General features: G+C 54.6%; 58 protein-coding genes. 25 read left to right on the top strand and 33 right to left on the bottom strand.

Features of this window, described 5'->3' with window-relative positions:
- Positions 1-422: 422 nt before the first annotated feature.
- Positions 423-1,745 (bottom strand): hypothetical protein, encoded by a 1,323-nt coding sequence (locus K9N21_09400; protein MCF8144122.1) that lies wholly within the window; start codon positions 1,743-1,745, stop codon positions 423-425.
- A gap of 919 nt (positions 1,746-2,664) precedes the next feature.
- Between K9N21_09400 and K9N21_09395 the strand changes: the two genes are divergently transcribed.
- Positions 2,665-3,846, top strand: a complete 1,182-nt coding sequence (locus K9N21_09395; GenBank protein MCF8144121.1) for a Fic family protein — start codon at positions 2,665-2,667, stop codon at positions 3,844-3,846.
- 23 nt (positions 3,847-3,869) lie between these two features.
- Here the strand turns inward: K9N21_09395 and K9N21_09390 are convergent, their stop codons facing one another.
- Together K9N21_09390 and K9N21_09385 are read right to left on the bottom strand one after the other, a co-directional pair.
- Positions 3,870-4,076 (bottom strand): hypothetical protein, encoded by a 207-nt coding sequence (locus K9N21_09390; GenBank protein MCF8144120.1) that lies wholly within the window; start codon positions 4,074-4,076, stop codon positions 3,870-3,872.
- Positions 4,077-4,085: 9 nt separating this feature from the next.
- Positions 4,086-4,994, bottom strand: a complete 909-nt coding sequence (locus tag K9N21_09385; GenBank protein ID MCF8144119.1) for a zinc ABC transporter substrate-binding protein — start codon at positions 4,992-4,994, stop codon at positions 4,086-4,088.
- A 378-nt stretch (positions 4,995-5,372) separates the two neighbouring features.
- Here K9N21_09385 and K9N21_09380 point away from each other — a divergent pair, with 378 nt between their 5' ends.
- The 10 genes from K9N21_09380 (at position 5,373) to yedF (ending at position 13,342) form a co-directional block, all read left to right on the top strand.
- A complete protein-coding gene (locus K9N21_09380) occupies positions 5,373-6,455 on the top strand; it encodes a YedE-related selenium metabolism membrane protein (GenBank protein MCF8144118.1) in 1,083 nt (360 codons plus the stop codon).
- 15 nt (positions 6,456-6,470) lie between these two features.
- Positions 6,471-6,689, top strand: a complete 219-nt coding sequence (locus tag K9N21_09375) for a sulfurtransferase TusA family protein (protein ID MCF8144117.1) — start codon at positions 6,471-6,473, stop codon at positions 6,687-6,689.
- Positions 6,690-6,697: 8 nt separating this feature from the next.
- Positions 6,698-7,240 carry a DUF3343 domain-containing protein gene (locus K9N21_09370; protein MCF8144116.1) on the top strand — a complete coding sequence of 181 codons (543 nt, stop codon included), beginning with the start codon at positions 6,698-6,700 and terminating at the stop codon, positions 7,238-7,240.
- Positions 7,234-8,127 carry a sugar kinase gene (locus K9N21_09365; GenBank protein MCF8144115.1) on the top strand — a complete coding sequence of 298 codons (894 nt, stop codon included), beginning with the start codon at positions 7,234-7,236 and terminating at the stop codon, positions 8,125-8,127. The genes K9N21_09370 and K9N21_09365 overlap by 7 nt, the downstream gene beginning before the upstream one ends.
- On the top strand, positions 8,120-8,335 hold the full coding sequence (locus K9N21_09360) for a hypothetical protein (protein MCF8144114.1): 216 nt from the start codon (positions 8,120-8,122) through the stop codon (positions 8,333-8,335). Before K9N21_09365 ends, K9N21_09360 begins: the two co-directional genes overlap by 8 nt.
- A 128-nt stretch (positions 8,336-8,463) precedes the next feature.
- Positions 8,464-9,300, top strand: a complete 837-nt coding sequence (locus tag K9N21_09355; protein MCF8144113.1) for a hypothetical protein — start codon at positions 8,464-8,466, stop codon at positions 9,298-9,300.
- A gap of 11 nt (positions 9,301-9,311) precedes the next feature.
- Entirely contained in the window at positions 9,312-10,157 is an 846-nt protein-coding gene (locus K9N21_09350; GenBank protein ID MCF8144112.1) for a sugar phosphate isomerase/epimerase, read from the top strand.
- Positions 10,158-10,167: 10 nt separating this feature from the next.
- Positions 10,168-11,475: a phosphoglycerate mutase gene (locus K9N21_09345; GenBank protein MCF8144111.1), complete on the top strand. Its 1,308-nt coding sequence runs from the start codon at positions 10,168-10,170 to the stop codon at positions 11,473-11,475.
- Positions 11,476-11,526: 51 nt separating this feature from the next.
- Positions 11,527-12,576, top strand: coding sequence for a selenide, water dikinase SelD (gene selD, locus K9N21_09340; protein MCF8144110.1), 1,050 nt, complete (start codon positions 11,527-11,529; stop codon positions 12,574-12,576).
- A 169-nt stretch (positions 12,577-12,745) separates the two neighbouring features.
- Positions 12,746-13,342: a sulfurtransferase-like selenium metabolism protein YedF gene (gene yedF, locus K9N21_09335; GenBank protein MCF8144109.1), complete on the top strand. Its 597-nt coding sequence runs from the start codon at positions 12,746-12,748 to the stop codon at positions 13,340-13,342.
- 96 nt (positions 13,343-13,438) lie between these two features.
- Here yedF and K9N21_09330 read toward each other — a convergent pair whose 3' ends face one another.
- From K9N21_09330 to K9N21_09290, 9 genes are all read right to left on the bottom strand, one after another.
- Positions 13,439-13,675, bottom strand: a complete 237-nt coding sequence (locus K9N21_09330) for a DUF433 domain-containing protein (protein MCF8144108.1) — start codon at positions 13,673-13,675, stop codon at positions 13,439-13,441.
- 213 nt (positions 13,676-13,888) lie between these two features.
- A complete protein-coding gene (gene ybaK / locus K9N21_09325; GenBank protein ID MCF8144107.1) occupies positions 13,889-14,371 on the bottom strand; it encodes a Cys-tRNA(Pro) deacylase in 483 nt (160 codons plus the stop codon).
- Between the two features lie 50 nt (positions 14,372-14,421).
- Complete coding sequence (locus K9N21_09320; protein MCF8144106.1) at positions 14,422-15,030, bottom strand: class I SAM-dependent methyltransferase; 609 nt, start codon at positions 15,028-15,030, stop codon at positions 14,422-14,424.
- A gap of 16 nt (positions 15,031-15,046) precedes the next feature.
- On the bottom strand, positions 15,047-16,141 hold the full coding sequence (locus K9N21_09315) for an iron ABC transporter substrate-binding protein (protein MCF8144105.1): 1,095 nt from the start codon (positions 16,139-16,141) through the stop codon (positions 15,047-15,049).
- Positions 16,142-16,178: 37 nt separating this feature from the next.
- A complete protein-coding gene (tsaA, locus tag K9N21_09310; GenBank protein MCF8144104.1) occupies positions 16,179-16,682 on the bottom strand; it encodes a tRNA (N6-threonylcarbamoyladenosine(37)-N6)-methyltransferase TrmO in 504 nt (167 codons plus the stop codon).
- 105 nt (positions 16,683-16,787) lie between these two features.
- Positions 16,788-17,549, bottom strand: coding sequence for a DUF4198 domain-containing protein (locus K9N21_09305; GenBank protein MCF8144103.1), 762 nt, complete (start codon positions 17,547-17,549; stop codon positions 16,788-16,790).
- Between the two features lie 31 nt (positions 17,550-17,580).
- The gene (locus K9N21_09300; GenBank protein MCF8144102.1) at positions 17,581-18,534 is read right to left on the bottom strand and encodes a tetrapyrrole methylase; all 954 of its coding nucleotides are present in this window, start codon (positions 18,532-18,534) and stop codon (positions 17,581-17,583) included.
- A 27-nt stretch (positions 18,535-18,561) separates the two neighbouring features.
- Positions 18,562-19,161 (bottom strand): TonB-dependent receptor, encoded by a 600-nt coding sequence (locus K9N21_09295; protein MCF8144101.1) that lies wholly within the window; start codon positions 19,159-19,161, stop codon positions 18,562-18,564.
- Positions 19,162-19,206: 45 nt separating this feature from the next.
- Positions 19,207-20,685 (bottom strand): TonB-dependent receptor, encoded by a 1,479-nt coding sequence (locus K9N21_09290; protein ID MCF8144100.1) that lies wholly within the window; start codon positions 20,683-20,685, stop codon positions 19,207-19,209.
- Between the two features lie 953 nt (positions 20,686-21,638).
- Between K9N21_09290 and K9N21_09285 the strand changes: the two genes are divergently transcribed.
- Positions 21,639-22,142 (top strand): DUF4198 domain-containing protein, encoded by a 504-nt coding sequence (locus K9N21_09285; GenBank protein ID MCF8144099.1) that lies wholly within the window; start codon positions 21,639-21,641, stop codon positions 22,140-22,142.
- A gap of 32 nt (positions 22,143-22,174) precedes the next feature.
- Here the strand turns inward: K9N21_09285 and K9N21_09280 are convergent, their stop codons facing one another.
- The 6 genes from K9N21_09280 to K9N21_09255 form a co-directional block, all read right to left on the bottom strand.
- Positions 22,175-24,796: a tetratricopeptide repeat protein gene (locus K9N21_09280; protein MCF8144098.1), complete on the bottom strand. Its 2,622-nt coding sequence runs from the start codon at positions 24,794-24,796 to the stop codon at positions 22,175-22,177.
- Positions 24,789-25,640, bottom strand: coding sequence for an energy transducer TonB (locus K9N21_09275; GenBank protein MCF8144097.1), 852 nt, complete (start codon positions 25,638-25,640; stop codon positions 24,789-24,791). Before K9N21_09275 ends, K9N21_09280 begins: the two co-directional genes overlap by 8 nt.
- On the bottom strand, positions 25,637-26,065 hold the full coding sequence (locus K9N21_09270) for a biopolymer transporter ExbD (protein MCF8144096.1): 429 nt from the start codon (positions 26,063-26,065) through the stop codon (positions 25,637-25,639). The genes K9N21_09275 and K9N21_09270 overlap by 4 nt, the downstream gene beginning before the upstream one ends.
- Positions 26,053-26,688, bottom strand: a complete 636-nt coding sequence (locus K9N21_09265; protein ID MCF8144095.1) for a MotA/TolQ/ExbB proton channel family protein — start codon at positions 26,686-26,688, stop codon at positions 26,053-26,055. Before K9N21_09265 ends, K9N21_09270 begins: the two co-directional genes overlap by 13 nt.
- A 225-nt stretch (positions 26,689-26,913) precedes the next feature.
- Positions 26,914-28,305 (bottom strand): MotA/TolQ/ExbB proton channel family protein, encoded by a 1,392-nt coding sequence (locus K9N21_09260; GenBank protein MCF8144094.1) that lies wholly within the window; start codon positions 28,303-28,305, stop codon positions 26,914-26,916.
- Between the two features lie 16 nt (positions 28,306-28,321).
- Positions 28,322-29,134: a DUF3450 domain-containing protein gene (locus K9N21_09255; GenBank protein MCF8144093.1), complete on the bottom strand. Its 813-nt coding sequence runs from the start codon at positions 29,132-29,134 to the stop codon at positions 28,322-28,324.
- 1,139 nt (positions 29,135-30,273) lie between these two features.
- On the opposite strand from K9N21_09255, the gene K9N21_09250 reads away from it, so the two are divergent.
- On the top strand, positions 30,274-31,191 hold the full coding sequence (locus tag K9N21_09250) for a universal stress protein (GenBank protein ID MCF8144092.1): 918 nt from the start codon (positions 30,274-30,276) through the stop codon (positions 31,189-31,191).
- Positions 31,192-31,305: 114 nt separating this feature from the next.
- Positions 31,306-31,872 (top strand): CBS domain-containing protein, encoded by a 567-nt coding sequence (locus tag K9N21_09245; GenBank protein ID MCF8144091.1) that lies wholly within the window; start codon positions 31,306-31,308, stop codon positions 31,870-31,872.
- A gap of 142 nt (positions 31,873-32,014) precedes the next feature.
- Here the strand turns inward: K9N21_09245 and K9N21_09240 are convergent, their stop codons facing one another.
- From K9N21_09240 to K9N21_09230, 3 genes are read right to left on the bottom strand one after another with little or no spacing between them, the layout of a single operon-like run.
- Entirely contained in the window at positions 32,015-32,839 is an 825-nt protein-coding gene (locus tag K9N21_09240) for an ABC transporter ATP-binding protein (GenBank protein MCF8144090.1), read from the bottom strand.
- Positions 32,836-33,846 (bottom strand): iron ABC transporter permease, encoded by a 1,011-nt coding sequence (locus tag K9N21_09235; GenBank protein ID MCF8144089.1) that lies wholly within the window; start codon positions 33,844-33,846, stop codon positions 32,836-32,838. Before K9N21_09235 ends, K9N21_09240 begins: the two co-directional genes overlap by 4 nt.
- A 38-nt stretch (positions 33,847-33,884) precedes the next feature.
- Entirely contained in the window at positions 33,885-34,787 is a 903-nt protein-coding gene (locus K9N21_09230) for a cobalamin-binding protein (GenBank protein ID MCF8144088.1), read from the bottom strand.
- Between the two features lie 698 nt (positions 34,788-35,485).
- Here K9N21_09230 and thrS point away from each other — a divergent pair.
- From thrS to K9N21_09195, 7 genes are all read left to right on the top strand, one after another.
- Complete coding sequence (thrS, locus tag K9N21_09225; GenBank protein ID MCF8144087.1) at positions 35,486-37,399, top strand: threonine--tRNA ligase; 1,914 nt, start codon at positions 35,486-35,488, stop codon at positions 37,397-37,399.
- On the top strand, positions 37,399-37,923 hold the full coding sequence (gene infC, locus K9N21_09220) for a translation initiation factor IF-3 (GenBank protein ID MCF8144086.1): 525 nt from the start codon (positions 37,399-37,401) through the stop codon (positions 37,921-37,923). Before thrS ends, infC begins: the two co-directional genes overlap by 1 nt.
- A gap of 112 nt (positions 37,924-38,035) precedes the next feature.
- Positions 38,036-38,233, top strand: a complete 198-nt coding sequence (gene rpmI / locus K9N21_09215; GenBank protein MCF8144085.1) for a 50S ribosomal protein L35 — start codon at positions 38,036-38,038, stop codon at positions 38,231-38,233.
- A gap of 328 nt (positions 38,234-38,561) precedes the next feature.
- Positions 38,562-38,906 (top strand): 50S ribosomal protein L20, encoded by a 345-nt coding sequence (gene rplT / locus K9N21_09210; GenBank protein MCF8144084.1) that lies wholly within the window; start codon positions 38,562-38,564, stop codon positions 38,904-38,906.
- A 29-nt stretch (positions 38,907-38,935) separates the two neighbouring features.
- Positions 38,936-39,943: a phenylalanine--tRNA ligase subunit alpha gene (gene pheS, locus K9N21_09205; protein MCF8144083.1), complete on the top strand. Its 1,008-nt coding sequence runs from the start codon at positions 38,936-38,938 to the stop codon at positions 39,941-39,943.
- Between the two features lie 103 nt (positions 39,944-40,046).
- Positions 40,047-42,461, top strand: a complete 2,415-nt coding sequence (gene pheT / locus K9N21_09200; GenBank protein MCF8144082.1) for a phenylalanine--tRNA ligase subunit beta — start codon at positions 40,047-40,049, stop codon at positions 42,459-42,461.
- Positions 42,462-42,464: 3 nt separating this feature from the next.
- On the top strand, positions 42,465-42,791 hold the full coding sequence (locus K9N21_09195; protein MCF8144081.1) for a MerR family transcriptional regulator: 327 nt from the start codon (positions 42,465-42,467) through the stop codon (positions 42,789-42,791).
- A 42-nt stretch (positions 42,792-42,833) separates the two neighbouring features.
- Here K9N21_09195 and K9N21_09190 read toward each other — a convergent pair whose 3' ends face one another.
- The 12 genes from K9N21_09190 to rpsB all read right to left on the bottom strand — a co-directional run bounded on the left by K9N21_09190 (position 42,834) and on the right by rpsB (position 52,887).
- The gene (locus tag K9N21_09190; protein MCF8144080.1) at positions 42,834-43,115 is read right to left on the bottom strand and encodes an integration host factor subunit alpha; all 282 of its coding nucleotides are present in this window, start codon (positions 43,113-43,115) and stop codon (positions 42,834-42,836) included.
- Positions 43,116-43,202: 87 nt separating this feature from the next.
- The gene (gene coaD / locus K9N21_09185; GenBank protein ID MCF8144079.1) at positions 43,203-43,706 is read right to left on the bottom strand and encodes a pantetheine-phosphate adenylyltransferase; all 504 of its coding nucleotides are present in this window, start codon (positions 43,704-43,706) and stop codon (positions 43,203-43,205) included.
- Between the two features lie 77 nt (positions 43,707-43,783).
- On the bottom strand, positions 43,784-44,365 hold the full coding sequence (rsmD, locus tag K9N21_09180) for a 16S rRNA (guanine(966)-N(2))-methyltransferase RsmD (GenBank protein ID MCF8144078.1): 582 nt from the start codon (positions 44,363-44,365) through the stop codon (positions 43,784-43,786).
- Between the two features lie 297 nt (positions 44,366-44,662).
- Positions 44,663-45,325 (bottom strand): phosphatidylserine decarboxylase family protein, encoded by a 663-nt coding sequence (locus tag K9N21_09175; protein MCF8144077.1) that lies wholly within the window; start codon positions 45,323-45,325, stop codon positions 44,663-44,665.
- A 304-nt stretch (positions 45,326-45,629) separates the two neighbouring features.
- Positions 45,630-46,334, bottom strand: coding sequence for a tRNA (adenosine(37)-N6)-threonylcarbamoyltransferase complex dimerization subunit type 1 TsaB (gene tsaB / locus K9N21_09170; protein MCF8144076.1), 705 nt, complete (start codon positions 46,332-46,334; stop codon positions 45,630-45,632).
- Between the two features lie 15 nt (positions 46,335-46,349).
- Positions 46,350-47,450: an RIP metalloprotease RseP gene (gene rseP, locus K9N21_09165; protein MCF8144075.1), complete on the bottom strand. Its 1,101-nt coding sequence runs from the start codon at positions 47,448-47,450 to the stop codon at positions 46,350-46,352.
- A gap of 239 nt (positions 47,451-47,689) precedes the next feature.
- A complete protein-coding gene (locus K9N21_09160) occupies positions 47,690-48,844 on the bottom strand; it encodes a 1-deoxy-D-xylulose-5-phosphate reductoisomerase (protein MCF8144074.1) in 1,155 nt (384 codons plus the stop codon).
- 56 nt (positions 48,845-48,900) lie between these two features.
- Entirely contained in the window at positions 48,901-49,704 is an 804-nt protein-coding gene (locus tag K9N21_09155) for a phosphatidate cytidylyltransferase (protein ID MCF8144073.1), read from the bottom strand.
- A 70-nt stretch (positions 49,705-49,774) separates the two neighbouring features.
- Complete coding sequence (locus tag K9N21_09150; GenBank protein ID MCF8144072.1) at positions 49,775-50,512, bottom strand: isoprenyl transferase; 738 nt, start codon at positions 50,510-50,512, stop codon at positions 49,775-49,777.
- Positions 50,513-50,570: 58 nt separating this feature from the next.
- Entirely contained in the window at positions 50,571-51,128 is a 558-nt protein-coding gene (gene frr / locus K9N21_09145; protein ID MCF8144071.1) for a ribosome recycling factor, read from the bottom strand.
- A 205-nt stretch (positions 51,129-51,333) separates the two neighbouring features.
- Positions 51,334-51,879 carry an elongation factor Ts gene (locus K9N21_09140; GenBank protein ID MCF8144070.1) on the bottom strand — a complete coding sequence of 182 codons (546 nt, stop codon included), beginning with the start codon at positions 51,877-51,879 and terminating at the stop codon, positions 51,334-51,336.
- 129 nt (positions 51,880-52,008) lie between these two features.
- Positions 52,009-52,887, bottom strand: a complete 879-nt coding sequence (gene rpsB, locus K9N21_09135; protein ID MCF8144069.1) for a 30S ribosomal protein S2 — start codon at positions 52,885-52,887, stop codon at positions 52,009-52,011.
- 464 nt (positions 52,888-53,351) lie between these two features.
- Between rpsB and K9N21_09130 the strand changes: the two genes are divergently transcribed.
- From K9N21_09130 to K9N21_09115, 4 genes are all read left to right on the top strand, one after another.
- Complete coding sequence (locus K9N21_09130) at positions 53,352-53,603, top strand: hypothetical protein (protein MCF8144068.1); 252 nt, start codon at positions 53,352-53,354, stop codon at positions 53,601-53,603.
- Positions 53,603-54,772 carry an HD domain-containing protein gene (locus K9N21_09125; GenBank protein ID MCF8144067.1) on the top strand — a complete coding sequence of 390 codons (1,170 nt, stop codon included), beginning with the start codon at positions 53,603-53,605 and terminating at the stop codon, positions 54,770-54,772. The genes K9N21_09130 and K9N21_09125 overlap by 1 nt, the downstream gene beginning before the upstream one ends.
- Positions 54,773-55,425: 653 nt before the next feature.
- A complete protein-coding gene (locus K9N21_09120; protein ID MCF8144066.1) occupies positions 55,426-56,247 on the top strand; it encodes an ABC transporter ATP-binding protein in 822 nt (273 codons plus the stop codon).
- An 8-nt stretch (positions 56,248-56,255) separates the two neighbouring features.
- The coding region (locus K9N21_09115) for an AMP-binding protein (protein MCF8144065.1) at positions 56,256-56,768 on the top strand (513 nt) is incomplete at its 3' end.

Raw genomic sequence — 56,768 nt, 5'->3', positions numbered from 1 at the left:
AAGTCAAACCTTGCCCGGCCTGCCTTTAAGAAGGCGTGGGAGCGGATCAAGGTCGGGGCGGGTAGCAGCTTTGAAGAACTCAGAAGACTTGAACAAAGCGGGTTTGCGGACGATCCACGTAAATGGGTCCCAACAAGAAAGAGACTATGGCACTGCTAAAGCATACAACCAATTATTTGGCCCCATGTGATAAGAATTGCTAGGCCGGTTGTGTGATCTCAAGAATTCGTGGCAGGTGCGGCTTCAGCCGCACAGGGAGCTTCGGCCCTGCGCCTGAAGACGCATCTTCAGGAACGCCTTTCTGCTTGTCCCGATCTGCACACAGCCACCCCCTCATTTAGAGATGGTACTGCCGGTTTGTCGCCTGTTAGTGAGAATGGCCATGGTTTCGCCTTGAGGTATTCTTACTCACGGCGGGTTTATCATGGCTTAATGTTTAAATTTTGCAGCGTTATCGACCCGTTCGGTGCTTTGGGTGTATTGCGTAGGATTGTGGTGCCGATTTGGTTTTTGAACGTTGTATCCCACCCGCCTTCAAGCGTTACTTTTTTGCCCGCTGTATTCACCGTAGGAGTCCCCGAGTGAGTTCCTTCGCTAATCCTTATCGTCCCTGTCTCAAACACCGCATCGATGGCCTCCTGAATTATTGAATAACAGGGTGTTTTCGCTCCACATTGGCCGGAAGGTTCCACATTGAAGACCGTGAATTCGTACGCCCCCATATCTCCGGTGCCGTCACATATCCGGGAATTCCCATCTTTATCTGTAGAGGGCAGCCCAGGGGCATCGTTGTCACCAGTATTGATGCAGGGAGACCCGGAAGACAGGTGGAGATCTCCGTTCGTAGCGTCCACGAACAGGGGGTCCGCTTTGTTCAGGTTGCTCGGGTCAATGGAAAAGGGAATCTTGATGTAAGTCCCTGCCCCACTATGGTCGAAATCGTTGTTCAAGAGTTCTACCGGCGAAGGAAGAAAATCATTATTCCAGTCATTATCGATCCACAGATCCGCCCCATTCGGGGCTATGTTCATCCAGAGGATGTTGTTGTAGATGCGGGCGATGGCGTCGGCGTAATACAAATGGGCTCGGATTGCACCCCCTTCGTTGGCATAAAATGTGTTGTTGGTAAAGGTGACGGACCCGTGTCGAAAGGCATAACTGCATATCCCGCTGCCGTAGGAAGCCGAATTTCCGGCAAAGTTGTTGTCGGTGAGTGTCACCTTGTTGTCGGCATAAGCATACACCCCGCCGCCGTAGAGAGCCGAATTCCCCGTGAATACGCACCCATCGACTTCGAGGTTGTCGCAAGGAGCTTTGAAATAGAGCCCCCCACCGTGATCATTCGACGCCCCACCGTTCTTGAAAGTCAGCCCATCTATTTTGGCAGAGCTAGCTTTGTCGGTGGAGATCTCCAGGACGTTTCCGCTTCCATTGCCGTCCAGGACCGTATTGGCCGGGTCAATAGTGCGGGAGGCGCAGCCCGCTGTGCAGCCCCCTTCAATGGTAATCGTATTGGCGTCATAGGAGGCATAGACGAAATTGCCCACATAGGTCCCTTGCTGGATTTTGATAGTGTCGTCCTCACCATTGCTCGCAGCCTGGGTCAGGGCATCCTGAAGCCTGGTGGCGTCACTGACACAAAAGGTGGCGGCCTGGACTGATGGGATAAATAAGGCCACAAAAATGGTGATCAAGTGGATAGCGACGACGAACAATAACCGGCTTTTTTTCGACATTGATTTCAATTAGATAAATCTCCTTTGCGAGTTACGCCAACTCATTATGGTTTGTCGGAAGAGTGCGTGACGGCTCAACGCTACATCCTATGCCCTCCTGTACGTAGTTGAATTAAGTGTCTTCAAAAGCTCCCCCATCAATCATTTCACAAAGCAACCTACGGGCCGAATATTCTTTACCATCGCGTTGTACAGTGACTTTATCCTTGTGAATAGACATTTTTGAAATCCTAAGTACTGTTGCCCTTCCCTGTGGGTGCATCATTGCCCGGCACGGACCGGGCACACGCAATTAGTAAATCTGGCCTTGTTACCGATCCTAACGTAGCCATCCAAATACTTACTTTCCATGCAAACCCTGAACCTGCCCAAGTAGTACTGGACCAGTAATAGTCAGTCGTATGTTCGACGATCATAAATGGATGTTAAGAAGGGAGTGCTGGATTAATAGGGCTAATGGAAATGATTAACACCTCATTTTCGTGAGGTTTTCCATGTGTGCTGATTTGCCACGCTGGTGGCGTGGCAGGGGAGTTATGGCTAATCCCTGGATGCAGATGGTTCTGCATATGGGGTTAAAGACACTGTGCTCAGGTAGATATCCCCACAGAACTAATATGTCAATAAGAATCGATAAAAATAAATTATATTTAGTTTCAGTATGAATTATATTCATTTTTTAAGGATCAGGATGTAGACGGCTGTAATCTAATTTCGTTTGGGTAAACCCCCGGCTTTGCCGAGCGACTCGTCAGAATTTGGCATTTACATGCCCCTGTGCGGCTGAAGCCACAGGATTGTTTCATGCGGTGAGGGATTTCTTGTTGAATTGAGAGTTTTCATGATGTATCCTGGGATAAAAGCGGACAGTTAAAATGATATTAAGTATACCTTTATCAATGAAAAAAATAAGTTAGGTGGGACATATATGAGGACATATGAGCGGACACACCCTTGGATTCGCTTTGCTCTGGACCTTACCAAACTCGGTCATACGACTTGGATGCACCTCGGAGAGGCTATTTCAAAGGTGGAGCATATCGCAGGTGTTCCGCTTGATCCAGACGCGGCGGAGCGCTTGCACGCCATATATCTGGCCAAGGGCGTTCTGGCAACGACGGCCATTGAGGGAAATACCCTTACTGAGGATGAGGTTCGGGATCACCTCCAGGGGCGTCTAACCCTGCCGCCCTCCAGAGAATATCTCGGCAGAGAGATTGACAATATTGTTAGCGCCTGCAATCTCATCAGCGACGATGTCATTCGAGGCGCTTCAGAGGCTGTCACGCCTGAAGAGATCCGTCACTACAACAGGATTGTGTTGACAGACCTTCCCCTGAATGAGGACGTTGTTCCCGGCGAGCTTCGTGAGCACTCGGTTGTGGTGGGACGATACCGGGCCGCCCCTGCAGAAGACTGCGAGGTCCTCCTGTCAAGGTTTTGTGAATGGTTGAACAGTATGGTTTACCCGGATGGGCTTGAAAGACCGTATTCCATTCTGACCGCCGTAGCGGCCCATCTCTTTTTCGTTTGGATACACCCGTTCGGGGACGGCAATGGCCGCACGGCACGGCTTATCGAATTCCGTTATCTTCTCCACGCGGGCTTCCCTACGCCTGCTGCTCATTTGTTGAGCAATTTCTACAATCTGACCCGAACCGAGTATTACCGTCAACTTGATAAGGCAAGTAGAACCGGCGGTCAGATGTCAGAATTTATCGCGTACGCGGTCCAGGGCCTGGTTGATCAACTCAGGGAACAACTGCATGTGATCCGCGATCTCCAACTGGATGCGACGTGGCGAAATTATGTGTATGAACGATTCGGGAAGGGCTCAGCCGCTCACCTCAGACGACGCAGACTGGTCCTCGCACTATCAAACGTGACGGAGAACGCCGGTTGGGTAAGGATTTCAGACGTTGACACGTTGACTCCGAAACTGGCGCAGGCCTACGTGAACAAGACGACCAAGACACTAAACAGGGACCTGAATGCCATTATGAATATGGGCCTGATCGAGAAGGCCAACCGGTCTGTACGAGCCAACAAGCGGTTGATCCTTGCCTTTTTGCCTGCGAGGGCGACCGCATCCAAACGAGCGGGCGCGTGAGGATTAATATTGCAGGGCAGCCCTCACTTATCCCTGCGGATCGTATAACAATCTAGGAAGACCGTCCCACCCACTTCAAAGGAACTGCCTCCTTTGGGGGCATGATCGTCATCGGAAGGGCCCATGACGCTGGGCTCGTTCCCATAATCCCTGGCCATGTCTCCATGATGGCCCGCTGTCCGGCAGGAGGCCAACGTGAGAAGGAGGACGATGAGCAGTAGGGCTTTCATGGCATACACTTACCTGAGGGCGGCCTTGAACTGCTCAGCCACCCGAAGGAGGTTTGTCTGCCAGTCAAGGGCCAGCGGATCGGCCGCGATGACGCGGCCGTTGATGGCCCGGGCGATGGTCTCCGCGCTCTTGACAGAGAACTGGGGCTGAACAAAAATCGCCCGGATCCCATCATGTTGGGCGTCCGCGATCAATCGCTGAAGGGCCTTAGGGGTCGGGCCTTTTCCTTCGGTTTCGACGGGTATCTGCATCAGACCATAGGCCTTGGCAAAATAGCCCCATGCAGGGTGGTAGACCATAAAGCGGTTGTCCATGCCCCTGTCTGAAAAAAGCCCGGCGATTCGCAGATCCAGCTCCACCAATCCCTCGATAAACTCTTGATAACGGGCCTCATAATCGGCCCTGCCTGGAGGATCGGCCTTGATCAGGGCGCGAAGAATATTGCGGGCCTGAAGCATGACCAGGGGCGGCGAGAGCCAGATATGGGGATCTTTGCCGCCCGAATGGGCCGCAGGACCTCCGGGATGATCCTCACCATCGTGCGTGTGCTTTGGCGCCATGGGGATTTTTTCTATGCCTGCCTGGGTGGGAACGATCTCCATTTTAGGACTGGCGTGAGCAAACTTATCCAGCCAGACCGTCTCAAAGGGGACGCCGATAGCAAAGTATATTCTGGATTCTGTCAAGTCGACCATCTGTCTCGGTTTGGGTTCGTAGGTCGCGGGGTTCGCCCCCGGAAGGACCATGACAGAGACCTCCACCCGATCCCCCCCGATTTTTTCCACAAAATATTTCTGGGGAAGGATGCTGACCGTGACCTTCAGGGGACCCCCGCCCATGGACGGTGACGGGACGGAGATCCCCATCAGTAACGTCAGCATCAAAACCAGTCCGCAAATGCCTAGATTATTCTTCATGCTTTACTATCATGCTCAGGCTGAACTATCTGTTATCTTTTGGAATATTTCGTTATAACTTGTCTGAGCCCGGAAAATGCTTGGGCTTTGCACCAAAAATATCTTACTTGGTCGCGGCTGTCAGGCCGCCTAAAAATAGATGTTATCAGGGGCTCGGTTGTGTGTAAAGCGGATTATTGCTGCTAAAGCCTTGGAAGAACGGAAGAGATCTTCTTATCGAAATTTCCAATAGCCCACATCAAGCTTATCGGAACTTCCAGTTTGACTTAACGTGCCTCTCTCTCTACATTCGGCCCGACAGGGAGATCAACTCCTCATTAAAGGGGAGTTCTCTTTAAATTCCCAGGATAATAAAAAGGAGGTGCGTGAATGGGCCAAATGAAAAACTTCTTTGCGAGCCGGTGGGGGATCATCGGGGTGGGGGCCTTTATCGGAATTTTGGCCCCGCTGCTCCAGAAATGGGGCAACCCGGGCAACATGGGGATCTGCGTGGCCTGTTTTGAGAGGGATATTACGGGCGCGGTCGGGCTTCACCGCGCAGCGGTGGTCCAGTACATGCGGCCGGAGATCATCGGGTTTGTGCTGGGTTCCTTGATCGCGGCCTACCTGTTCAAGGAATTCCGTGCCAGGGCCGGCTCTGCACCGATTGTGCGGTTCATTCTGGGTGCCTTTGCCATGATCGGGGCACTGGTCTTCTTGGGTTGCCCGTGGCGGGCCCTTCTTCGTCTTGCGGGCGGCGACGGTAATGCGATCCTGGGACTGGCCGGTCTGATTGTGGGCATCTGGATCGGGACCCTGTTTCTCAAGAGCGGCTACAACCTGGGCCGTGCCGAAAAGACCCACACATCGGTGGGGTGGTTGATGCCGCTGACCATGATCGGTTTTCTCATCCTCATGCTCATTTTCCCCCAAATCCAGGATCAGCCCCAGAGCGGGGTCTTGTTCTACAGCCTGAAAGGCCCCGGGGCCATGCATGCCCCGCTGCTGATTTCACTCGTGGTGGGCCTGGGCGTGGGATTTGCTGCCCAGCGGAGCCGCTTCTGCACCATGGGCGCCTTCCGCGACCTGATCCTGTTTCGACAGCCCCATCTTTTCTACGGGCTTTTGACCCTTGTGGTGGTGGCATTCATCACCAACCTGATCGTGGGGCAGTTCCATCCCGGGTTTGTCAAGCAGCCGGTGGCCCACACCATGCAACTCTGGAACTTCGGGGGCATGGTCCTGGCCGGACTCGCCTTTGCCCTGGCCGGGGGATGCCCGGGACGCCAGCTCTTCCTGGCAGGGGAGGGGGACGGCGATTCAGCAGTATTTGTCTTCGGCATGATTGTGGGTGCGGGCTTTGCCCATAATTTCGGTCTGGCCAGTTCGCCCAACGGTGTCGGCCCCCACGGGATTGCCGCCACCATCATCGGGCTTCTGGTCTGCCTGTTTATTGGCTTCACCATGAGAAAACGCGCATAATTAAGGAGAGTGGACATGGGTACGATTGTTGATGCACGAGGGCTCAGTTGCCCCCAGCCAGTCCTGATGACCATGGACGAGATCAAGAGGATGTCGAAGGGGGAGATCGAAATACTGGTGGATACGGACACCTCCAAGGAAAATGTGAGCCGGGCCGCTTTAAGCAAGGGGTGGACGGTAAAAGACGTCAAGGAAGAGGGCGAGGGCTATCGGGTCACCATTGTGGGGAGTTGATCGTGTCAATCTTATCCTTTTTCAAAGGAAAGGGATCCAGGGATTCCCATAAGGTGGAGACTCAGGACCGCGGCATACTCGTCTTTGAAAATACCAGCGAGGTGATACGGGCCGAGACCGTCCTCAAGGGAGCGGGATGGAAGATCCGGGTCATGGGCCCGCCGCCGGAAATACGGACCGGGTGCGATCTGGTCATCGAATTCCCCCTCATCGAGGAACTCAACATCCTCAGGACCCTGGAAGCCGCAGGCGCAAAACCGCTTCAGGTGGTTCCGGTCAACAGCCCGCTCCTCCAGCCGGTGGATATCTTTCAGACCAGGGACTATGGCCGATATCTCATGGTCCGTGCCGCGAATATGAAATTGACGGTTGATAAGGAGACCCTCACCGTGGTAAATATTTCCGGAGGGGGGTGCCCGGATGTCCCCTACCTGGCCCGGGAGATGGTGGGCAGGACCCTGGCAGAGGCCCCGGCCCCTGAGGAGATCGGCCATACCCTCTGTGGCTATGCCCTTCAGCTGGCATACGAGGAGATGAGACGGCAATGTTAGCTGTGGTGGGCACTGTCCCTGAACAAGACTTTCCCCTCACCATTGGTAAAGTGGTGCTGGAGGGGGATGTGATTTCCATCGACGGGGTTCGTGCCCCGGTCAACCGGGGGACCCCGGCCCTGCTGGCCGCTGCGATCAAGGCCGGTGAGGTCCTGGGCCAACCGGCCCCGGTGGGATATCTGGTGGGCGACATCGGACTGGGGGACGGGAGCCGGCGTCTCTATGCGCGCCTGAGTCAGGCCTCTGCCGCGATCAACGGCGACATCAGCGCCATTGCCTTTCACTACCTCCAGCCGGATGTGGACTGGCACAACCGGGTCCTGTTTGCCCTTCAGGAGATGCCCCGTCCGCCGGTGCTGATCGCGGATGCCGGTTTTATGTACGCGGCCAAGATGAGCGGTGAGGCCTCAGCCTATGACCTGTTCACCCCGGATGTAGGCGAACTGGCCTTTCTGGCGGACGAAGAGGCGCCCCATCCCTTTTATACGCGAGGGTTTATCCTGCACGAGGAGATGAAGGCGCCCGCCCTGATTGAACGGGCTTACCAGCATGAAAATGCCGCTGCCTGCCTGCTGGTGAAAGGGCAGCCCGATTACGTGGCGAACCGGGAGGGGATCATCGCGACCATCGATATGCCTGTGGAAGAGGCCATGGAGGCGATCGGCGGCACCGGCGACACCGTGACCGGCATTGTCTCGGCCTTGATCGGGGCCGGCATCGAGGTGAAAGAGGCTGCCGGGTTGGCCGCCCGGGTCAACCGGCTGGCAGGCCGTTATGCCAGGCCCACCCCGGCCACACAGGTCATGGATATTGTGGAGCAGATTCCCGCTGCCCTGGCCCGGATCCTGAAAGAATATAACACCCTGTCGGGGCATCATCATGTCTGATGGTAATGGACGGCTTGACCCTGAGATGACGGTCCTGGACGTGGTTTCCCGATGGCGGGAGACCGAGGCGGTTTTCAAGCGATACGACGCCCAGGCCGGTGAGTGCATCTGCTGCCGGTCCCTGTTTGAATCGGTGCAGGATGTTGCGGAAAAATACCATCTGGACCTGGAGAGGCTCTTGGCAGACCTGGAAGCGGCCAGGGATTGAGGAATGAAGGAATTTAGGGATGTGGGATTCAGGGATTGAGGGATTCAGGGATTGAGGGATTAGGGAATTTAGGGATTCAGGAATCGAGGAATTGAGGAATCAAGGCGGCTCAAAGAGGATAGAGGCATATGAAAGGTCCTGATGCGGGACTTTCAGAACACTTTCGTGACAAGGGCGAATGCGTCATTGATATCCCTCCATGGATGTTGTCCCCTGAGCGCGCTGACGCGGGCCGGTCCTTGAACGGGTTGGCCATGGTTGAAATCGCCGGCCGCGACAGTGTGGCCGCTGCAATGAAGGCCGTCGGCGAGGAGGGGTTTACTCAGCTCCTCCCCACCTATGCCTATACCAGCACGGAGCATGGGGCCTGGTCCAGCGTAGAAGATGCGGTGAAGCGACTTGCGGAACGACTCCCCCAAGTCCGGGTTCATCCCCTGCTGGTCATGGGATCTCCCCGCTTCTGGCAGGCCTTGAACGGTCGTTTCATGGGCGCGCTGATCGCCAGATACGGATTCCTGTCGTCCTGCATAGGGTGCCATCTCTATCTCCACAGCGTCCGCATCCCCCTGGCCGTGTCCCTGGGGAAGATCCCCATTATTTCCGGTGAGCGAGAACGCCATAACGGCACGATCAAGATCAATCAGATCAGCGAGGCCCTTGCCCTTTATGAGGCCCTGGCTGGAGAATTTGGAGTGCGGCTGTTGTTTCCCCTTCGGCACATCTCAGACGGAGATCAGATTGGGGAGATTCTGGGATTTGAGTGGCAAGAGGGCAAAGAGCAACTGGGATGCGTCCTATCGGGCAACTATCGCGGTGTGGATGGGAGCGTAACCCTGATAGAGGAGGAGATCGTGCGTTATCTGGAGACGTTCGCCTGTCCTGTGACGCGAGAGATCGTGACCGCATATGTGGGAGGAGAGGTCCCTGATCATGTGAAAATCGCGGCCCGGGTGTTGGGGTCCTGAGGTTATCGTCAATGAAACCCAAGCTGGTCATGTGCAATATCTTTCCCGAGGTCGGGCAGATAAAGCAATTTGCTATCGAAAACGGTTTTAAAGGGATTGACTGGTCCTTTGACCTGGATCGGTTGCCCGAGACCCCTTTGCAGGAATCGCAGTGGGCCAAAGAGCAGGCCATGCTGGCGCCCTTTGAGGTGAGATATCACTGCCCCTTTTACCAGATCGATCTGGGCCATGACGATCCCGCGCTGGCGGCAAAGGCCGATGCTGTTTTTCGCCGCATTATCCGCCTGGTCTCCAAGGTGGGAGGACGCTACCTGTCCATCCACATCGGGTTGGGGCTTGATTCAACCGAACCGCTCTCGTGGAAAACCACCTTGAACAACCTGAGGCGGCTGGTCCAGTTCGGGGCCGGGCACAGGGTAACCCTGTGTCTCGAAAACCTGGCGTGGGGATGGACCAGTAAACCGAATCTCTTTGAAAAATTGATCCGGCTCAGCGGGGCAGGAGTCACCCTGGATATCGGTCATGCCCATGTGTGCGAATCGGTGAGGAGCCAGGAGTACGCCATCGAAGATTTTGTCAGCCCTCACGCGGACAGGGTTTTCAACGCCCATCTCTATCATACGGAGGTCCCCGGCCAGGGGCATATCCCGCCCGATACAGTGGAAGAGATAGCGGGCCGCCTTGCTCTGCTACAGGACATCGGGTGCCCATGGTGGGTGATAGAGATCAAGGAGCCCGTGGGATTGCTGAAGACAAAGGAGATCATCGAGACCTTTTTGACGCCTGGGGATGCGCGCCGTTCAGAGACGGAAATCCCTTTGTCCCCTGCTGCCTCTGTGTCACTGGGAAGGGCATGAGAGATTGGGCATGAAGATGTTGCTCCTCCTCTTAGACGGACTCGGCGACCGATCGTACGGGGCGCTCGGAAATCGCACCCCTTTGCAGGCCGCGCATACGCCCAACCTGGACCGACTGGCCCGGATGGGGAGCAACGGGCTCTTTCATGCCGCATGGGTGGGACAATGCTTTCCCAGCGAGACGGCCCATTACCTCCTCTTTGGTTATGAAATGGAACGGTTCCCAGGCCGCGGCCTCCTTGAGGCGGTGGGGTATGACGTTCCATTTCAAGACGACGAAGTCTTGTCACTGGCCCATCTTTCGGGGATAACCTGGCAAGGGGACCTGCCGATCCTTTTAAAGAGCAGGGCGGACATCAAAGGGGATGATGCGGAAATAGGAGCGCTCTATTCGGCCATTACCCCATATATGTCGGAGGATATCCGATTCAATCTCCACCGGACAGGCCCCAATGACGCCATCCTTGTGATCAACGGATCGGTTTCCCCGCATATTTCTGATTGCGATACCATGATGATCGGGACTCCCCTGGCCGAGGTGGTCCCGATGGCTGGAAATCCCGAACCTCAAAAGGCTGAGCAGACCGCCCGTGCCCTGAACCGGTATCTGGCCCATTGTCATACGATCCTCGCGCGGCATGAGGTAAACCGCGACCGTCTGAAAGAAGGGCTTCCAGCGGCTAATTTCCTGGCCACCCAGCGGGCGGGTCGCCGCATCGTCCAGGAGCCGTTCCATGATAAGTGGTGCCTCAAGGGGATGATGATCGCCTCGGGGTCTATATATCTGGGTCTTGCCCGGGAACTGGGCCTTACCCCCATGAAGGTCGCGGACGGAAAAGACCCTGGTGCAGACCTGAGGGGGCGCATCCGTATGGCCTTGTCAGACACGGCCCACGACTTCATTCACGTTCACACCAAGGCCCCGGACAAGGCGGCCCACACCAAAGATCCGGTTCACAAACGGGATGTCATCGACAGCCTGGACCGTGGACTGGATGAACTGGTAGAGGCCGTGGAACAGCGGGACGACCTCCTGGTGGTGGTCACGTCCGATCACTCGACTCCCAGCTCGTCTTTGCTGATTCACTCAGGTGAGCCTGTGCCGGTATGTTTTGCGGGTCCGAATATTCGGCGGGACGCAGTGACGGCCTTTGATGAAATCAGCGCGGCAGGCGGGTGCCTGGGTCTCCTTCGCGGTGAGGAACTGATGCTCATGATCCTAAACTATTCAAACCGCTCCACTCTGATGGGTCATCGGCTGGGACCTGTTGAGAGAAGATATGTGCCGAAGGGGTACAGGCCGTTTCGAATGAAGTGACCAAAGTGACGAAAAGGACAAAAAGGAAGTATAGGATGAAAGGGAAAAAGAGTGGCTGAGAAGAAGGCGCTACGTCTTACAGAAACGGTCGCCGGGTCCGGGTGAGCCTCGAAATTGCCTCCAGGGGACCTGGATCGGGCCTTGTGCGGGATGACGTTTCCGACGGACGAAAACGTGCTCGTGGGGCTTGAGCGTGCGGACGATGCCGGCGTTTACAAGGTGACGGATGATATCGCCCTGATCCAGACCGTGGATTTTTTTACCCCCATTGTGGATGATCCCTACTGGTTCGGGCAGATCGCCGCGGCCAATGCCTTGAGCGACGTCTATGCCATGGGGGGGGTCCCCAAGACGGCCATGAATCTGGTGGCCTTTCCCCTCAAGGATATGGATATCGCCGTCCTCCGGCAGATCATCCAGGGGGGCCTGGACAAGATGCGCGAGGCCGGGGTGGTGCTGGTGGGGGGGCACAGTATAGAAGACAAAGAACTGAAATACGGGTTGTCCGTAACCGGATTTATTCACCCGGATCGCATCCTCAGAAAAAAGGATCTCAGGGCCGGGGATCGACTTATCCTGACCAAGCCCCTGGGCACCGGGATCGTCAATACGGCCATCAAGGGGGGTATGGCCTCTGATGAGATCATCGAACGGGTGACCCGATTGATGGCGACGCTCAACCGGGATGCGGCAGAGGTCATGAGTCAATATCCGGTCCATGGGTGCACCGATATTACCGGGTTCGGCCTTCTGGGACATATGGCTGAGATGGTTTGCGAAATGCCGTTCGGGATAAGACTCATGAGCCGGGACATTCCGATTCTCCCTGAGGCCATGGAATATGCGGGCATGGGCCTGGTCCCGGCAGGGGCCTACAACAACCGGCAATTCCGCGAATGCATGGTCGATTTTGCCCCTTCTGTGGACCGCCTTATACAGGATATTCTTTTCGATCCCCAGACATCCGGGGGACTCCTGATCGGCGTGGACCCTGACCGGGCCGGCGATCTGGTGGCTGAATTAAAAGACAAAGGGATAGAAGAGGCCGCCGTTATCGGAGGGGTCATCGCCGAACCTAGAGAACGGATTATCGTTGATTAAAAGGAGAGAACCTTTCTTTAACCTTGAAGCATTCGTAAAAGGTGGTCACCCCGTTGAATCCCGCCGCGGGACTGGATTCCGGCTTTCGCCGGAATGACAGGAAATGGTGTTTCGTGACTTTTTACGAGACCGTCAACATTAGGCACTTGAAGCCAAGGATAGAAAAACGATGAAAGAAATCGATTGCCGCGGGCTTGCCTGTCCTGCCCCGGTCTTGCAGACAAAAGAAGCCCTTGAAAGAGACCACCCCCAGGTCATCAAGGTGGTGGTGGATAATGAGGCCTCCAAGCAGAACGTGGCCCGGTTTATGGCAAGCCAGAAGCTGGAGGTTTCCATCCAGGAGGCGGGAAACGAATTTCACATCATCGGCACGGTGGGCGACAGCCCGGCGCCGGAGATGCCCGTGGATGAAAAGAAGGGAGACGCGCATCGCAAGATCATGGTCATGGTGACCAACGACTGCATGGGCCACGGAGACGATGTGCTCGGCCAAAAGCTCATGATCAGCTTTCTCAAGACCCTGAAGGAAATGGGCGAAGATCTATGGAGACTGGTGTTCGTCAATAACGGGGTCAAGATGACCATAAAGGGGTCGGAGGTACTCCCCATTATCCAGGAACACGAGAAGGCTGGGATCTATATCCTGGTCTGCGGCACCTGTCTGACCCATTTCAACCTGCTGGATCAAAAAGAGGTGGGAGAGACCACCAATATGCTCGACATCGTCACGGCCATGCAACTGGCGGATAAGGTCATCACGATTTAGCGCCTTGTCAGTCAGGGACAATAGCCCTCTTCTTTCTATAGATTTTTCCGAAGCCTGACCGCCTGTCTATGGAAATACCATTAATATCGAGAAACCTCATACAGCGACGGCTTCCATCGGATACACGAATTCGTCCGCCAGCCAGGCGACATATTGAAGAGACTGTTGAAGGTCATCTTCCTCCAGATAGGGATAGGCCTGCAGAACTTCAGCAAAGGTGATGCCGTTAGCGATCAGGTTGACGATCAAGGAGACGCTGATGTTCATGTTTCGGATACAAGCACGTCCTCCCATGATATCGGGGTTAAAGGTAATGCGTTCAAATCCCAGCATAAAGAATTCCTCCAAAATGAATGACGCTTCATTATAGCGGGTTTCCTCTTTTTTATCAAATATGATTTGAGCACTGCGTGTAACTATTTGAGGGGGTCCGGGATACTCAACGGATCAAGAGGCAATCGCCGCTGACGGCCGGCCTGGGTCCGGGGGGTGAGAATGCATTTCTGGTGAGTGCTAAGGGGGGTAAGCCAGGGCAGAATCGCGAAATCAGATCGCCACGTCCACCGGTTCGGCTTCTATCAGCTTGATCAGATCGTGCGGAGACAGGCGTGCCAGCAGCCCTTTTCTCCCTGCATTGATAAAGATAAAAGGGAGGTCTGCGATGGATGCCTCGAAATAGATCTTGAGAGGTTTCTTCAGACCCAGGGGCGAGGTCCCGCCCACAAAATAACCGGTATGCCTGTGCGCCACCTCGGGATCGCAGGGCCTGACGGTCTTGGCCTTGAGGGCCCTGGCAAACGCCTTGGTGGAGACCTCCCTGTCGCCGTGCATGAGCACCACCACAGGCTCCTTATATTCATCTTCCATAACGAGCGTCTTAATCACCTGATGCTCATCCACCTTCAGTTCTTGCGCGGCCCTTTTTGTCCCTCCTTTTTCTTCATAATCGTATGGATGAAGGGTGTAGGGGATGCCGCTCTCTTTCAGCACACGGATAGCCTGTGTCACGGGATGCTTGTCCTTTGCCATGGCGCCTCCTCCTTCAAATGGATCAGACCGAATACCTTTGTTCCCTGATTTTATCTCCCTGACCTGTTCTTGAAACTTCTGGCCATGTATTGACCGGGGATGTCCACGATGTCGGGCTGCGAGAGCCCTGCTTGAAGAAAAAGGGCCTTCATCTCAGGGTCGGCCGGCAGCACATCCCGGGCCACGGTGGCGTGCGACCCGTGGTGCGCGGCAAGCTCTTTGCGGCTCATCAGATGGGCAACAAAGAGGACTCCCCCGGTCTTCACCACCCGGCCCATCTCTTGAAGGGCTTGTCCGGGATCATCGAAATGCGGAAACGCCGCAAAGCAGATCACCCGGTCGAACACCCTGTCTGTGAACGGGATGCTGTGGACATCGGCCTGAAAAACCAAATCCTGAGGTGCGTGCGGTTTTCCATGTGCCTGACGGATCATGTCGATGGAGAGGTCAAAGGCGCAGACCTGTCCGGACGGGCCCACCCCTTGCCGCAGATAGGGGAGCAGGACCCCCGGCCCTGTGCCCACGTCAAGGATGCGTTCTCCCGATCCTATTTCAAATTCGCGGATCAGATCGAGAAGGCGTTCGCGCACCGGGGCCGGGTAGCAGGCCTCCTCCCAATTCTCGGCCCTTGTATCGAAAAAATGGGTCTTTGATTTCATCCTCTTCGGTCTTTCATCATCCATTCAAAAACGGGGCCTTGCCGCCGATAGGACCGTAGTCCCTTTTCATCTGCCTGTATACCGGCTTCCCCACCAGAAATGTGTAGATCGCGGCGGCTGTTTTTTCAAGATCCATATCTTCGAAGCGCTCAGGATAGAGGCGCTTTCCAACCGCAAAGCCGTCGGCCAGAACCGTGCCGATGTTGGTGGTATACCAGTTGAAGGGGAGAAGGGTGTAGACCTTTTGGTTGGAGAATGCCTTGAGTGCCTGATAGTAAGACGGGTTCTTATGGTAGTCGGTTGCCACCAGGGTCAGTCCGCCGCCGTCGATGAAGATGATGTCCGGATCTATTTTCAGAAGCATCTCCTTGTCCACAAACACATGGCTGCCGGCACTGGGCTTGAGATGTTCCGCCGCGTTTTGTGCATGGACCCAGTCTACCGGGGCATACTGCTGTTCCGTGCTGCCGATGCCGTGGGCGCCGCGATACCCGATGCCGCCGACATACACGGTCGGTATCCGATCTCGGGAAATATCTGCGGTTCGGCGTCTCAGGTCCTTGCGCTGCGATTCCACGTAGGTGATCACGTCCTCCGCACGTTTTGAGCGATTGAGTATCTTCCCTGCAAGACGGAGGCTGTGGTAGACGGTTTCATCGAAGGTGGCGAAGGCGCCGTAGCTCAAGACGACCACCGGAATGCCCAGGGTCTTTTCCACCTCGTCCGCCAGGGGGGCCTTCATGTAGGTCACAAAGATTACCTGGGGGGCCACAGAGAGGACCGCCTCCAGGTCCGGTTTCTTGTTGATGCTGACAGGGCCGCCCGGCCCGCATTGGGGAAGTTTCCACAGCTCGGGATGGGCCAGCCAGTAGGGTCTACCGCGGGGGTTCATCTTTTCCATCTCCTCCACGCCCACGACCCTGGATTCGGCCTGGAGATAGACGATCAGGCGTAATGTCCCAGGACCGATGCAGATGATCCTTTCCGGATCAAAGGGCACTACCACCTGCCTCCCCGTCATGTCGATCACGCGTATTGTGCCGGCATATCCGGAAAGGGGATTGAGGCCCCACAGAATGATGCATACCACCCATAAGCAAATTTTCTTCATCCATTTCTCCGCTTTACAAGCCGGCGCCCGGCCTCCGCTAACCCTGTTCCATCTCATCCATGAGCTGTTTCATCCAGGCGGACAGCTTCGCATCCGGGACGGAATAGTAGGAAGGCAGATAGGGCTTGATGTCGATAACAGGACTCCCATCAACAGCGTCCAGGCCTTTCACACGCAGGGTGGGGCCATTGCGTTCCAGCAGCCTGACGGCAATGGCCAGAACGGGATTGGGACGCGCCGGGCTGCACGTTGCGAATACGCCGACCAGGGGGAGGTCCTTTCTCCCCATCGGATGGACCTTGGTAAGGCGTCGGCCTTCGGCATCCACCCTGTGGGCCCAGTACAGGACCATGAGGTGTGAAAAATCCTCCACTCCGTGGAGGAGATCTATGTATTCCGGATGGATGACGATTTCCGAGGTCCTGTCATCCGCGTGTGACGCGGGGGGAGCCTCATCCTCCCAGTTCAAATCGCCCGTCCGGGCCACCAGGCTCGGTTCCTTGATAGGGCTGTGAACCACGCCCACAGGTTTGAGCGTCATATCCATTTTTTATCCTTTCCTGATATGTCGATCCGGAACCCCCATCCTTCCTTCAAGGCCAAGGGCATGCATCGGAGCGGTGACAAAGACAATACGTATTCCCCATTATGGCACATCAAAGGTCATGGTGACATTATATTTGTTTGTGTCGCACTCCTTTGTGTCAAGGTAGGGGATTTCGTGGGTCACCGAGACGATCCATTTCCCCTTTTCCTGGAGGTTGATCCGGACAGTGCCGTCCTTATCCGTTTCCACTGCATGGGCGAATGTGTTGGGATTGCCTGAAAACCCGGCATAGGTCGCAGAGACCTTGGCCTTAACGAGGGGTTTACCATTAAATACGATCTTGACCGGTAGCTCTGCGCCCTGTTTCAGCCCGAACAGATCTTTCAGGGGGATGATTTCCAGAGGGTCGCCGGTGGTGTGAACCGGCATATCCCTCCTGTCTCCCACGGAGATGAAGGTCTTGGTGCGGATGTCGTAATGGAAACAGGAGACCGCCTTCTTGAGGCCGGTCTTGGGTCCCATCTGGTAACCTTCGGTGGTTTTGCTGACAAAGCCCGGGTGAACAGACGCCCATATCACATAAACGCCCTCTGCTTGAGGAACAAATTGAAAGGCGGTTTTGGAGAGCTGCTCCAACGGGATCTTTTTCCCGTCCGCATCGATGGCCACCACCTCTTTCAGCATCCCTTCCCTTATCTCTCCATCTCTTGGGAATTTGTGCCCCCATCCGATGTCGATGGTGATTGGTTGTCCTATGCCCTGCCGGTGTCCATCCATATTCAACCACAATGAATGCGCCCCGGCCAGGGAGCCCCAAGAAAGAAATATCATGATCGAACCGATCTGAAGTCCTCTCTTCATCTGTATCTTCTCCTTTTTCTGTCTATCAAAGTTATTCGGAACGCACAGGATGACGGGATGCTTTCAGTTCCTTCAGGCTCTGCTCCATGGCTGCATCGTAGGGCTTTCCATTCAGGAAACGACCGACCAAAACAAGACCCATGAATTTTTCACTCTCTTTCGCCAGCCTTTCCGCCATGTCGGCCACGGTCCCCCGGAGGATACGCTCCCTGTCGGGGTCCCCGGCCCAGAAGACCACGGCGCACGGCATATCCGGGGGCAGATGCGCCTTGAGTTCACAGAACAGGACCTCGGGATTCCATAAGGCCATGTAGAAGATCATGGTGGATGGATATTTGGTCAGATCCTTCAGAACCTGCCGGTCCCTGGCGCCCCATTCCATCATGGAAAAGGGGGATGTCTGGATAATAAATCGGGTGTCGTGGGCCGGGATGGTGCTCTTCCCCAGGGCGGCCATGGCCGCGGCGTCGCACCCCATCCCCGGAATGATGGTCACCTCCTGGGGATCGAACTGCTCTGTGTACCAGTGGCTCGGTCCGTACAGACAGGGATTGCCGTGGTCCATCAGGCCCACATCCTTTCCCTCGGTCAGGAGGCCTTTGATTTTCGCCACCCGCTCTTCGCGGACCTTGAGGCGTTCTTTCTCAAATGCCGCCAATTCCGTCTTGTCCAGATTCCACATGCTCTTCCCCTTGTAGTCCCAGATGTCTGTCCAGGGGTCGAACAGAATCGATTTCCCGGCCACATATTCGGCAAACAGGTTGGCGTGCTTAATGGGGGCCACAATCACGTCCATGCGCTTGAGCGTGTCGAGGGCCTGAAGGGTCGCCATGCGGGGCCCGGCGGGACCGGTCCCGATCACATAGAGTTGCCCCCGGCCTCCCCAGGCGGTAGCTGTCATCGGTGAAACCCATCCGACCGCAGTCAGGATCAGACATGTGAACAAGATCAATATTTTTTTTTGCCAATGGTTCTTATATGTCATGATGTAGTCTCGCTGCCCATCGGGCGGTTAAAATCGGACGCTCATGAGGACCCCGGATACATACTTGGGCATTTTATAGCCAGCCTGTTCCTCGTAGTTGGCGCCCGTAAAGTTGTTGCAGTAGAGTTCGGCCATCCAGTCGAGACCCATCCACTTGAATCCCTGCTGAAATCCGATATCAAAGGTGATGTAGGAGTCCAGGTCTTCGGTCCCCGGCTGCTGTGTCTTGCGCTCGTCCACAAAGATGGAACTGAACTGAACCAGTCCGCCTTCCCAGACCTCGTAGTTGCATAAGAGCTTGACCTTGTTCTGGGGCAGAAGGGCCGGGAGATAATAGGTCCAGTTCTGCTCAAATCCCGCACTCTCCGCGGTGTAGTTCTGGTAGTTATAGGAAACGGTCCCGAGAAACCGGCCCAGCCGAATGCTCGCCTCGATTTCACCCCCGTACAGCTTGAAATGAGGGATATTGTAAAGACAGTCGCTCCCGATTCCTGTTCCGGGTGAGGTAATGCCGTTGTCGTTGATGAAGTCCTGAATGTCGTAGTAGTAGAGTGCTCCCCTCACACTGAAGGGCCCTATATCGTGAATGGCGCCAATTTCATATTCCCATGCCGATTCCGGTTTCAGCGTAGGGTTGTCCGGGGACGCGCACCGCGCCCACCAGTAGTAGTCTCAAGGGCAGGGGAGCCGGTAGGAACGGCTCACCGCGGCGTAAAGAGCGGTTTGGTCCGTGGCCTGGAAATCCACCTTCAGACTGGGATAGAACCCATCGTCCGTCTCCTTATTCCCTGTCACCGGCCATCCCTCGCCGTACTGGGAATAGTAGGTGTTCATGTCCACGTGGTAGTAGCGGACCCCGGGAGTGATGCGCCATTGATCCCCGATACTGATGACATCTTGAAGATAGGCGGAGTTGACCTCGAAGAGGTCGGGCTGGTCATAGGGTGCACCCAAATGCTGATACTCGTATCCCACGGTGACCTTGTTGAAACCGAAGAGCTTGATGTCCCGGTACTCTGCGATCACGCCCTCGGTCCGATCGTCCGCGAACACGTCGGACGCAAACTTGCCTGACTTTTCGTAGAGGCTGGTCCACCGCCTGCCGTTGGTCTGATACCCGTGGATCTTGACGGTGCCTGGTCCCACCGGCATCTTGAAGATCCCGTCCAGATAGGTGGTGTGTTTTTTCCAGTGGGGATCATAGGCCGCATACTGGGGAAAATTGAGATGCCTGAGCTGATCGGCATTGGCGTAAAAGTTGGGGGAGCTGGGATCATAATCGGACCGGGAGGGGTCGTTGACCACCGGGAAGCCGTACTTCACATTCGCATGCTTGATGCCCAGTTCAAGGGTCGCATCCAGGGGAAGATAAAAGCTGAGATGACCATTGAGGGTCAAATTATCCTGGTAGTTGTTCCTCAAATAGCCGTTGGTGTGACCGTTGTTAACGGAAAAGTTGTATCCCACAAAATCCAAGGCACCGCCGTCGATGGAAAGGGACTCTGTGGTGGTGGTGAAGGATCCAACCCCGGCCTTGGCGCTCACCGTGGGCTTGGGATCGGATGTCTTTTTCCCCTTCTTGGTGATGATGTTGATGACGCCGCCGATGGCAAAGGGGTGGAGCACCGAATGGCCGCCCCGGATGATCTCGATGCTTTCGATATCGTCCAGATTCAAAGTGGACCAGTCCACGATGTACCGGCCGTAGTAGCCGCTGTGATTGATCCGTCTCCCGTCGATCTCCACCACCAGCCGGCCTTCGTTCATCCCCCTGATGGAAACCTCGTCGCCCGGGCTTGCCATCATGGGGTTGATTCGCATGACGTCGATGCCGCCCATGGTCTTGAGGACGTCGGTCAGGGTCCGGACGTCCCCCGGCTTCACGAATTCATCCATGCGAACGATGGTCTTTTCCGGGGTGATCTCAACGCCCGGCTGGGTGGCCATGACGGTAATATCTTCCAGTTTAACGGCCTTTTTGGCCTCTTCCTTTTCCTCTTTCTGCTGAACGGCCTCTTGGGAGTCTTCCTTCTTCTCTTCCGCTTCTTCCGCATGGCCGGGCAGGATGAGGAGGCCCTGCATGAGGATCAGTATCCCCCAGCGGGCCAGGATCTTGAACAGTCCGGTGCTCGGTCTGGATTGTGTTTCCATGATTTCTCCCTTGTATGATTGCGAATGGTCAAGGGACGTGTTCGACATGTCCCGATGGTCCCGGGAATCGGTCAATAGAAATTGACGGGAGAAGTGCGCTGTGGTAGGTATATACTGGAGCGCCTCTCTATCCGGGGGGCTTCTACCGGGAAGGCGGCCCTCAATCCTTGGCCGGAGACGGGTTGCCTTCCCACCTTATTTAGTGTCCGTGCATTGCCTGAAGTCCTTCAATCACCGCCTTTCGTGATTTGATCGTCCACAAAAAAAGCCAAGAAGACACCTCCGGAATTCGATCCGGCATTGCCTTCTTGGCTTGCATTTCCTGAACGTTAATTTATGTGAACGGTGAAACCGCTAACGGCCTGCGCAATTTCGTTTTGCGCCTTGAATTAAGGCTGGCGTATAACAAAGCCTGCGTTTCGTGTCAAGGAAAATTGACATTTTTTGAACCGTCACAAGTCTTCGCGTGAGCAATTCTGCTTTTCCTTCCAACTTTGAGCGTTGAACCGGGAACCTGTGAACGGTATGATGGCGGAAAAAACCTTGACTTTTTAGAAAGCCTTCATTAGAAACCACACATCCAAATCGCGGCAGAAGCCGATTGAAACCGGATTTCAGGAGAAAATCCAAGAAAGACACCTTGCCGTCAGGCGGGCGGCGATAAGAATATAACGAATAGGAATCAAGAGGCCACGAAGGTCTATGTCCCTGAAGGGGGATGTGGAGTCGCGGCTTTTTTTTGTTGCACGTGATGGCGAAGATAGAAGACCTGGAGGACGGTATTCATCGTCCAGGGTAAACTCACTGCCCCTCATGGGAACGCCTCCGGTCCGAACAACCGGGTGCAAAAGGGTAATGGGACCCTGGCATGGCAAGGCACACGGTCTCTGTCTGCGACAACCGGATATCAGCGATCATCAATTTATGGCTTTTCATGTATTCAGGGTTCCGTGATGAAACTATGCACGCAGTACTTTTTGTCGGTTTTCATTCTCGGCCTCAGCCTGTTTAGTGGTCCGCCAAATGCCGATGCCCACGGGACGGACTACAGCATCGTTGAAGCGGCCACGTTGATGGCCGTTGCCTTTTATTACTCAGACGGGGAGCCCATGGCCTATGCCCAGGTGCTGGTTTTCAGTCCGAAGGACCCTAAGGTGGAACATCAGAACGGCAGGACCGACCGGCACGGAAAGTTCGCCTTTTGCCCGGACACGCCCGGGACCTGGCGGATCATTGCCAATGACGGCATGGGTCATCTGTGCCAGGCAACGGTGGAGGTAAGTCCCGAGTCATTGGCTGGAAAATCTGATACGCCCCACGGTGAGACAGAAATCGCGCATCCTGTTCAAGGTTCAAAGACTTTGAGGATCATTGCCGGTCTTAGCCTGATACTCAATCTTGCATTTGCAGCCTATTTTTTGCTGCAACGCTCGCATGCCGCCAAAAGGCGATCTTGAGATGGAAGCTGGAGCGAGGTACCGGTTGAGGGTCAGCCGCCTTTTTCATGCGTTGTCATCACTCTTTTGATGAAGGCAAGGTTCCGATGGGCCTCATCACCGGTTCGGCTCCCGTTCCCTGCTCTGCGGATGGCCTCCTTAAACAGGCGGCCTGCCTCGTCCAGTCTGTCCAGCTTCAATGCTGCATATCCGGCTTTGAGACGGATGTCGGCCTCGGGGCTGAATTCGGCGCTGCGACAATAGGCATCGTAGCTCTCCTCGAATCGTCGAAGACGGAAGGCAATGGCGCCCACCATCTCCCAGCGATCGGCCGTGGCCTGGGCCTGGGCCGACGACCTTGCGCATGCCAGGGCCATGTCGTAGCGATGACCGCTCAGGTAGATGCTGGTCAAGCGGTCCCAGTCCTCAGCGGTTGGATCTCCTGTCCAGGTCTTTTGAAGTACGGCCGCCGCCTTCACGGGCACGCCGGCCATATGATAGAGATCCGCCAGTTCCTTCATCTGGCCGGGGTCCGGGGGACCCAGACGGACGGCCACGGCCATGGCGGCCGCGGCCCGTGGATAATCGGATTGCTGAAGGGCCACCCACATCGCCAGCCGCCACGCGGCAAGGCCCTCCGGATAGAGGTCGATGAGGAGTTTTAGCGACATCTCTGCCTCCGGCATCTGATCCAGTTCCACATGGGTCTTGACCAGGGCAGACAACCAGTCGTGGGTCGGGGTCCCGGACGCGCACAGGACCTTAAGCACCGGGAGGGCGTGACCGGGCCTCTGGAGGCGCAGCCAGACAAGGGCCCCCTGGCATCTCACCGCGGCCGGCGCCTTCGGGTCGGTCAGGGTGGTTCGGTTCATGACAACGAGGGCCTCCTTTTCCTGGTCTGCATCGACCAGGGCCTGGGCCAGGGCCACCCGCCATTTCTGTTCCACCGGCGCCTTTGTGACGGAGATCTCCAACAGTGCGATCCCTTTCCGGATATCGCCGGCCTGCTGCCAGAGCATGCCGGCCCGGTAATAGTCTTCTCCTTCCCCGGTGATCTCAGCCCCCGTTTCCATGGCCTGGGCCGCCCGGGGCACGTCTTTCAGGCGAAGCCAGGTCTCGGACAAAAGCGTCAGCCATTTGGCCTCCGGACCGGGCCTCCTGGCCAGGGCCTCCAGGAGGGGGAGGGCCTTTGGAGGCCTCTCGGCCTGGAGCCAGAGCCCCGCGGCCGAATAGAAGTGATCCGGCGCCTGGCTGATGCCCGCGGCCTGCTCCATGGCCTGGGCCGCCTTTTCAAAGTCTTCCTTCATGGCCCAGGCATTGGAAAGGGCCGCCAGCCAGATTGCCTTGGGCGAGGATTCCCGGCCCAAAGGGACCAGGAGACGGATCGCCGGATCGGCCTGTTTGGCCTGAAGCCACATCAGCCCGGCCTGGTAGGCGTGTTCAGGGTTGCGGCTCAGGGCCGCTCCCCGCTCCATGGCGGTCGCCGCCTTCACAAGCTCTTTTTGCCAGAGCCAGGCGTGGGCCAGGGCCACAAACCACTCGGCCTTTGGCGGGGATCGTTTACACAGCACAAGGAGGTGCCCCAGGGCCTTTTGAGGCTGTTCGGCATGGAGCCACAGGACCCCTCCGTTATAAAGATATTCCGGTTTGGGGTCCTTCCGGATAACCCGGTCCATGGTCTCGGCCGCGGATCGGGTCTGATCCAGGATCATGTAGGCGTTGGCAAGGGCGACGAGCCATTCCACCCGGGGGTCTTTCCGTTGCGCCAGCTCTTTTAGGATGACCAGGGCCTTTTTGGGATGGTCCGCATCCAGCCAGAGCCAGGCCGCATGAAACCAGAGATTGGGATCTCTGCCTCGCTCCGCCGCCCGTCCCATGGCCTCGGCCGTCTCTTCCTTCTTTTTGAGGGCCTTGAGCGTATTGGAAAGGGCCACCAGCCAGTGGGACTCGGGCGCGTCACCGTCCGTCAACGCCTTGAGGAGCGGCAAGGCCCTGGCCGGTTTCCCTGCCTCCAGCCAGAAGACAGCGCACTGATACAGGTGTTCGGGGTCCTTTGAAATGGCGTAGGCCGATGCCATGGCCTCCGCCGCCTTGACAGGATCCTTGAGGTCCTGGTGGGCATGGGCCTCGGCCACATACCCGTCGACCTGCCTGGGTCCGGCGCGATGGAGCTTCTTCAGGACGGCCAGTGCCTTTTGGGGAAGTCCGGCGTCCAGCCAGAGGACCGCAGTCTGATGCCACGTTTCAGGGTCCTGGGTGACGGCCGCGGCCTTTTCCAGGGCCCCTGCGGCCTCCGCCATCTCTCCGGCCTCCTGATAGAGGGCGGCCAAAAGCTGCCAGGCCTCATGGAAACAGGGGTTTAGCCTGACGGCCTTTTGGAGACAATCCAGGGCCGCATCCCGTTTCCCGTCCTGGTGAAGAAAATACCCCGCATCATAATAGGGATAGGGATGGGTCTCCCCTGGGTGGGCCTCGATCCAGCCTGTCAAGACCGCGGCCGCACCCGCTGCGTCGCCGTCCCCCGCCCGAATTTCCGCGTGGTCGACCACGTCATGCAGGGCCTCGGACATGGGGGGGATGCCCTTAGGACATGGGCCGGGATCCGCGGCATCGGCCGAATCCCATGGGATTGCCATGCACGCCATGATCAGGAGGAGTAGTCGGAGCTTAGTCATCCTGCCCCAGCTCAAATCGAATGGTCATTTCCACCCAGGTGTCCACCGGCCGGCCGGCCTTCCTGCCGGGTTTAAAGCGCCACCGGGGCACGGTCTTGCGCACGCTCTCGTCAAAAATCCCTTCCGGTTCGGCAGCGACAATCTTGAGATCCTGGGGCCTCCCGTTGCGATCCACCAGGAACTGAACCGTCACATATCCCTCGATGCCCATCCGTTTGGCCTTGTAAGGATAGTTGGGCTTGAGCGCGGCAAGGCTGACCGGCCTCTGATCCACCTCATCCAGGCCGAACCGGGTCCGGGTCCCCGGTCTTTGGGGCGCCGGAACACGGGCCACGGCGCCGGGCGAGGGGGCCTTTTCCACCCTGAGATTCACCTTCAGGTTCATGGGGCTCGACTGGGTCGGGAGGGCACTCAGGGAAAGGGCATGGAGCACAGGCGTCTGGAGCGCGGGCGGCTCGGGCGCAGGGGACGCCAGGGTTGGTGGTCCCAAGGGGGGCATCTCCACGGTCTCGCTGGGCATCTCGGCCCTCGGCTCGGGCGGTTCCAGCTCGGGGGGTTCCATATCGGGGATGTCCGGGGGTTTTGCCTCCATCTCCGGTTCGGGCGGGACCGAGGCCTCGGGCGGGGGCGTCAGGTCTGGTTCGGACGTCATCAGATCCGGGGGGATTTCCGGCCGAATGGGGATCAGAAGGGCGTAGGAAACCTTTGGAAAATTGGGCTGACAGGAGGTCTGGCGCAACAGGAGGGGCACCAGGGCAAAGATCCCCATGCTGATCACCACGGCCCCGGCCAGGAGGAAGGAGAGGCGGAGCGGACTTCCGGCGGTTCGAACGGATTGGGTCACTCCATCCTCCTGGCTGCCACGGCGATGTTCTTTGCACCGGCCAGCCGGCACTGATCCAGGACCGCCACCAGACGGCCGGTGGGGCAGGCCTCATCCGCGTCGAGGATGACGCCGGCCTGAGCGTTTTCAACCAGAAAGATCTCCACCAGCCCGCGAACCCGCCGAAGGTCCACCTGCTCGCCGTCTATAAAGATCTGCCCGCCCTCGGTGATGCCCGCCACCATGCCGGCGGCCTCCTTTTTCTCTGCCGTGGTCGCCTCGGGCCGGTTCACCTCGACACCCGATTCCCGAACAAAACTGGCCGTCACCAGAAAAAAGATGAGGAGGATGAAGATCATGTCGATCAACGGCATCATATTGATTTCCACGTCGCCGGCGTCTTCGTCCTGGATTCTTGCCGCAGCGATACCGCCTAAACGGAGCATTTCCGCGACTCCTTTTCAAGCCATTGGGACACGGCCTGCTGAAATACGAGGACATTCTGATGTATCCTGCGGATCTCCTTTCGCATGGCCTGGCCGGCCAGTACGCCCGGAATGGCCACCAAGAGCCCGGCCTGGGTGGTGATCAGGGCCTCCTTGATGCCCGAGGCCATGGCCTGGGCATTGCCCATGCCGTACATGCCGATCACACGAAAGGTCTCCACCATGCCGTTGACCGTACCGAGCAGCCCTAAGAGCGGGGCCGCGGCCGCAAGGACCATAATGGTCGGGATGTGGCGGTAGAGCCCCTGGACCTGACGTCGAACCGCCACATCGAAGAAGAGCTGATCCGCTTCTCCGCTCAAAAGGGCCTTTCCCCGGAAGTAACGCTCCATAAAAAAACTGAGTGCCTCGGACCTGGGACAGCACGCCTGTTCATTGAGAAGAACCTGTCCCTCCAGACGTTTCAGGGCATCGCTCACCAGAAGGGGCCTACGTCTTACCCGCAGGATCCATTCGGCCTTGAGCACGATCAACGTCCACATCCAGAGGGAGATCGCCCCGATGGGAATCATGATGGGGCCCCCGGTCTCCACCAGGTTCCAAAAACCGCTGAAGATGTCCATAGGGTAGCCGTGCAAAGGGTTAAGGGGTCAAGAGATTAGTGGCTTATTGCCAGATTTTCTGTCTCAAAAAACAAGAAAGTCCTTCATGGCATCGATAGAATCGAAGCTGAAAGCTCAAAGCTCAAAGGTTCATCCAGCCCGCTTTCAGCTTTGAGCTTTTAGCTAAGGGACGAACTTGGGTTGCGGGCACGTCCCGCTTTAGAGGTTCAATGGTTTAGAGGTTTATTAATCTGCCTTCGCTGGCTCAGTGTCGCTGTTGCTCCGCAGCCGGAGGAGTGCCCCCATGAGGGCCAGGCCTTTTTCCTCCATGTCCTGGGACAGGTTCCGGGCCCGCCTTCCCAGAAAGGCCGCGACGATCATCACCGGAATGGCCACGGCCAGTCCCACCTGGGTGGTGACCATGGCCTCGCTGATGCCGCCCGCCATCAACCGGGGATCGCCGGTCCCGTGGGTGGCAATGACCTGAAAGGTGTTGATCATCCCGGTGACTGTCCCGAGAAGGCCCAGAAGCGGCGCCACCGCAGCGCAGACCTTGAGCCCGCCCAGGAAGCGCTCCAGTCGCGGGGTCTCCCTCAGCATGGCCTCGGACATGGCGCTTTCGATGACCTCGCTCGGGTCGCTCCGGTGCTGCAGACCCGCCATCAACACCCGGCCGGTGGGGCGATGTCGATGCGGATTCGTGGCCTTTATGGCGCCCAGAATATCGCCTTCGCCCACCAGTTCCGTGACCCGGGTCATAAGATCGTCCGTATTGTGGCGTACCTTTCCCAGGAAGACGAGCCGCTCGATGGTGAGGATCAGGGCCACCAGCCCCACCAAAAGGATCGGGATCACCAGCGCGCCCCCGCTCCGGAGCTGATCCATCAGGGTGACGCGGTGGGCGAGCTGTTGAATGGCCGACCCCCCCGAGATGTCGGTATACACACTGGCGGTCTTTCCTTCAAAATAGCCGCAGAGATTCCGCCGCACCCGCCAGGACGGGCTCGGACCCATGATGAGACGGCCCGAGGCCGGGCTCAGGCTGAGATACCCGCACTGGTCCTGGGCACAATACATGGCCGGCAGGTGACCCAGCCGAATGATGCTTCCCTCGGTCTCGTTTCCCCTGCGATCCACCATCTTTCCCGTATAAATCATCTTTTCGCGTGACGCGGCCATATCCTCGAAGGCCATGTCGAGGAGGGCCTTGAGGTCGTTCAACCCGAAGAGCCGTCCCGGATCCACAAATTTCCGCAGGGTCTCCAGACGGGCGGGCCGCTCGGCGCTGTAGGGGCTCCTTTCGACCAGGGCCAGGAAATTGCGGGCATGGGTGATGAACAGGATGCCCAGTTCCTTGTTGTCCGCCAGCCTCAGGGAGACCTCCTGGGTGATCTGATCGCGCTCTTGAGTCAATTGGGTGAGTCGCTCTCTGTCTGCTGCAAGGGTCCCGGAGGCGGCTTCGAGACTGGCCTCCAGATCGGCCAATTTCTTCTGAAGGGCCTTGCGACGGGATGTGATTTCCTCAAGCGTCAGCCTTTGTTCCTTGCGCGCGTCCCGATAGTCGGCCTGGATATCCCGGGCGACCTCTTCAAAGGGGCGTTGGGCCCATGCCTCGGCAGAGAGGCCAAGGATAAGCAGCAGTATCCACAACGGCCTATTCATGGCGTCCCTCTTCACCCTTGACCGGGGGGCCGGGACTTCCCATGGGGAGCCGGGTCAGTTCGATGATGCGGATCCGTTCCACTATCTGGACCGCCTCGTCGATCTCCCGGACCCCGTCCTCCACCGGGAGGTATCTGTTCTGGCCGGCATCCCAGATATAGGCCTTTTCATTGTCCATGCTCATGGCATAGAGCCCTACCCGTCCCACCCTCAGGACCTTGACCCGGGTGGATCGTCCCTCGATGTCTATCTCGGTCTCGTCGATGTCCACCGAATAGCCGAAATCCACCTCCCGGGCCACCGCATCGAACAGGGTACGGGTTTTGACCAGGAGGCCGGCATCGTAGTCGTTGAGGATCTGACCTGCATCCGTAATCTGCTGAAGACGTCGGGTCTTGTCAAACGGGAGATCGCTTTCCACCTGTGCAGACAGCTTTTCCAGCCCCTGGTCCAGGATCGGGAGGAGTTCCGCATTGATCCGCTGCATCTCCTCGGCCTTTTCCCTCAGCTGGACCGTCTTGTCTTGCAGGGTTTCAAGATATTCCGCGGTTTTTTTCCTCTCCCAAACCACCCGTTTGAGGGCACGCTCCGTTCGGTCGATCTTTTCGAGGAGTTTCTTTTCTTCCGATGCCCATGCATCCACGGCCTTCTGGGTCTCCACATCAACGGCAACCGTTTGCTCCGATGTCTGCTTGACGGCCGAGGGGGAATCCTCCGCGGCCATCGACTGCCCGAGCCCCGCCCCGAAGAGGGCACTTAGTCCCAGTACCGTTATGTTAAGGAAAAAGCGCATTTTAAAGAGCATTCATCTCTCTCGTCATGTGTTTTTGACAACCTCCCGAACTCGACCGAAAGACGATGTTGAAGCCTGATGGGCATAGCGTGTCCCCCACAAGTGCTCCATGAGCCGTCACCTCAAGGCGGATATCCTGTAGGCTCATTTATGGTTGCATAAGGATATCTGTGCGCGCCGCAAAGATGATATCAAAACCAAAGCACGGATAGATCCAAACAAAAAAAGCCACGAATACCGGGTTTCCTTTGATGCCCCAGCCTTCGTGGCTTTGATTAGCGAAAATATGTATCTCATTCGTAGAGCTGATGCCTTCATGGCATCATTCGATCCAAGTCGCTTTTGGACCGCGCCCCAAACCTATGAACAATAAACTATACAAGGCTTGCATGCTCGCGTCAATCCCAATTGTCGTAAAAATAAAAATTCTAACACAAATCATGCGAATGCCACGAATAGGTACTGTGTCATGGAAACCATCGTGCCACACCAATTTTTGGGGTCACGGAGCGAGGGTCATATTAAAGCCAAAGGCGCTGACCTGAGATTTCGAGGGTCGAACAACTTTTGTACTGTCTTAAAACTCGTTGATTGCCGCTGCTCGGTCGGATTGAACCGGCACCATCGAGAAAGGGGGAGGGTCTTTTCAGAATTCGGGTTGGGGGCGGACAATCTTCTTGACAAGCGCAATTCAATGGTCCATGAGGTATCATTATATGGAACCAAAGGTGATAGCAAAAGGAGATGCCGTTATGGCAAGCCCCAAAAAAAGCATGCCCATTCGATTGCCCATAGACCTCTGCGAGTCAAACTCTGAGGGCTTTCTTTGCAACAATGCCCCCCTTATGGGTTATGGGGGTTTCATCATACCATGTCCTATGGGCGTGGTTGGTGATTGATTGGAAATGCTTATGGGTATCTTGTCTCATCAGACAGATCTGTAGTTTTTTGTCATGGTTCAGGATTGTTGCACGGAAAGCTATTGAGTGAGGATGTTTGGCATTCACCTTGCGTTATAATGAGGCTTGGATCCAATCTTCTGTTCTTCGGGTATTTGGGAAGAGAGTTCATAATGTAAATTGTCTCGGTGGATCGCACTGCAGGCCTCGGGGGCGATAGGGGGACAGAGTCAGGAAAGGAGGATTCTTCTTATGAGAATTAAATTGAAAAAAATTTTGTGCACCACAGACTTTTCGGATTTTTCCAATTACGCTATCCCATATGCCATTCGATTGGCCAAGGAATTCAATGCAAAGCTCTATGTCTGTCATGTGGTGGATATCACCCCGGTCGCTGCATATGATGAGGCGGTGGTACAGTGGGTGGACCAGCAGAAGGCCCTTACAGAATACGCACAGGAGCAACTGAATCAACTCATAGGGGAGCCGGCACTGGATGTGGAACAGCTTGTCCTCGAGGGCCATCCAGTGGACGACATTACCCGTATTGCCAAAGAAAAGCATGTCGATCTGGCCATTGCCGCAACCCACGGACGGTCCGGGTTGAAACGGATGATTTTAGGATCTGTGACTGAGCGGCTTATAAAGACCCTTCCCTGCCCGTTGATGTCGATTCGAAGTCCGGAAACAGTGGTCGGATCCCTTTCCGATCAGGAGATCCGGATGAACAAGATCCTTGTAGGATGCGACTTTTCAGCGGATTCCCTCCTGGCCTTTGAATACGCGCTCAGCCTTGCCCAGGAATTTCAATCCGAACTTCATCTGGTACACGTGATTGAGCCGCCCATCTATAAACAGCTGTTCAAACAGGATGTGAAACCATCGGAAGACCTCCGGGAGAGCATCCGGGAGCCCCTGGATGCCATGCTCAACAAGATGATCCCTGAAGAGGCCAGTCACTGGTGCCGGCATACAACGGCCCTGCTGGCCGGCCAGCCCCACGAGGAGCTCATTCAGTATGCTTTGATTAACCATATGGATCTAATCGTTTTGGGGATCAGGGGACACCGTCTGGTTGAGACATTGCTGGTCGGTTCGACCACGGATCGCGTGATCCGCCAGGCCCAATGCCCTGTCCTATCGGTGCGTCCCATGGCCGCGACGGCATAGAAAGATTTTTTGATCACTGATTCGGGCAATGGGTGTGCATTGCGCGGCCGCCGCATTTGAGTCGGTGGCCCGACACCATCCGGATAATATGGGTTGTAAAGGAGTGACATTATCATGGAAAACATGAAAGTGCGTGATCTTGTGATCCCGAGGGAGAGATTTCCAAGGATATCCTGCAATGCCACTTTTTATGAAGCGCTGATGGCCTTGGAGAGTGCCCAGAAGAAATATCTGTCCGGAGAATCCGAGCAGAGAATCCTCCTGGTTGAGGATGAAGAGGGAAAGATCATGGGAAAGCTTTCGCCCATCGATCTCCTTCGGGGGCTGGAAACCAACTATAACAGGATGGATACCCAGAAGATCCTCAGCCGCTTCGGGCTCGATTATATCTGGAAGTCCATGCAGGATGATTACCAGCTTTGGGGAAATCCATTCGAGGATCTGTGTCGCAAGGCCGGAGGCCTCCGAATAAAAAATTTTATCAAGCCTCCCCCCGAAGGACAGCGCGTCAGTGTAGATGACACCCTGGTCAAGTGTTTTCATCTGTTTGTGATGAATCGTCACGATGCGCTTGTGGTTCTTAGGGGAGATGAAATCGTGGGGCTGTTAACCTTTTCGGATGTATACAAAAGGGCCGCCGAGATTATGAAGGAGTGCGTTGTTGAAACACCCGGGCCGTAGAGGGGATGGATGCCGTTTCCATGCGGCGGTGCAGGGCCTGCGGGCAGACCCCATCGGATGTTGAGATCGCCCTCCCATCGACTTTTGCAGGATGGGGAGGGAAGAAAAGGTGCTGTTGGAGGGCCTGAATGCGGGTGGGGAATCAGGGCCTCCAGATGACTCTCCTGATGCCCGGATCGATGAATTTTTGGGGAACCACCGTAACTCTCTGAAAATTCCCTAACGGGCTCTTGTCCACCAGGAGGGGGCATCCATAGGCCTCTTCGAGGGACTGGAAAGTCAGGACCTCGGACGGATGACCGAGGCTCAGGATTCGCCCTTCTTTCAGGAGCATCAACCGGTTGCCGTACAGGGCGGCAAGATTGATGTCGTGGGATACCATCAGGATGGTCAGCTTCTTCTCATCTCTCAGCCTTTCCATCAGGTCCATGACCCTGACCTGATGTGCAAGATCGAGGGAAGCGGTGGGTTCATCCAGGAGAATAATCTCGGGGTCCTGACATATGGCCCTGGCAATCATGACCCTCTGACGTTCACCCCCGCTCAACTGATCCAGTTTCCGGCGGGCCAGGGATGCCACGCCGGTAAACTCCATGGCCCGGTGTGCGATGGAGAGGTCCTTTTCATGTTCCACCCCCAATATGCCCAGATGGGGGGACCGGCCCATGAGGACTACCTCGGTCACTGTGAAGGGAAAATCGACCGGCGCTGTCTGGGGCACCAGGGCAATGGAACGTGCCAGGGATTTCCGGGAGTAGGCATGGACCGGGACGCCTGAGATCTCCAGGCTGCCTGCCCTGGGTCGTAGAATCCCTGAAATACATTTCAAAAGGGTGGTCTTTCCAGAGCCGTTGGGTCCGATGATGATGAAAAAATCGCCCTGGTGGACGGAAAAGGAGAGATCCTTGAGCACGCGGAGGTCCCCGTAGGAATATTCCAGTTGTTTGGTATGTACGGCGTCTTTCATCGTCTGGTTTTTTTTAACAGGATGATAAACAGCGGTACACCGATCATGGCGGTGATCACGCCTGCAGGCATCTCCCCCTGGTCGGGAAGGGTCCTTGCCAGAAGATCGCACAGAACCATATACGTGCCCCCGCCCAATATGCACGCGGGCACGAGGACCCTGTGATCCGGGCCAACGGCGAGCCTGAGCACGTGCGGCATCACCAGCCCTACAAACCCGATGGGACCACAATACGAAACCGTCAAACTGACCATAAACGAGGTCGCTACGAGAAGGGTGACGGTCGCAGCCTTGATGTTGAGGCCCATGGTCTGGGCCAGTTCTCTCCCCATGAGTAAGAGATTCATGGCGTTTGACAGGCAGAAAAGGAGGATAAAGCCCGGGACCAGCAGCCCTGCGAGTATGCCGACCTGGTAAAGATCCGCTGTGGAGAGATCTCCCATGAGCCAGAAGATAATATTGTGGAGCCGGGAATCCTGTGTAATGGACATCAGAAACATGATCAGTGCGGCACAGAAGGCATTGACCATCACCCCGGAGAGGAGGAGGGTATCCTTTTTCAACATGGTCTGGCCTGAAGACATGACGAAGAGGAGGAGGAGGGTTCCCATACTTCCTGCGAAGGCCGTTGCGCCTACCCCGGGAAAGCGGGGAAGTCCTGCGAGAATACCGATGATGGCGCCGATCCCAGCTCCACTGGAAACCCCCAGGATATAGGGCTCGGCCAGGGGGTTCCGGAGGAGAGCCTGAAAGACCAGCCCCCCCAGGGAAAGGGTGGCGCCTACCAGGATCGCCAGGAGGACGCGGGGGAACCGTATCTCCCAGACAATGGTATGGCGCATGGCGTCTGTATTCTTTCCGTCAAACAGGGTCGCCAGGCTTTCGCTGATGCCGGTACCGGTCGATCCGATGGAGATCCCGAAGAATACGGCTGCGATCATGAGACAGAGCAGCAACAGGGATACCCTGGAAAGGCGTCTCAGGAGGAGAGGTCTTTCCAGGTCCATTCGTACGGATATGGATCCTTTGGGCTCGGCTCCTTTACTCACTTCTCTCCCTCGAAAAGTCCGGGGTGGATGAGCCGGGCAAGGATTTCAAGGGCGTCAACCAGCCGGGGACTGGGCCGGTCAAAGAGATTGGAGTCCACCGTCAGGATGCGATGGTTTCGTACGGCAGGGATGGAGGGCCACCTGCCCCACTCCCTCTTGACCGCCTCAAATCTGCCTCCCCGCGCCATGGAGGTAATGATGAGCACGTCCGGCGCTAGGGCCAGGACCTGTTCGTGGCTGAATCGCGGGTACGGGGTAGGGCCCTTTGCAAGATTTATCCCGCCTGCGAGCTCTATCAGTTCATTGATAAAGGTCGATTCCCCCACGGAGACAATGGGGGAGATCCCTATTTGAAAGAAGACCCCCGGCCGGCGGGAGGCCTTTGAGACCACTGATGTGACATGGCTGATCCTGGATTGCATCTGCTGGATAACGGCGTCTGCCTTTGGGCCGGCGTTGAGGAGGTCCCCTATGCGGCGAATGGTTCTCATGACCGATTCCAGATCCTTCGGGTGCACCGCATAAACGGGTATGCCGAGGGCGCTCAGCCGAGCGACCACATCCTTCGGATTGCCGTCCTTGGTGGCAAAACAGAGATCAGGTCTTAAGGCCACGATTTTTTCCAGGTCCAGGCGGATATAGGATCCGACAGAGGGAAGTCGGGTGGCCTCTGGGGGGAAATCGCTAAACCGGCTTACCCCCTTTAACCGATCCTCCCTGCCCACTGCAAATATGATCTCCGTGATGCTGGGGGCAAAGGAAACGATGCGTCTGGGATCATCCGGCACAATGACTCGCCGGCCCGTTTCATCTGTTGCTGTTCTGGCGGCCGATGGTCCTATAGAGAAAAAGAGGCTGCAGAAAATTATCAAAAAAAGAATGTACCGAATATGTTGCATTAGGATCAATCCTGAGGACGCATAGGCCTGGCGCAAGACGGCTGAAAATCATGAGACAGGATGTTAGTGTTCATGACGAAGAAGAGTTCTTCACCTCCTGAGATGAAAATAGGGGCTGGTTCCCGGTTATCCGTCCAATGGTTATCAGGAACAAACTTCAAACCGAAATCCGATAACTGCCCCTGGACGATTCTCATGGCGAGGGGCGGTACGGATAGATAGGCCGATGAAGTCGGTACCTGTGAATCTGGGACAAGCTTAGCCTTTTACAAGACGTTTTTCAAATGGTTTTCAATCGTTAGGAACCGGATTTCTGTAAATCCCATGGCCCCGGGGAGGGCCGGGAGGCATTGAATCGGGCATGCCGTCATTTTTTGCTTGCATTTCATCACGTTATTGTTTATAAAGACAAAATTTTCCAATCCGGTCGCCTGACATCACAAGGCCGGGGCTTGGGAGAACGCATCCGGTTGAATCGCCGTTCGGCAAAGACACGCATTGCCGGACGCTTAGGAAGACGGCCCGGCTGGGCCGGCCGGAGAAGAGACCCTGAAGCATATTGACGATTACCCTTAAATCAATTCCTTATAAAACACGATACCCAAGTGCGTTGATTCGGTAAGTGAAGATTTTATGAGGCATCTTGAGAAGTGGTTATGTACTTCGGATGCCTTGTTTTCTTTAATGGACATGATATGATGAAAACGTTTTCGATCCATTTGAATGAAAATCCGACAGAACAGGTGGAGGCGGAATCCCTGTCAGCGCGCCAGGCCCTTGAACATCTGAATGTGGGCGGCCTGGACAGGGTGGTGGCTGTAAAGGTGAACGGAGAGTTGCAGGACCTGTCTTCGGCCCTGGAAGACGAGGCTGAACTGGCGCCCATCTATCTGCAGTCCGATGAAGGGGTGGAAATCCTCCGGCACAGCACCTCCCATGTCATGGCAATGGCCGTCAGGGAGCTCTTTCCCGGGGTAAAGGTCACGATCGGCCCGGCCATTGAAAACGGATTTTATTATGATTTTGATTATGAACGTCCGTTCAGAGAGGATGATCTCCCTGCCATTGAAGAAAAGATGAAAGAGATCATCCGGGCAGACCTTCCCTTTGCCAGGAAAGAGATGGGGAGTCAGGAGGCGATCGATTTTTTCAAGGATCAGGGCGAAGATTACAAGGTCGAATTGATCCAGGACCTGGGCGCGGACCAGGTTTCCCTCTATACCCAGGGCAGTTTCACAGATCTGTGCCGGGGGCCGCATATCCCGTCCACCGGGATGATTAAGGCCTTTCATTTGACCCGGGTTGCCGGGGCTTACTGGCGGGGGGATGAAACCCGGCCCATGCTGAGTCGAATCTATGGCGTGGCATTCGCCGACCAGAAGCATCTGAAAAAGCACCTCCACTGGCTCGAAGAGGCCAAAAAAAGAAATCATGTCCGACTGGGACCCCAGCTCGGACTCTTCAATACCTATGAAGAGATCGGGGCCGGGATGATCGTCTGGCATCCCAAGGGCGCCATGTTGCGGCACATCCTCGAGGAGTTTGAGATACGGGAGCATTTGAGAAGGGGATACGAGTTGGCGAGAGGTCCGCAGATCCTGAAGACGGAATTGTGGAAAAAGTCGGGTCACTTCGAGAATTACCGGGAAAACATGTATTTTACCGAGATCGATAAGCAGTCCTACGGTATCAAGCCGATGAACTGTCTGTCGCACATGCTCATTTACGGCTCCAAGTTGAGAAGCTACCGGGATCTGCCCAAAAGGTACTTTGAGTTGGGCACGGTCCACCGGCACGAGCGTTCAGGGGTCTTGCACGGACTTTTCAGGGTTCGGGAATTCACCCAGGATGACGCCCATATCATCTGTACTCCGGATCAGCTCAATGCCGAGATAAAGGGCGTGCTCAACTTTGTCAAAGAGGTCATGGATATCTTTCAGTTTGAATATGACCTGGAGATCAGTACGCGGCCTGAAAAGTCGATCGGGTCTGATGCGGACTGGGAACTTGCTACACAGGCCCTTATCAGGGCCATGGAAGATGAGCGGCTGGCGTACGAGATCAATGAAGGGGACGGGGCCTTCTATGGTCCCAAGATCGATGTCAAGTTGAAAGACGCACTGGGAAGAAAATGGCAGTGCGCTACCATTCAATGTGATTTTACACTTCCTGAAAAGTTTGATCTCACGTATATTGGTAAAGACGGCGAAAAGCATCGGCCGGTGATGCTTCACCGGGTGATTTTAGGCGCAATTGAGAGGTTCATCGGGGTTTTGATCGAACATTATGCGGGCGCATTTCCCACATGGCTGGCGCCGGTGCAGGCGGTCATCCTTACGGTAACAGACAGAAATATCCCCCATGCCCAAAAGGTATATCAGACCCTGAGGGAGGCGGATGTCCGGGTTGAGGCCGATCTCAGAAACGAGAAACTCGGCCTCAAGGTGAGAGAGGCGCAACTGCAGAAGATCCCTTATATGCTGATTATCGGGGATAATGAATGCGATAATGACGGGGTAACCCCAAGGCAGAGGAGCGGTCAAAATCTTTCGCTGATGACTGCGAAGGCATTTAGTGACCTGATCAAAGGAGAGTCCGAACAAAGGAGGTAATGACCATAGTAAAAAAATCTGATGACGTCAGGATCAATGAACGGATCCGTTCGAGGGAGGTGCGATTGATCTCTTCTGAAGGCGATCAATTGGGTATCGTATCCCTGCGTGATGCCTTGGAAGCGGCCAAAAATGAAGGATTTGATCTTGTAGAGGTTGCGCCCAATTCAGACCCCCCGGTCTGTCGGATCATGGATTACGGGAAGTTCAGATACCAGACGAGCAAGAAGGTCCAGGAGGCTCGAAAAAAGAGCCGAGGCGGCCAGATGAAGGAGATCAAACTTCGCCCCCATACAGAGGACCACGACCTCACCTTCAAGATCAAGAACCTCAAGAAATTTCTTGAAAAGAAGCATCGGGTGAAGGTCACTGTTTTTTTCAGGGGGAGAGAGATGGCCTATATGAATGCCGGCGAAGAGATCCTGAAGCGGGTCGCTGAAGAGGTCTCGGAAGACGGTGCCGTAGAACAGCCGCCTACCCGGGAGGCGAGAAACAGAATGACGATGGTCATTATTCCGAAATAAGGGTCAGCGGGGTGAGACCTTCTGGATGGGCGCAGTTCCTGCCGATGCCATCAATGTCGGTAACTGAAAGGTGCATCCTGCAGGGTTTCACCTTAGCAGATGGAGGTAAAGAATGCCCAAGATAAAGACGAACCGAGGAGCCGCCAAGCGGTTTAAGACCACTGGGTCGGGTAAGGTGGTAAGAAGCAAGGCTTTTTCAAGTCATATTCTCACGAAAAAGAGTTCCAAACGAAAAAGAAATCTGAGGAAATCGAGTCTTGTGGATGCCACCAATATGAGACAGGTGGCCAAACTGATCCCCTATCTATGAGCCGTTGGGGATTGGGAATTTCAAAATCAGGGGATTGATGTGTTCAGGAACTTGAAGCCGTTTCTGTGCGCGTTGTGTCTTTTTAGGATATTGTTAAAAATGTGAAATCCAGCAGGACGTGTAGGCAAAAATCGTGAATGTTGAGCCGATGTATTGCATCGGAAGAAAACGTGCAGGGGATGGTCGATGACATACCGGACGAAATTCGCAAGAGGATCTATCCGGGTTTTTCATGTCCCCGCCGAGCAACCGTAATCTGCATCATGAAGTGACGGCTCAGGTATGAGATGAGACAACGCTTCGCAAATACCATAAATGAGGTTTAGCCATGCCAAGGGTTAAAAGAGGCTTTAAGGCCAGGAGAAGAAGAAATAAGATATTGAAGGCTGCGAAAGGCTTCCGGGGGGGGCACAGTAAACAGCTCAGGACCGCGGATGCGATGGTTATGCGGGCCGGCGTGTACGCATACCGGGATCGGAGGACCCGAAAACGGGATTTCCGCAGTCTCTGGATTGTCAGGATCAATGCCGCTGCCAGGGAGCACGGACTCTCCTACAGCCGGTTCATCGGAGGTCTTCAGAGGGCGGGGATACTTTTGGATCGTAAGGCGATCGCCGATATGGCGGTCCATGATCCCGCGGCTTTTTCCCGGTTAGTGAGCATGGCCCAGTAGCCCGCCTCACATCTCTAACAGACAGCCTGATGAAAGAGCAACTTCTTGAACTGGAATCACGCGCCCTGAAGGAACTCGACGCGATTACGGATCTCGCGGCGCTTGAACAATTCCGGATCACATATCTGGGCAAGAAAGGTCGGCTTACGTCCTTCATGAAAGGCGTCGGTGGCCTGCCGCCAGAACAACGTCCCGAGATCGGTAAATTGGCCAATGTGGTCAAGAAGAATCTCTCAGAACGCTTTCAGGAGTCAAAGACGCTTCTGGGGGCCGGAAGGGGAAGCGGAACAGGATCCATCGACCTGACCCTGCCTGGAAGAGAGCCTCTTCGCGGACACCTTCATCCCATCACCCTGGTCCTGCAGGAGGTCTGCAGGATCTTTTCGAGAATGGGATTCAGGGTGGTGAAAGGGCCCAACGTCGAACTGGATTATTATAATTTCGAGGCCCTCAATATACCCAAAGACCATCCTGCACGGGACATGCAGGATACCTTTTACATCTCCGACAATATCGTCCTCAGGACCCACACCTCACCCATGCAGGTCCGCGTGATGGAATCCCACAAGCCGCCTGTCAGCATTATTGCCCCCGGCAAGGTCTATCGACGCGATTCTGACGTGACACATACCCCCATGTTCCATCAAGTGGAAGGTCTCCTTGTGGACAAAGGGGTGACCTTTGGCGATCTTAAGGGAACCCTTACCGGTTTTGTTCACCAGATGTTCGGCCGCAACACACGCCTTCGTTTCAGGCCCAGCTTTTTTCCCTTTACAGAGCCGAGTGCCGAAGTGGACATCCGCTGCGTCATGTGCAAAGGGGCCGGGTGCAGGACCTGTTCCCACACAGGCTGGCTGGAAATATTGGGATCCGGGATGGTGGATCCAGAGGTATACCGGTTTGTGGATTACGACCCGGATCTCTACTCCGGCTTTGCATTCGGAATGGGGATCGAGAGGATTGCCATGCTTAAATACGGGATCGATGATATTCAGCTCTTTTTTAAGAACGATATGCGGTTTTTGAGGCAATTTTAGATGAATTTAGGGATTTAGGGATTAAGGGATTAAATGAAGGGATGAGAACTGTTTTCAATTCCTGAATTCCTGAATTCGCAATTTCTCAATGGCGTAGCGACATATGAAGGTAAGTCTGAACTGGATAAGGGAATACGTGAATGTCGAGATGGGGCCCGACGAGCTGTGCCATCTCCTGACCATGACCGGCCTTGAAGTGGAAGGGATGGAACCGGTCGGCCAATCCCTTGAAGATATCATCGTGGGGCGAATCGTGTCTGTGAAGCCCCATCCCCGCTCAGAACGTCTCACCGTCTGCGCCGTAGATACCGGACAGGAACAGGTCGATGTGGTCTGCGGCGCCCCCAATGTTGTGGAAGGTGCCTTAGCGCCGCTGATTCTCCCCGGGGGGAAACTCCCGGACGGGAGGCTGATAGAGAAAACCCGGATCAGGGAGGTGCTGTCAACGGGGATGCTCCTGGCCGAAGATGAAATGGGGGTGACCGATGATCATGCCGGCATCATGATCCTCAGTCCGGACCTGGTTCCCGGCGCAAAAATTTCCTCGGTCCTTTGCTTCCCCGACTGGGTCTTCAATATCGCCATTACGCCCAATCGGCCTGATTGCGCCAATGTAGTGGGGATAGCAAGGGAGATTGCGGCGGCCACGGGAAAGCCCCTCAAGATGCCTGATATCCGGATGGATGAGAGCGGGCCTTCCATTGAAGAACTCACAAGCGTCACGATTCTGGATCCTGATGGGTGCCCCCGCTACGCCGCAGGCATGATTCAGGGCGTAAAACCGGGGCCGTCCCCCTTCTGGATGAGATACCGGCTGTATCAGTCCGAGGTCCGAAGCATCAGCAACCTGGTGGATGTGACCAATTATGTGATGTTGGAGACGGGTCAGCCGCTCCATGCATTTGACTATGATCGTCTGAGAGAGAACAGGATTGTGGTACGGCGGGCGGAAGAGGGGGAGGTCTTCACCACCTTGGACGGGCAGAGCCGTACCATGTGTCGGGAAGACCTTATGATCTGTGATGGGGAGAAGGCCGTGGCCCTGGCAGGGATCATGGGCGGACTCAATTCCGAGATCTTCGCCGATACAACGAACGTCCTGATCGAAAGCGCGTTTTTCGATCCTGTGACCATTCGAAGGGGCTCCAAGCGCCTGGCACTCTCTACCGAGGCCTCCTACCGTTTTGAAAGAGGGGCCGATATCGAGGGCGTTGGGTCAGCGCTGAGGCGGGCACTCTCTCTCATGTGCCGTTTGTCCGGGGGAAGGATCGCCAAAGGCCTCGTGGACAATTACCCCAGACCCTGGAATCCTCCCCGTATTCACCTCCGGACAGACCATGTCAACCGTATCCTGGGCACTTCCCTGTCACGGACGGCGATGAAAGGCTATTTTGAAGCACTCGAGATGGGGGTCCGTGATGGGAATGAGGATGAACTGGTCGTCCAACCGCCGTCATTTCGTGTGGATGTCACCCGGGAAGCGGACCTGACAGAGGAGGTGGCGAGATGCTACGGTTTCGACCGGATACCTCTCACGGTTCCCAGCATAAGACCGTCGGAGGAGGGGGACTCGCCGGAACTATTTCTTCAGAATCAGATAAACGCTATCATGACCGGCATCGGCTTTTTTGAAATCATTACCTACAGCTTTATCTCCCCTGAATCTGCGGATATCCTGGGGGCGGAGGAGGACAGCCCCATCAGGTCCTTTGTGCCGCTCTTGAACCCGCTGACGGTCGACCAGTCGGTATTGCGGACGTCGCTCATTCCAGGGCTCATGAGTGTGGTGAAGACCAACATGGTCCACGATCAAAAGGGTCTGCGGCTTTTCGAATGGGGAAAGATATTTGTTCAAGATGGCGAGGATCGACTCCCTGCAGAGATGATCTTTATCGCGGGCGTAATGATCGGTCAGTATCAGGAGAAATCGTGGTATCATGATGAGAGAGCCTGCGATTACTACGATATGAAGGGGGCGGTGGAGGCCCTTTTGAAGGGGATCGGTCTCCACGGGATTCATTTCAAGAGGGAGCTGGGGGCGCCGGGGTATGACAATGAGATCCTGGCCGGGATTTATTGTTCAGACAGGCGCATCGGGCGGTTGGGGAAGGTCGCTTCAAATGTGATGGGCACATACGATCTAGAAGACAAAGATGCCTATGTTTTCGAACTGGATGTCCAGCCGATCCCGATGCTGTGTCTCGGCGCAAGAAAATTCCGGCCTTTTCCGCGGTTTCCCGCCGTCTTCAGAGACCTTTCGCTTCTGGTGGAACGGCACATAGAGAGCGCCCGACTTGTTGAGATCATTCGAAAGGAAGGGGGCGACCTGCTGGAGTCGGTTCAAATATTTGATCTTTATGAAGGAGAAAAGATCGACCCTTCGGAGAAGGCCATCGCCTTCAGGATATCTTACAGATCTCCGCATGAGACCCTTGAGGGTGAGCGGATCAACCGTTTGCACGGGGCGATTATTGAAAAAATCAGAAAAGAAACCGGAGGCAGATTGAGGGAGGGCTGAAAAATGGTCCAGATTCCCGGTAACAGACGATACTTTCGAATCGGGGAGGCCAGCCGCATCGTGGGCGTGGAGCCTTACGTGTTGAGATATTGGGAAAACGAATTCGCCCAATTGAGACCCCGAAGGGCCGATTCCAGGCAAAGGACCTACCAGAAAAAAGACTTAGAGACCCTTCTTGAAATCAAGAGGCTCCTCTATGAGGACCGAATGACCATTGAGGGCGCCAAGTTACGCCTCAAAAAGGAGAAGAACGAGCCGCCAACCACCGAAAACTCATTCTTCAAGGAGGTGAAACGAGAACTGCACAAGATACTGGAGGTGCTCAGGTAGGTGTTTGCGCCGATTCCCCGCGAAGCGGGTTCTCCGCATCTGTCATCTGTTTATCTTGTCGCGAAGGACGCCGGAAGTCTTGAATACGACGACCCGCCGAGCCCTCAGTTGGAGGTCTTCAGTGGTTTGAGGGTTTCTCCCCCGACGTGCGGATTTTTCTTTGACGACAAGTTTGCCGAAACCGCTGATCAGGAGGTTTTCCCCCCTCTCCAAGGTCCCTTTAATGAGTTCAAGGAGTCCTTCCGCAACTGTCCGGGATTGACTTTTACTAAGTCCGACCTGATGATAAATGGTATCGATGATCTTTTCTTTGGTCAGGGCCACCTTATGATCCTCCTCATTTGTACTGCAGGGTGAAAACCACCTAAGTCTTAAATTTTTAGAGAGAAATAACTCCTGTTGACAGATGTGTCAAGCATTTTTTCTCTTCAAAAACTTTTCTTTGAGTTTGTTGTTGACGAATTCCGGAACAAGGCCGCTCACATCCCCGCCAAAGCTTGCCGCCTCCTTTATGATGGTGGAACTGATGTAAAACCATTTATAGTCGGTCATCAGAAATACAGACTGGACATCACGGTTTAATTTGCGGTTCATGAGCGCCATCTGAAATTCATATTCAAAGTCCGAGAGGGCCCGAAGCCCTCTCAGGATGATATTCGATTTCTTATGGATAACATAATCAACCAGCAATCCGTCGAAGGTATCTACCTCAACGTTCGGATTTCCTTTCAAGGCCTCCTGGATCATCCCCATCCGTTCGTCTATGGAAAATAGGGGTTCCTTCTTGGGGTTGTGCAGGATGGCAATAATCACGCGGTCAAATATATCCAGACCTCGTGAGACAATACTCATATGCCCATTGGTGATAGGGTCAAAAAAGCCGGGATAGATGGCGGTCTTTGTACATTTTTCCATTCCTCATTCAACTCCTGGTGAGTGGTTAGATGCAAGTGTCAACGTGTCAAACGCTGAGGCCTGAATTCCCGAATCTTTCAGCTTCTCAATCCCTCAATTCCTGAATCCCTGAGTTCATAAATGCTGATCTTTGTATCCCCATAGACCCGGGCATGGACCCTCGAAAGCCCTGAAAAAGAAGATGGGAGGTCCGTGGTTTTACCTGTTTCGACAACGACCCGTGCCGATAATGAAAGCCGTTCTCCTGCCGAGATTTCCGCAACCAATATCGGTGCGATATCCTTGGAATAGGGCGGATCCAGGAAGACAAGGTCAAATTTTCTATTCAAGAAGACGTGCCCCAGGGGTAGTCCTCTGGTGAGGTCCCTCTTCAAGATCCTGCTGGAATGCCGGTGCCCACATCGCTCAACGTTTTTCTTTATTAATTCAACCGATTCATCCAGGTTATCGACAAAAACGGAATATACGGCGCCCCTGCTAAGGGCTTCCAGACCGAGGCTCCCCGTGCCGGAGAAGAGATCCAGGACGTGATATCCTGATAAGTCCTGGCCCAATATATTGAAAACCGCTTCACGGACGCGATCGGCGGTCGGCCGGATGAGGCGGCCCTTCGGACCTAAGAGAACCCTTCCCCTGGATTGACCGCCGGTGATTCTCATCCTGCTCCCTTTCAATCACAGTCCTCTCTCAAACAAGAGACCCGGACAGGACAATACGTCAGAAAGGGATCCGATCTGGCAAGGCGTCATGTCTTGTACCGGATTGATCGGGGGGAAGATAGATTCCTCATTTTCCCGTTCCATGAAACGGTTGGTATTCCCTGTGACAATAGCATGGGGTCTTTCTCCCGCCGTCGGCAGGATAAGAAAATGGATATGTCATGCCCGGGCGGGCCGCCCCAGCCTTTAAGATTTTTTTTGCGGAAAAGGAGAAAGAAGGAATGCTTGACCTCGAAATCATGAGAGATGTCCGATAGTGGTTAGCCCTGCTTTGACCTTCTGCCCGACCTCAACAGCGATTCTGCTGTCCGCGGGAAGATATACCTCCAAGCGTGAGCCAAACCTGATAAGGCCGAATCGCTGTGCCCTGGATACATGATCTCCTTTTTCGATCCAGCATGCAATTCGCCTTGCTATAAGACCCGCAATCTGCACAAAGGCAACTCTTTCAGCATGTCCGGTCTTCAAGATGATTATATTTCTCTCGTTTTCCTTTGAGGCTTTATCCAGGTTTGCAGAAAAGAATTTTCCAGGGTGATAGGTGATCTCCTCAATGGTTCCGCCGATGGGGATACGGTTCACATGCACATTAAAGATGGACATAAAGACGCTCACCTTGACCGCTGACCGGCCGAGAGGGTTGTCCTCCCCGTCGAGATGGCGTACCTCCAGAATCGTGCCGTCGGCGGGGGTGAGTACGGCGCCCTCCTCACAAAGGCCGGGTATGCGTTCAGGATCCCTGAAAAAGAAAATGATGAAAAGTGCAAAGACCCCCAGAAACATGGCGATATGGAAATGGCCGAGACAGGCAAGGAGGATGGTCAGTCCGCTGCTGACCACAATGAAGGGGACCCCTTCCTTGGCTACCGGCCATGTGTTGTTAATCCGTGAATTATCCAATTTATAACTCGAAAACCTTCTTTCATAAACGAAATTTCATATTTCAGCACATGGCACAGCCGTCTTCTCAGGAAGAAAAATCAATCCGATGATGTCTCGGGACGTTATATCATTTAAAGCCTTTTTGTCAATCCCTTAGTCAAAGCCGGCACGAAACATTCTGGTGCGTTCCCACGGCCTTGGCGCCCCTTATTTTTTGGGCTGCAGCGCTTTTAAATGAGCCCCCCTGCCGGGGCAATTTGCATATTTTCAGAAGACAAATGTGTGCTTATTTTTTTATATGATAATGGTCAATCGGCGATAGTCAATCCAGGGTTTCACACGAGGGAGTGCGGTTGGATCGGATATCGGGGGGACGAAGATAAACCGGATTGAGGGCATAGGGATCATCCAGATCGCCGTGAAGAAATCGCTCGCGTGCCAGGGATCCGACGGCAGACGCCCTCGCACACCAGTTGTGGATCGGCGCCAGGAGGGCACGCTCTCCCAGGAGATTCTTCAAGCGGGGCCCTTGGGTGGGATAATCGTTTCCGACAAACAGAGAGGGTTCCTGGAACAGGAGGGGGATATCCTCAAATCGAACCCAGGCATCTTCGCCGGTCCTTTTGAGGTCCCTGTCATCATTCCAGACGAATCGGGTAGTGAAGACCTCTCCTTTCCTCGAATGGAGGATGGGGATTACGGGCAGGCCTGCACATGGGGCCTGAATCGCCATGGCCTCAAGGGTCGATATACCGATTATGGGGACCCGAAGGGCATGGCACAAGCCTTTTGAAAGGGAGACCCCTATTCTCAGACCGGTAAAGCTTCCCGGACCGGTTGCAACCGAAATGCATTTTACCTCCCGGATTTCCCGTTCGGAGGAATTAAAGAGAAAGTGAAGGGCAGGCACCAGGTTCCCAAAATGACCCTTTCCTTCGGACATCAGGTGCTCTGCCACCAGGCCCCCGTTCTCAGAGACAAGGGCAAGGGAGAATTGGAGAGAAGACGTGTTAATGGCCAGGATCATATGCAGGTAACGCCCTTATCCGATGAGTCGTTTGATATCGTTATAGAGGACAAATACCATCAGGAGCACCAGGAGAAAGATCCCCGCTTTCTGGAGAAGCTCGCGTTTCTTTATATGGAGAGGCCGTCCGATGATCAGCTCTATCAGGAGGAGGACAATGAACCCGCCGTCCAGGACCGGCACCGGAAGAAGATTCAAAATACCCAGATTGATACTGATAACCGCCATGAAAGGGATCAGATGAATCCAGTTTTCCTGGGCCAGTTGACCGGTCATCTGGCCGATAAGGATGGGTCCTCCAACCGTCTCCATCGGAATGATCCTCTGGATAAGCTTTGCAACGGTCAGGCAGGTCAGTTTGATGATTTCCCAGGTCTTTCGGAATCCTTCCGCGACGGCGCCCACAGGACCAGGGTCAAGCTTCTCAAATGTTCCGGCCGCGACGATTCCGATAAGGGGCGATCGAACATCCTCGCCAAAGATGTTTTTGGTTACCGAGATTTCCGGTACCACCGTGACCGTAACATCTTCACTTCCTCTTTTTACTTTGATTTCAACCGGCTGGCCAGTATTTACCCCTATGATTTCCTTGATCTGAGGCCAGTTTTCTGTTGCCTGGCCGTCCACGGACACGATGACATCCCCTGGTTGTAAACCTGCCCGGCTGGCGGGTGAATCTTCCCTTACCTGACCGATTTCCGAGGTCATGACGTGGACCCCTGCCGCCATATAAAAACCGCAGAAGATGACCAGGGCCAGAAGCAGGTTGAACAGGGGGCCTGCAGCCACAATGGCGATCCGTTTGGCCGCATGCTTATTGCTGAAGGATTTTTCTTCATCTTCGGGTGAAAGGGGACCCTCCTCTTCATCGGCGGTTTCTCCCAACATCTTTACATAGCCGCCTAAGGGGAGGGCGGAGATAAGATACTCGGTTTCTCCCACCTGTTTGCCCACCAGTTTGGGGCCGAATCCCAATGAAAATTTCAGGACCTTTACGCCAAAATATTTGGCGGCCAGAAAATGACCCAACTCGTGAAAAAAAATCAACACGCCAAGGACCACGAGAAAAGGGAGTATATAGTATAGAAAAAAATGTATGGATTGATCTAAATGCATGGTCGTTCTCCAGACTCAACCTGAAGGTCTCGAATTTGTATGATTTATTGAAATATTATCCTTAATGGGGCAGCCCGGTTTGCGTCGGACATGGAAAGGCGGAATGGTGGAATACGGGATTATCGGGTTTAAATCGGAACCCGTCATTTTTACAAAAACATATGGAATACCTTTCACCCGGTATTCCAGTATTCCAAAATTCCATTATTCCAATCAGGGCGAAACGCCTGAGTTCCGGATCACCTGCGCAAGTGTCCCCTGGTCGTTTCCCTTGCCCACCTGTCGGCACTCAACACCGCTTCGATGGTTTCCACAGGCGAATGGGTGTGGGCGTTCATGGTCTTTTCTATCACATCCGGGATGTCCAGGAAACCGATCGTCCCCTTCAGGAAGGCGTCAACGGCAATTTCATTGGCGCCGTTTAAGACCGCAGGCATGCTTCCCCCTGTTGTCGCCGCCTTCAATGCCAGCGCCAGACATCTGAATCGCGTCATGTCCGGTTTCCTGAAACTGAGGTCCCGGATCGTTTCCAGATTCAGGGGCGGAAGACCATTGCTGAGATGTCGTGGATAGGACAGTGCATAGGAGATCGGAATGGTCATATCCGGAATCCCCATTTGGCCGATGAGCGAACCGTCCCTGTATTCCACCATGGAGTGCACGATGCTCTGGGGGTGTATCAGGATATCTATCTGATCCATTCTCAGATCGAACAACCATCTGGCCTCAATCACCTCGAGTCCCTTATTCATCAGGGTCGCTGAATCGATGGTAATCTTGGGGCCCATCTCCCAGTTGGGGTGCTTGAGGGCCTGGGCGGCCGTAACATGGCGCATCTCGTCAAGTGACAGATCCCTGAACGGTCCTCCTGAAGCGGTCAGGATCACCCGTTTCAGGTCTTCCCTCGGATGCCCTTGAAGGGATTGAAGGATTGCACTGTGTTCGCTGTCGATGGGGAGGACGGTCACGCCCTGTTTTCGTGCTTCCGCCATTACCAAGGGGCCGGCCATGACCATGGTTTCCTTGTTGGCCAGGGCGATATCTTTTCCGGCCTTAATGGCCGCATAGGTAGGTACCAGGCCCGCGGCACCGGTCATGGCGGAAACCACCGTATCCACCCCTTCAAGGGTTGCCAGTCGCACGAATCCTTCGACCCCGACAAAGACTTCGGGGGCGTTATCCCCAGGGAGACGGGAGCGTACCTCTACCGCGACGGATTCGTTTAATACGGACACGGCTACCGGCCGGAAGATCTCTATCTGGTCTAACAGGAGATCCCCGTTTCTGCCGGCTGAAAGGGCCACGATTTTGTATTCTTCAGGATGGGCCCTGGCGACCTCGAGGGCACAGACGCCGATGGATCCGGTAGCGCCCAACAGGGCGATGTTTTTCATGTTTACGCTCCGGGAGAGATGGGCAATCAAATATGGGAATGGATATACATTGCCAGTTATGGGGTTCCCAGGTCAAGAGAAAGATAGACATACAGAACAGGGATGGCAAAAAGAAGACCGTCTATTCTGTCGAGAATGCCCCCGTGTCCGGGGAGAATATGCCCTGAGTCCTTTACCCCATGACTTCGCTTCAACATCGATTCGCATAGATCCCCAATCTGACCTGCTGTGGACAGAAACGCCGTAAGGATGAGCACCTTCAGATCCAGGGTGGAGGGACCTATCAGGCGAATAAAGAGAGCTCCGGCCATGAGGCCCGCGACCAGTCCGCCGACGGCCCCCTCCCACGTCTTGTTCGGGCTGACGGCCTCATACAGTTTATGCCTTCCCAGAAGCCTGCCGAAATAAAAGGCGCCTGTATCGCTGGCAAAGACAACTGTCAGCAGAAAGAATATCCAGACCGGTCCCTTCGGCCGTATGTCGATAAGGATGAGGAGGGCAAGGGGGAGCGCCGCATACACAGGGCCGAACAGCGTCTTGCCAAGATCTTCAGCCGCGTATTTTCGGGGACCCGCTGCCATAATCAATGTCATCGGAACAATGGCCCATAACAGAATTATGGCCGGCACCAGCATGATCTGGCGAAGGTATATGGCGGCAAACAGAAGAAATGTCAAAAAACCGGTGAGCCATGGGAGAGGTTTCGGGAGGCGTGCAGAGGTCATTGCATAATATTCCAGGAGACCTGCCAGGGAGGCGGCGCAGATGACCGAATAAAACAACCATCTGGGTCCGGAGCCTATCAGAAAGACCAGGATAGGTACTGCGATTAAGGCGGTCAGCCATCGTTTCAGATGCATAATCATCCATCGAGCTATTCACAGCCCTCTATTTCTCAGCCCCTGCTCCCTACTCCTTACTGCCTACTGCTTACTCCCTACTGCCTACTCCCCCTATGCCCCCGAACCGCCTGTCCCGCTTCTGATAATCCCGGATCGCAGCCATGTACTCGTTTTTTCCGAAATCGGGCCAAAGCGTAGGGGTGATATAGATCTCGCTGTATGAAATCTGCCACAAAAGAAAGTTGCTGATGCGGTATTCACCACTGGTTCGGATCAGCAGATCAGGATCCGGCATCCCTGATGTATAGAGGGCGTCCGAGACCACCTCCTCGGTAATCTCATCCGCAGCCATCTGCCCCTGTTGCACTCGCCCTGCGATCTTCACGACGGCATCCAGTATCTCCTGTCTCCCCCCGTAGCTGAGGGCCAGGGTCAGGGTCATCCGGCTGTTGGAAGAGGTCTGTTCCATGGTGTCCTGAAGGATATCCCTGGTGCGTTTGGGAAGCCTTGAGGTCCTGCCGATGGTATTGAGCCGGATTCCGTTTTCCTGCATCTCTTCCAGCTCTTTCTTCAGGAATCGGTTGAGGAGTTTCATGAGCGCCTGGACCTCGTATTCAGGTCTCTTCCAGTTTTCTTCGGAAAAGGCATAGAGGGTGAGCCAGCGGATCCCGATTTCACAGCTCATTGTCACGATCTCCCTTACGGCGTCGGCGCCCTGCTGGTGTCCCAGGATACGACTGAGCCCCCTTTTCTTAGCCCACCGGCCATTGCCGTCCATAATAATGGCGACATGGTCGGGCAATCGTGTGGAATCAATGGATGTCATGATGTTTCGTCTAAAAGCGCCGGTCAGAACATCGTGTAAAGAAGAGAGAGGCGGAAGATCAGAATTCTATGATTTCCTTTTCCTTTCGGGAGGTTATCTCATCAATTTTTTTAATGAATTCATCGGTTATTTTCTGAACGTCCTCCTGAGATTTGAAGAACTCATCTTCTGAAATCTCTTTTTCGGTTTTCAGTTCCTTGAACATTTCGTTGGCTTCCCTTCGGAGATTACGTATTGAAATACGGTTTTCCTCAGCCATCTTTTTGGCCACCTTTGCCAACTCTTTTCTTCTTTCCTCTGTCAGCGGCGGGATCGAGATCCGGATAATTTTGCCGTCATTTGCAGGGGTGAGCCCCAGTTCGGATTTCAGGATGGCCTTTTCGATATCGCCGATGACGGACAGGTCCCAGGGTTGGATAGTGATAAGCCGACTCTCCGGGACAGCGATGGACGCCACCTGTTCCAGGGGCATCTGGGTGTCATAACAGTCGATCTTGATCCCTTCCAATAGAGCGGTAGAGGCCCGGCCTGTCCGGATTCTCTTGAAGTCCTTTTCCAGGGCTTCTGCGGTTTTATTCATTTTTTGACGCAGTTCGGAAAGGATCTCGTCTTTCATGGCACTGCTCCTTATCCGGACAAGCCGGAATAAAAAAGGTCTCGCACGGAGACACAGAGACAGAGAGTTTTCTTGTGATGTTTTCACAAGACGAATTGGATAACTGCCCAACCCGGATAGACCGGCGGTGCGAATTCAGAAATCGAGCCCCGGCAGCATCAAGGGAAGGGATGCCGCCGGCAGGGCTATGTCTCGACGCCGGCGATTAACCCTCGGATTCACCCAACTGAAATCGGACAAACCGTCTGATGATGATGTTTTCGCCTGTCTTGGCGATTAATTCGTTTAACAGGTCCTGAACCGTGATGTCGGGGTTCTTTACAAAGGGCTGTTCCAGGAGGCATGCCTCGGAATAAAACTTATTAAGTTTTCCTTCAACGATTTTATCCACCACCTTTTCAGGTTTTCCCGATTCCTTGGCCTGCACTGCATAAATCTCCTTCTCCTTTTCCAGGACATCCTGGGGCACGCTTTCCCGGTCGATGGCGACCGGGCTGGTCGCGGCAACCTGAATGGCGATGTCCTTTACAAAGCCTGTGAAGTCCTCTGTTTTGCCCGTGAAGTCTGTTTCGCAGTTGGCCTCGACCAGGACCCCGATTTTTCCTCCCGCGTGGATATAGGACTGCACCTGGCCCTGGGAAGTGGCACGTCCTCCACGCTTTTTGGCCGTTGCGATGCCCTTTTTTCTCAGATGATCGATGGCCTTGTCGATATCCCCGTTACATTCAGAAAGCGCTGTTTTGCAATCCATTATCCCAACGCCGGTCTTTTCTCTCAGCTCTTTGATGGTTGAAGTCGATATGGTCAATTTATACTCCCCCCCACTTGATGGAATGTTTTGTTCTTTACTTTATTGATGTACCATGGTCAATGGGCGTGCTTATCCTTCCACAGACGCGACGTGCTCCTCGTCCGTCGCTTCGTTTGCCCTGGAAGCATCGGATTTGGGAAGGACAATAATTTCAGGGCCCCCTTCTTCCGCCTGAGCTGCGACCGGCGGCGTTTCAGCGGTTTCAGCCTCAGCGGCCTCCTGTTCCTTTCTTAAGGCATCTTCTTCTCTTAACCGCTGTTCCGCAAGGTTGTGACCTTCGATGCAGGCGTCTGCGATCTTTGAGCAGATGAGCCTGATGGCCCGTATGGCATCGTCATTTCCCGGTATAAGGAAGTCGATTTCATCCGGATCGCAGTTGGAGTCGGCGATCGCAACGACAGGGATGCCGAGTTTTTTAGCCTCTTTGACGGCAATTTTCTCTCTCTTGGGATCGACAATGAATACTACCCCCGGCAGCTCATCCATGTTTTTGATTCCCCCGAGATTCTTTTCCAGCTTTTCCAGCTCCCTGTTCATCTTGAGAATTTCTTTTTTCGTATAGCGGTTGATAGAACCGTCTTCTTTCATCCGTTCGAGTTCCTTGAGACGAGAGATGCTTTTCTTGATCGTCTGGAAATTGGTGAGGGAACCTCCCAGCCATCTATTGACAACATAGAACATGCCGCAACGTTCGCTCTCCTCGACAATGGATTCATGTGCCTGTTTTTTGGTTCCGACAAAAAGGACAGGGTAGCCTTCTGAGACTGTCCTGACAATGAAATCATAAGCGATCTTAATAAGCCTGACCGTTTTTTGAAGGTCAATGATGTGGATCCCGTTTCGCGCGCCGAAGATATACGGCTTCATTTTGGGGTTCCAGCGTCTCGTCTGGTGTCCGAAATGGACGCCTGATTCCAGAAGTTGTTTCATGTTGATAATTGCTGCCATTCAATCCTCCTTGATAGTGAGATCGATTCAGATCTCGATGCCGGTTTTCCCTCGGTTCGGAGCCTCTCATACCCATGTATTGGCAGAGCACCTGGCAAAATTCCAAACCTGTGTTTTTTGGTCCATTGACCCTTGAACCCATCCCCCTGATCTGGTATTCTACTGCAAAAAGAACGCTATCATGGTGGAGAACACAACACCTGAGGAAACGTCATTTATGGTGAATACGCGAAGGCACCCGGTCAGGATCGGCCAATGAACACGCCCGGGTCTAAAAAGCCTCGGATTCGCTGATGAGGCTCAAAATTTCATAAGCCGATATATATACCACTGGCAATTCTGATTTGCAAGAAAAAAAAATAGGAAACCGTTTAAAGCGGTTGGTATTCCAGTGCTCCGGTCTTCCACTATTCCCCATCGGGCCAACGCCCCCATTGTCCCGGCGATTCGTAAGAGGCGTCATAATGGATGAAAGCACCAAGAATGGTATCAGACGCCTGGCCGAAGATGGTGAGGCGCGCATTGCCCGCTCCATACTGCGCTGGAAATATAAAAAGGAGGGGATTGCGCCCCCCGGGGATGAGGATCTGGAAAGTCAATCTCGAAGGATCGCTGATACCGCCCGCGGCGTAATTTCAGAGAGGGGGAAAAACCTCTGGAACGAGATCAAAAAGGTCTATGCCAGGTCAGGGGGCAAGGGGGACCCGGGCAGGTGATTTACAGCAAACGACTCCTTGATGTCAGAAGAGATCTGGATGAATCCGAGGGGGAGAGATTGGCTCCCTGGGCCTGTCTCAGCCGGGATGCTTTACGACAAAAGAGCGACCCTGACATCGACCAGGGACACAGACAGAGTTTCTCAGCCGATTCCGACCGGATACTCCATTCATTGGCCTATTCCCGTTATATCGACAAGACCCAGGTCTTTTATCTCATCAAAAACGATCACATTACCCATAGGGTCCTGCATGTTCAGCTCGTATCCAAGATTGCAAGGACGGCCGGGCGCCTTCTCCGTCTGAATGAAGACCTGATTGAGGCGATAGCCCTCGGGCACGATATCGGGCACACGCCGTTTGGGCATGATGGGGAGAAATTCCTCTCCAGTCTGTGTGAATCCCACCGTATCGGTCGATTTCTCCATAATATCCAGGGCGTCCGCTTCCTGCAGAAGATCGAGAGGAAAGGGAAGGGGTGGAACCTGACATTGCAGGTCCTGGACGGAATTCTCTGCCACGATGGGGAAATTCACTCCCAGCTTCTCGAACCCAAGAGAGAAAAGTCCTTTGATACCCTGGCCGAGGAAATGAGGCAAAAGGCCCAGGATCCCTCCACGGACCTCCGGCCGATGACACTGGAGGGGTGCGTGGTCAGAATGGCTGACACCATCAGCTATATCGGACGGGACATCGAAGATGCCATCAGACTCGGTTTGATCCATCGGCGGGATATCCCGGACGATTGCCGTCATGTTCTGGGAGACACCAACGGAACGATCGTCTACACCCTCGTTGAGGACCTAATTGCAAATAGCCTGGATAAGCCGTACTTGAGCTTCAGCAAAGATGTGGGATCGGCGTTGAAGAAATTGAAGCGTTTTAATGAGGGATGTATCTATAAGGATCCGAGGGTCAAGGCGCAGACAGACAAGATATGTCTCATGTTTGAACTGCTGTTTCAAAAATATCTGGAGGACCTTGAAATGAGCAACCCCGACTCAGACATCTTCAAGGGGTTTTTAGAGGGGATGTCTCAACAGTATATCCAGCAAACAACCCCCGCAGCGATCGTACGCGATTTCGTCGCAGGCATGACAGATGAATATTTTCTGGGCCAGTGCCGGAAAAAACTTATTCCGGAGATGAGGCCGACCTTTTCGCCCTGAAGTCCGCAGGTGCCGGCGGACGAATGGAATGGAAGACTATTTTTTGATAAATTTTGTTGACAAAAGAACTATGACGGATTAATTGTGTAATCGCATTTCAGAACCCATTGTCCGTTTTATACTAAAAAAAAGGACCTCTGGATTTTAAGTATATATAAAAAAACTTCCTATCTCTCAAATTAATGACTTTGACGAAAGAGTCTCAAATCAGAACCCATGAAAATACACAACCGGTCGTTTCTGAATCCGCTTACGTGAAACACATCACCTTCATTGCCGCTTCTATCAAGGCATGAGATACGCTGCATACGTGAATTATTATTTAAGATTCCATGTCTTTCAGCACGAACAAGAACAGAACCGATTTTTTTCATGGCCCGATCCATAATTGATGAAGCGCTGCCGACGAGCAGCGGTTCATATATCTGATATCCGATAATCTGCGAAACCCGTGAGCGGATAACACCGTGGAGATTGCAGAAGCCCGCAAGATCACTAAAGATCCATATCCATTGTGGCATATGCCGCAGGCGCGCGCTTTCGCAGTGACAGCCTTTGATGAGCGTTGCTGATCAATGACCATGGCGTGATCAATTCTTTTTTCTAACAGCCGCGTCAGACAAAATTTAACTGCAAATATGGAGGCCCGTGATATGGTTCAGGGGGGGGGACTCAAAGAAGGCGAGATCATTCTGAAGCTTGAAAATATTCATATGTTTTTTGGCAAGGTCGCCGCCTTGGCCGGGGTGAACCTGGAAGTCAGAAAGGGAGAAATCCATTCCATCATCGGGCCCAATGGGGCTGGAAAGACCGTCATGATGAACTGCATCAACGGGCTGTATAAACCCCAGCAGGGAGAGATCTACTATAAGGGAGAGCGGGTCACTCATCTGAGGCCCCATCATAGGGCAGAGCGGGGTATTTCGCGCACGTTTCAGAAACTGGAGCTGTTCGGAGGGATGTCGGTCCTCGACAATATCCGCCTGGGGCGGCATATCCATCTTAAGAGCGGTATTTTGAGCGGTTCCGTATATGTGGGTAAGACCCGGAAGGAAGAGATCGCCTCCAGGCGGTTTATTGAGGAGGAGATCATCGATCTTCTTGAGATAGAGAGCATTCGGGACAAGCCTGCCCATATGCTTCCGTACGGACTCCAGAAGCGGGTGGAACTGGGGAGGGCATTGGCCCTCAATCCTGAACTGCTGCTCCTGGACGAGCCGCTGGCCGGATTGAACCTGGAAGAGGTGGAGGATATGGCCCGGTTTATCCTCGACATCAATGAAGAGGAGCGCTGGAAGGTCACCTGCGTCCTGGTTGAGCACGATATGGGCGTGGTGATGGATATCTCCAACCGTGTCAATGTGCTCAATTTCGGCAACCAGATCATGGACGGTCCACCTGAGGAGGTTCAGGCGAATCCCGAGGTCGTAAAGGCCTATCTGGGTGAAGAGGATTTGTATTCCACAAGGAGGTAACGAAAACGATGGGTGGAAACGGGATTGAAATCACCAAAGACCTCACGATCCCCCGGCTTTTTGTCAGCCAGTGTAAGAAGTACGGCACCAGCAAGGTGGCCATGCGGGAGAAGGAGTTCGGCATCTGGATGCCTTTTACGTGGCAGGACTACTATGACAATGTGAAATATCTCTCCCTCGGTATGGTCAGCCTCGGTCTGAAGCGGGGGGACAAGGTGGCCATGATCGGCGATAATCGTCCGGAAGGCCTCTGGGCGGAGATGGCCGCCCTCTGCGCGGGGGGCGTTGCCGTATGGTTGTTTCAGGACTGTATGATGGAGGAGGTCAAATATATTATTGACCATTCCGACTCCAAGTTCTTTGTGGGCGAGACCCAGGAAGAGGTGGACAAGGCCCTGTTGATCAAGGATGATTGCCCCAAGCTCCAAAACATCGTCTGGGATGATCCCAAGGGGATGAGAAACTACCACCAGGATTACCTCATCAGCATCAAGAAGGTGCAGGAACTCGGAAGGGCCCTG

Source organism: Deltaproteobacteria bacterium, from assembly GCA_021737785.1.
Taxonomy (GTDB): domain Bacteria; phylum Desulfobacterota; class DSM-4660; order Desulfatiglandales; family Desulfatiglandaceae; genus AUK324.
This window is presented reverse-complemented; position numbering and strand designations above follow the sequence as displayed.

Excerpts from the sequence above, each read along its gene's own strand:
- K9N21_09395 (MCF8144121.1), top strand. The coding sequence starts at position 2,665 with ATGAGGACATATGAGCGGACACACCCTTGGATTCGCTTTGCTCTGGAC.
- K9N21_09390 (MCF8144120.1), bottom strand. The coding sequence starts at position 4,076 with ATGAAAGCCCTACTGCTCATCGTCCTCCTTCTCACGTTGGCCTCCTGC.
- K9N21_09385 (MCF8144119.1), bottom strand. The coding sequence starts at position 4,994 with ATGAAGAATAATCTAGGCATTTGCGGACTGGTTTTGATGCTGACGTTA.
- K9N21_09380 (MCF8144118.1), top strand. The coding sequence starts at position 5,373 with ATGAAAAACTTCTTTGCGAGCCGGTGGGGGATCATCGGGGTGGGGGCC.
- K9N21_09375 (MCF8144117.1), top strand. The coding sequence starts at position 6,471 with ATGGGTACGATTGTTGATGCACGAGGGCTCAGTTGCCCCCAGCCAGTC.
- K9N21_09365 (MCF8144115.1), top strand. The coding sequence starts at position 7,234 with ATGTTAGCTGTGGTGGGCACTGTCCCTGAACAAGACTTTCCCCTCACC.
- K9N21_09360 (MCF8144114.1), top strand. The coding sequence starts at position 8,120 with ATGTCTGATGGTAATGGACGGCTTGACCCTGAGATGACGGTCCTGGAC.
- K9N21_09355 (MCF8144113.1), top strand. The coding sequence starts at position 8,464 with ATGAAAGGTCCTGATGCGGGACTTTCAGAACACTTTCGTGACAAGGGC.
- K9N21_09350 (MCF8144112.1), top strand. The coding sequence starts at position 9,312 with ATGAAACCCAAGCTGGTCATGTGCAATATCTTTCCCGAGGTCGGGCAG.
- K9N21_09345 (MCF8144111.1), top strand. The coding sequence starts at position 10,168 with ATGAAGATGTTGCTCCTCCTCTTAGACGGACTCGGCGACCGATCGTAC.
- yedF (MCF8144109.1), top strand. The coding sequence starts at position 12,746 with ATGAAAGAAATCGATTGCCGCGGGCTTGCCTGTCCTGCCCCGGTCTTG.
- K9N21_09330 (MCF8144108.1), bottom strand. The coding sequence starts at position 13,675 with ATGCTGGGATTTGAACGCATTACCTTTAACCCCGATATCATGGGAGGA.
- ybaK (MCF8144107.1), bottom strand. The coding sequence starts at position 14,371 with ATGGCAAAGGACAAGCATCCCGTGACACAGGCTATCCGTGTGCTGAAA.
- K9N21_09320 (MCF8144106.1), bottom strand. The coding sequence starts at position 15,030 with ATGAAATCAAAGACCCATTTTTTCGATACAAGGGCCGAGAATTGGGAG.
- K9N21_09315 (MCF8144105.1), bottom strand. The coding sequence starts at position 16,141 with ATGAAGAAAATTTGCTTATGGGTGGTATGCATCATTCTGTGGGGCCTC.
- tsaA (MCF8144104.1), bottom strand. The coding sequence starts at position 16,682 with ATGACGCTCAAACCTGTGGGCGTGGTTCACAGCCCTATCAAGGAACCG.
- K9N21_09305 (MCF8144103.1), bottom strand. The coding sequence starts at position 17,549 with ATGAAGAGAGGACTTCAGATCGGTTCGATCATGATATTTCTTTCTTGG.
- K9N21_09300 (MCF8144102.1), bottom strand. The coding sequence starts at position 18,534 with ATGACATATAAGAACCATTGGCAAAAAAAAATATTGATCTTGTTCACA.
- K9N21_09290 (MCF8144100.1), bottom strand. The coding sequence starts at position 20,685 with ATGGAAACACAATCCAGACCGAGCACCGGACTGTTCAAGATCCTGGCC.
- K9N21_09285 (MCF8144099.1), top strand. The coding sequence starts at position 21,639 with ATGAAACTATGCACGCAGTACTTTTTGTCGGTTTTCATTCTCGGCCTC.
- K9N21_09280 (MCF8144098.1), bottom strand. The coding sequence starts at position 24,796 with ATGACTAAGCTCCGACTACTCCTCCTGATCATGGCGTGCATGGCAATC.
- K9N21_09270 (MCF8144096.1), bottom strand. The coding sequence starts at position 26,065 with ATGCTCCGTTTAGGCGGTATCGCTGCGGCAAGAATCCAGGACGAAGAC.
- K9N21_09265 (MCF8144095.1), bottom strand. The coding sequence starts at position 26,688 with ATGGACATCTTCAGCGGTTTTTGGAACCTGGTGGAGACCGGGGGCCCC.
- K9N21_09255 (MCF8144093.1), bottom strand. The coding sequence starts at position 29,134 with ATGCTCTTTAAAATGCGCTTTTTCCTTAACATAACGGTACTGGGACTA.
- K9N21_09250 (MCF8144092.1), top strand. The coding sequence starts at position 30,274 with ATGAGAATTAAATTGAAAAAAATTTTGTGCACCACAGACTTTTCGGAT.
- K9N21_09245 (MCF8144091.1), top strand. The coding sequence starts at position 31,306 with ATGGAAAACATGAAAGTGCGTGATCTTGTGATCCCGAGGGAGAGATTT.
- K9N21_09240 (MCF8144090.1), bottom strand. The coding sequence starts at position 32,839 with ATGAAAGACGCCGTACATACCAAACAACTGGAATATTCCTACGGGGAC.
- K9N21_09235 (MCF8144089.1), bottom strand. The coding sequence starts at position 33,846 with ATGGACCTGGAAAGACCTCTCCTCCTGAGACGCCTTTCCAGGGTATCC.
- K9N21_09230 (MCF8144088.1), bottom strand. The coding sequence starts at position 34,787 with ATGCAACATATTCGGTACATTCTTTTTTTGATAATTTTCTGCAGCCTC.
- thrS (MCF8144087.1), top strand. The coding sequence starts at position 35,486 with ATGAAAACGTTTTCGATCCATTTGAATGAAAATCCGACAGAACAGGTG.
- infC (MCF8144086.1), top strand. The coding sequence starts at position 37,399 with ATGACCATAGTAAAAAAATCTGATGACGTCAGGATCAATGAACGGATC.
- rpmI (MCF8144085.1), top strand. The coding sequence starts at position 38,036 with ATGCCCAAGATAAAGACGAACCGAGGAGCCGCCAAGCGGTTTAAGACC.
- rplT (MCF8144084.1), top strand. The coding sequence starts at position 38,562 with ATGCCAAGGGTTAAAAGAGGCTTTAAGGCCAGGAGAAGAAGAAATAAG.
- pheS (MCF8144083.1), top strand. The coding sequence starts at position 38,936 with ATGAAAGAGCAACTTCTTGAACTGGAATCACGCGCCCTGAAGGAACTC.
- pheT (MCF8144082.1), top strand. The coding sequence starts at position 40,047 with ATGAAGGTAAGTCTGAACTGGATAAGGGAATACGTGAATGTCGAGATG.
- K9N21_09195 (MCF8144081.1), top strand. The coding sequence starts at position 42,465 with ATGGTCCAGATTCCCGGTAACAGACGATACTTTCGAATCGGGGAGGCC.
- coaD (MCF8144079.1), bottom strand. The coding sequence starts at position 43,706 with ATGGAAAAATGTACAAAGACCGCCATCTATCCCGGCTTTTTTGACCCT.
- rsmD (MCF8144078.1), bottom strand. The coding sequence starts at position 44,365 with ATGAGAATCACCGGCGGTCAATCCAGGGGAAGGGTTCTCTTAGGTCCG.
- tsaB (MCF8144076.1), bottom strand. The coding sequence starts at position 46,334 with ATGATCCTGGCCATTAACACGTCTTCTCTCCAATTCTCCCTTGCCCTT.
- rseP (MCF8144075.1), bottom strand. The coding sequence starts at position 47,450 with ATGCATTTAGATCAATCCATACATTTTTTTCTATACTATATACTCCCT.
- K9N21_09160 (MCF8144074.1), bottom strand. The coding sequence starts at position 48,844 with ATGAAAAACATCGCCCTGTTGGGCGCTACCGGATCCATCGGCGTCTGT.
- K9N21_09155 (MCF8144073.1), bottom strand. The coding sequence starts at position 49,704 with ATGCATCTGAAACGATGGCTGACCGCCTTAATCGCAGTACCTATCCTG.
- K9N21_09150 (MCF8144072.1), bottom strand. The coding sequence starts at position 50,512 with ATGACATCCATTGATTCCACACGATTGCCCGACCATGTCGCCATTATT.
- frr (MCF8144071.1), bottom strand. The coding sequence starts at position 51,128 with ATGAAAGACGAGATCCTTTCCGAACTGCGTCAAAAAATGAATAAAACC.
- K9N21_09140 (MCF8144070.1), bottom strand. The coding sequence starts at position 51,879 with ATGGATTGCAAAACAGCGCTTTCTGAATGTAACGGGGATATCGACAAG.
- rpsB (MCF8144069.1), bottom strand. The coding sequence starts at position 52,887 with ATGGCAGCAATTATCAACATGAAACAACTTCTGGAATCAGGCGTCCAT.
- K9N21_09130 (MCF8144068.1), top strand. The coding sequence starts at position 53,352 with ATGGATGAAAGCACCAAGAATGGTATCAGACGCCTGGCCGAAGATGGT.
- K9N21_09120 (MCF8144066.1), top strand. The coding sequence starts at position 55,426 with ATGGTTCAGGGGGGGGGACTCAAAGAAGGCGAGATCATTCTGAAGCTT.